The 41073-nt window shown below is 58.9% G+C and carries 40 protein-coding genes and 2 pseudogenes (1 of these 42 running past the window's edge); 20 read left to right on the top strand and 22 right to left on the bottom strand.

Features of this window, described 5'->3' with window-relative positions:
* Positions 1-241 precede the first annotated feature (241 nt).
* Both FHX16_RS24910 and FHX16_RS24905 read right to left on the bottom strand, forming a co-directional pair.
* On the bottom strand, positions 242-583 hold the full coding sequence (locus FHX16_RS24910) for a hypothetical protein (protein ID WP_259130904.1): 342 nt from the start codon (positions 581-583) through the stop codon (positions 242-244).
* Positions 584-839: 256 nt separating this feature from the next.
* The gene (locus FHX16_RS24905; protein WP_259130902.1) at positions 840-1046 is read right to left on the bottom strand and encodes a hypothetical protein; all 207 of its coding nucleotides are present in this window, start codon (positions 1044-1046) and stop codon (positions 840-842) included.
* A 432-nt stretch (positions 1047-1478) separates the two neighbouring features.
* Here FHX16_RS24905 and FHX16_RS31495 point away from each other — a divergent pair.
* Positions 1479-2138 (top strand): annotated as a pseudogene (locus FHX16_RS31495) (ABC transporter ATP-binding protein); the annotation flags it as partial.
* 47 nt (positions 2139-2185) lie between these two features.
* Here FHX16_RS31495 and FHX16_RS24895 read toward each other — a convergent pair.
* From FHX16_RS24895 to FHX16_RS24880, 4 genes are all read right to left on the bottom strand, one after another.
* Positions 2186-4033, bottom strand: coding sequence for an ABC transporter ATP-binding protein (locus tag FHX16_RS24895; RefSeq protein WP_259130900.1), 1848 nt, complete (start codon positions 4031-4033; stop codon positions 2186-2188).
* Positions 4030-4872 carry an ABC transporter permease gene (locus tag FHX16_RS24890; protein WP_183757517.1) on the bottom strand — a complete coding sequence of 281 codons (843 nt, stop codon included), beginning with the start codon at positions 4870-4872 and terminating at the stop codon, positions 4030-4032. The genes FHX16_RS24895 and FHX16_RS24890 overlap by 4 nt, the downstream gene beginning before the upstream one ends.
* Positions 4869-5834 (bottom strand): ABC transporter permease, encoded by a 966-nt coding sequence (locus FHX16_RS24885; RefSeq protein ID WP_259130898.1) that lies wholly within the window; start codon positions 5832-5834, stop codon positions 4869-4871. The genes FHX16_RS24890 and FHX16_RS24885 overlap by 4 nt, the downstream gene beginning before the upstream one ends.
* A gap of 257 nt (positions 5835-6091) precedes the next feature.
* Positions 6092-7690 carry an ABC transporter substrate-binding protein gene (locus FHX16_RS24880; protein WP_259130896.1) on the bottom strand — a complete coding sequence of 533 codons (1599 nt, stop codon included), beginning with the start codon at positions 7688-7690 and terminating at the stop codon, positions 6092-6094.
* A gap of 224 nt (positions 7691-7914) precedes the next feature.
* Between FHX16_RS24880 and FHX16_RS24875 the strand changes: the two genes are divergently transcribed.
* Complete coding sequence (locus FHX16_RS24875; protein ID WP_259130894.1) at positions 7915-11592, top strand: adenylate/guanylate cyclase domain-containing protein; 3678 nt, start codon at positions 7915-7917, stop codon at positions 11590-11592.
* Between the two features lie 28 nt (positions 11593-11620).
* Here FHX16_RS24875 and FHX16_RS24870 read toward each other — a convergent pair whose 3' ends face one another.
* From FHX16_RS24870 to FHX16_RS24850, 5 genes are all read right to left on the bottom strand, one after another.
* Complete coding sequence (locus FHX16_RS24870) at positions 11621-12004, bottom strand: hypothetical protein (RefSeq protein WP_259130892.1); 384 nt, start codon at positions 12002-12004, stop codon at positions 11621-11623.
* 563 nt (positions 12005-12567) lie between these two features.
* Positions 12568-12876 carry a DUF6665 family protein gene (locus tag FHX16_RS24865; protein WP_259130907.1) on the bottom strand — a complete coding sequence of 103 codons (309 nt, stop codon included), beginning with the start codon at positions 12874-12876 and terminating at the stop codon, positions 12568-12570.
* A gap of 338 nt (positions 12877-13214) precedes the next feature.
* Positions 13215-13499, bottom strand: a complete 285-nt coding sequence (locus tag FHX16_RS24860) for a DUF1236 domain-containing protein (RefSeq protein WP_259130890.1) — start codon at positions 13497-13499, stop codon at positions 13215-13217.
* Between the two features lie 83 nt (positions 13500-13582).
* Positions 13583-14893 carry a hemolysin family protein gene (locus tag FHX16_RS24855; protein ID WP_183757631.1) on the bottom strand — a complete coding sequence of 437 codons (1311 nt, stop codon included), beginning with the start codon at positions 14891-14893 and terminating at the stop codon, positions 13583-13585.
* A 252-nt stretch (positions 14894-15145) separates the two neighbouring features.
* Positions 15146-15724, bottom strand: coding sequence for a DedA family protein (locus FHX16_RS24850; RefSeq protein ID WP_183757523.1), 579 nt, complete (start codon positions 15722-15724; stop codon positions 15146-15148).
* A 169-nt stretch (positions 15725-15893) separates the two neighbouring features.
* Between FHX16_RS24850 and FHX16_RS24845 the strand changes: the two genes are divergently transcribed.
* The 4 genes from FHX16_RS24845 (at position 15894) to FHX16_RS24830 (ending at position 19900) form a co-directional block, all read left to right on the top strand.
* Positions 15894-16679 (top strand): pyrroline-5-carboxylate reductase, encoded by a 786-nt coding sequence (locus FHX16_RS24845; protein WP_183757524.1) that lies wholly within the window; start codon positions 15894-15896, stop codon positions 16677-16679.
* A 279-nt stretch (positions 16680-16958) separates the two neighbouring features.
* Positions 16959-17474: a dimethylsulfonioproprionate lyase family protein gene (locus FHX16_RS24840; RefSeq protein WP_246712669.1), complete on the top strand. Its 516-nt coding sequence runs from the start codon at positions 16959-16961 to the stop codon at positions 17472-17474.
* 114 nt (positions 17475-17588) lie between these two features.
* The gene (locus FHX16_RS24835; protein ID WP_183757526.1) at positions 17589-19373 is read left to right on the top strand and encodes a PAS domain S-box protein; all 1785 of its coding nucleotides are present in this window, start codon (positions 17589-17591) and stop codon (positions 19371-19373) included.
* 239 nt (positions 19374-19612) lie between these two features.
* Positions 19613-19900: a hypothetical protein gene (locus tag FHX16_RS24830; RefSeq protein ID WP_183757527.1), complete on the top strand. Its 288-nt coding sequence runs from the start codon at positions 19613-19615 to the stop codon at positions 19898-19900.
* A gap of 455 nt (positions 19901-20355) precedes the next feature.
* On the opposite strand, the gene FHX16_RS24825 is transcribed toward FHX16_RS24830, so the two are convergent.
* The gene (locus tag FHX16_RS24825) at positions 20356-21096 is read right to left on the bottom strand and encodes a L,D-transpeptidase (protein WP_183757528.1); all 741 of its coding nucleotides are present in this window, start codon (positions 21094-21096) and stop codon (positions 20356-20358) included.
* A 361-nt stretch (positions 21097-21457) separates the two neighbouring features.
* Between FHX16_RS24825 and FHX16_RS24820 the strand changes: the two genes are divergently transcribed.
* On the top strand, positions 21458-21706 hold the full coding sequence (locus FHX16_RS24820; protein WP_183757529.1) for a PilZ domain-containing protein: 249 nt from the start codon (positions 21458-21460) through the stop codon (positions 21704-21706).
* 198 nt (positions 21707-21904) lie between these two features.
* Here the strand turns inward: FHX16_RS24820 and FHX16_RS24815 are convergent, their stop codons facing one another.
* Positions 21905-22237: a GYD domain-containing protein gene (locus tag FHX16_RS24815; RefSeq protein WP_183757530.1), complete on the bottom strand. Its 333-nt coding sequence runs from the start codon at positions 22235-22237 to the stop codon at positions 21905-21907.
* Between the two features lie 218 nt (positions 22238-22455).
* The gene (locus tag FHX16_RS24810) at positions 22456-22740 is read right to left on the bottom strand and encodes an acylphosphatase (protein ID WP_183757531.1); all 285 of its coding nucleotides are present in this window, start codon (positions 22738-22740) and stop codon (positions 22456-22458) included.
* Positions 22741-23328: 588 nt separating this feature from the next.
* Here FHX16_RS24810 and FHX16_RS24805 point away from each other — a divergent pair.
* Positions 23329-24000 (top strand): spermidine synthase, encoded by a 672-nt coding sequence (locus FHX16_RS24805; protein ID WP_183757532.1) that lies wholly within the window; start codon positions 23329-23331, stop codon positions 23998-24000.
* Here FHX16_RS24805 and FHX16_RS24800 read toward each other — a convergent pair whose 3' ends face one another.
* Genes FHX16_RS24800 through FHX16_RS24790 form a run of 3 tightly spaced genes read right to left on the bottom strand, consistent with a single transcriptional unit; the run spans position 24001 to position 27075 of the window.
* Positions 24001-24795 (bottom strand): HpcH/HpaI aldolase/citrate lyase family protein, encoded by a 795-nt coding sequence (locus FHX16_RS24800; RefSeq protein ID WP_183757533.1) that lies wholly within the window; start codon positions 24793-24795, stop codon positions 24001-24003.
* Positions 24796-24814: 19 nt separating this feature from the next.
* Positions 24815-25678, bottom strand: coding sequence for a sugar phosphate isomerase/epimerase (locus FHX16_RS24795; RefSeq protein ID WP_183863850.1), 864 nt, complete (start codon positions 25676-25678; stop codon positions 24815-24817).
* A gap of 26 nt (positions 25679-25704) precedes the next feature.
* Positions 25705-27075 carry an amidase gene (locus FHX16_RS24790; protein WP_183757535.1) on the bottom strand — a complete coding sequence of 457 codons (1371 nt, stop codon included), beginning with the start codon at positions 27073-27075 and terminating at the stop codon, positions 25705-25707.
* Positions 27076-27296: 221 nt separating this feature from the next.
* Here FHX16_RS24790 and FHX16_RS24785 point away from each other — a divergent pair, with 221 nt between their 5' ends.
* Positions 27297-27602: a hypothetical protein gene (locus FHX16_RS24785; RefSeq protein WP_183757536.1), complete on the top strand. Its 306-nt coding sequence runs from the start codon at positions 27297-27299 to the stop codon at positions 27600-27602.
* 70 nt (positions 27603-27672) lie between these two features.
* A complete protein-coding gene (locus tag FHX16_RS24780) occupies positions 27673-28110 on the top strand; it encodes a DUF1810 domain-containing protein (RefSeq protein ID WP_183757537.1) in 438 nt (145 codons plus the stop codon).
* Here the strand turns inward: FHX16_RS24780 and FHX16_RS24775 are convergent.
* On the bottom strand, positions 28107-28295 hold the full coding sequence (locus FHX16_RS24775) for a hypothetical protein (RefSeq protein ID WP_183757538.1): 189 nt from the start codon (positions 28293-28295) through the stop codon (positions 28107-28109). The genes FHX16_RS24780 and FHX16_RS24775 overlap by 4 nt on opposite strands.
* A gap of 64 nt (positions 28296-28359) precedes the next feature.
* The gene (locus FHX16_RS24770) at positions 28360-28983 is read right to left on the bottom strand and encodes a TetR/AcrR family transcriptional regulator (RefSeq protein ID WP_183757539.1); all 624 of its coding nucleotides are present in this window, start codon (positions 28981-28983) and stop codon (positions 28360-28362) included.
* Positions 28984-29123: 140 nt separating this feature from the next.
* Between FHX16_RS24770 and FHX16_RS24765 the strand changes: the two genes are divergently transcribed.
* A complete protein-coding gene (locus tag FHX16_RS24765) occupies positions 29124-29330 on the top strand; it encodes a hypothetical protein (protein ID WP_183757540.1) in 207 nt (68 codons plus the stop codon).
* A gap of 77 nt (positions 29331-29407) precedes the next feature.
* Here the strand turns inward: FHX16_RS24765 and FHX16_RS24760 are convergent.
* Positions 29408-30278 (bottom strand): annotated as a pseudogene (locus FHX16_RS24760) (sigma-70 family RNA polymerase sigma factor).
* A 108-nt stretch (positions 30279-30386) separates the two neighbouring features.
* On the opposite strand from FHX16_RS24760, the gene FHX16_RS24755 reads away from it, so the two are divergent.
* On the top strand, positions 30387-30845 hold the full coding sequence (locus FHX16_RS24755; protein ID WP_183757542.1) for a carboxymuconolactone decarboxylase family protein: 459 nt from the start codon (positions 30387-30389) through the stop codon (positions 30843-30845).
* A gap of 61 nt (positions 30846-30906) precedes the next feature.
* Here FHX16_RS24755 and rhaI read toward each other — a convergent pair whose 3' ends face one another.
* On the bottom strand, positions 30907-32199 hold the full coding sequence (rhaI, locus tag FHX16_RS24750) for an L-rhamnose catabolism isomerase (RefSeq protein WP_183757543.1): 1293 nt from the start codon (positions 32197-32199) through the stop codon (positions 30907-30909).
* Positions 32200-32280: 81 nt separating this feature from the next.
* On the opposite strand from rhaI, the gene FHX16_RS24745 reads away from it, so the two are divergent.
* Entirely contained in the window at positions 32281-32439 is a 159-nt protein-coding gene (locus FHX16_RS24745) for a YqaE/Pmp3 family membrane protein (RefSeq protein WP_183757633.1), read from the top strand.
* 3 nt (positions 32440-32442) lie between these two features.
* Here FHX16_RS24745 and FHX16_RS24740 read toward each other — a convergent pair whose 3' ends face one another.
* Positions 32443-34539 (bottom strand): bifunctional rhamnulose-1-phosphate aldolase/short-chain dehydrogenase, encoded by a 2097-nt coding sequence (locus tag FHX16_RS24740; RefSeq protein ID WP_183757544.1) that lies wholly within the window; start codon positions 34537-34539, stop codon positions 32443-32445.
* Between the two features lie 199 nt (positions 34540-34738).
* On the opposite strand from FHX16_RS24740, the gene FHX16_RS24735 reads away from it, so the two are divergent.
* The 7 genes from FHX16_RS24735 to FHX16_RS24705 all read left to right on the top strand — a co-directional run.
* Entirely contained in the window at positions 34739-35548 is an 810-nt protein-coding gene (locus FHX16_RS24735; RefSeq protein WP_183757545.1) for a DeoR/GlpR family DNA-binding transcription regulator, read from the top strand.
* A gap of 50 nt (positions 35549-35598) precedes the next feature.
* On the top strand, positions 35599-36594 hold the full coding sequence (gene rhaS, locus FHX16_RS24730) for a rhamnose ABC transporter substrate-binding protein (protein WP_183757546.1): 996 nt from the start codon (positions 35599-35601) through the stop codon (positions 36592-36594).
* Positions 36595-36666: 72 nt separating this feature from the next.
* Positions 36667-38202, top strand: coding sequence for a sugar ABC transporter ATP-binding protein (locus FHX16_RS24725; protein WP_183757547.1), 1536 nt, complete (start codon positions 36667-36669; stop codon positions 38200-38202).
* A gap of 10 nt (positions 38203-38212) precedes the next feature.
* Complete coding sequence (locus tag FHX16_RS24720) at positions 38213-39214, top strand: ABC transporter permease (protein WP_183757548.1); 1002 nt, start codon at positions 38213-38215, stop codon at positions 39212-39214.
* Positions 39211-40224 (top strand): ABC transporter permease, encoded by a 1014-nt coding sequence (locus FHX16_RS24715; RefSeq protein WP_183757549.1) that lies wholly within the window; start codon positions 39211-39213, stop codon positions 40222-40224. Before FHX16_RS24720 ends, FHX16_RS24715 begins: the two co-directional genes overlap by 4 nt.
* 8 nt (positions 40225-40232) lie before the next feature.
* Positions 40233-40553, top strand: coding sequence for an L-rhamnose mutarotase (gene rhaM / locus FHX16_RS24710; RefSeq protein WP_183757550.1), 321 nt, complete (start codon positions 40233-40235; stop codon positions 40551-40553).
* Positions 40550-41073, top strand: partial view of an FGGY-family carbohydrate kinase gene (locus FHX16_RS24705; protein WP_183757551.1) — the 5' end (the start) only. It continues 856 nt past the right edge of the window; 524 of the gene's 1380 nt are visible here — the first part of the coding sequence; the start codon lies at positions 40550-40552; its stop codon lies beyond the right edge, outside the window. Before rhaM ends, FHX16_RS24705 begins: the two co-directional genes overlap by 4 nt.

Below are 41073 nucleotides of genomic sequence, written 5' to 3'. Positions count from 1 at the left end.
TCGTAGCGGCGGCGTGTCATCATAGCTCCTAATTCGGAAGCCTTGAATCACGCCGAACGCAATACGCCAAGAGAATTTATGAGTTTACGGCCTAGTTGCCGGCTCCATTCAGCCGCGATAGCAGCCAAGATCATTGACCGCTCGCAAATGCAACGGCTGCCGTTCTGCGTTTGGAAGCGCTCTTGCACGAATTGCCGCTTCACCTTGGACTTCAGGAAAGGATCTGCAGGATAGTCGTCAGTCAGTACTTAAGCTCAACTTCCTCAGTCCACCAATAGACATGCTGGACGGTGGCGCCCATCACCGTCTTCTTAGTAATTAAAACGGCTGTTCCCAATGCCGGCCCAGGCTTGAATAGTCCACCGCCCCAGGGCGATGGGAAATAATCATCGTCTGCCTTCCATTTCGACCCGGAGGGATTATCTTGGTAAGCCATTTGTATGGCGCCGGTACTTTGCTGCATAAGCCAGACCTCAACCCGTACCGGTTGATACCCGTCAACGTAACCCAACGGTCCCGTTGGCCACTCGACGAATCCAGTGGCAATATTAATTTTTAAGGGTGAATCGAAATTTGCTGGCATGAGATCGCCCTCCGATCTTCTTGCAACAACTTATTCTACTATGTCGTATCTTCCAAAATTCCACAATGGAGTATCAATCGACTTATGTGAGGTTATTTTTTCTTTACTCCGGTCGAATATTACCCTTTGACCAGCTGGGCAGCTTTCTCCATTTCTTGCGGTCAGCTGAAGTGGATAGGCAAGCGATTTTTCTCCTCTCGCCGCTCGCCGTGCAGAGAGGACCGGGTGTTTAGACCTAAGAAAGTGCCTTAGTTATTCAGGCGCCGGGAGGCGGTATTTCAGCCCAATGTTCAATATCTTCGTCTCTCACCTTGATGCCAGCGCCACCGTACCAAAGCTCCATCGGCGCATGGTAGAACACAACGTTATAGTGGTACCCGCCCTCATCCTGTGAGCCGATTATAATCTGGCGACCATCTTTAACGTTAGAACGGTCTGAAATCGTATTCCAGTTCAGTTCCATGAGCTTGCCTCCCATCAGGACGTGCGCGCCAGCGCAAAAAGATTCGGCGCTTGGGATGACCTGCTGTCAAATCAATTCTGGCACCGCTAAACCGTGGTTTCTGCCGGTCCCGAGAGCCATCACTCCCGACTCGATTGGGCCGGTGACCGTTCATTTCCTGGGATTATCAGGTGAAATCACGGTTGACATGGGCCGGACAGGTGGCACCGAACACGCGAGCGGCGCCGAATCCTGTGTCGCCAAAAACCAGAAAGATATGCCCACCAATGCAGTTCGACCGACCAGACCTATGTATAGGTCAGAAGACGCCGGGAACAGGATATGCTCGTGGCAAATTATAATGGGGTAACGATGTCCAGAGTGTCGAATTTGCGTCGCGCACGCGATCCGGATGGAGGCCACAACGGGGCATTTGCCTTGGCTGCGGGAGGGCTCGCAGCCGAGCCGGCCCAGCTCTCCGGTGGCCAGCGGTAACGCGTCGCCATGGGACGGGCAATCGCCCGGGACCCGAAAGTCTTCCTGTTCGACGAACTATTGTCCAATCTTGATGCAAACTTGCGCGTCAAGATGCGGGCCGAGATCAAGGCGCTTCACCAACGCTTGAAAACGACGATCGTCTACGCCGCGCATGACCAGATCGAAGCGATGACCATGGCTGACAAGATCGTCGTGGTCCAGGGCGGCAAGGTGGAGCAGATCGGCAGCTCTCTGGAACTCTACGACAGGCCACGCAACGTATTTGTTGCAGGGTTTCTTGGTTGAGGGAACCATCTAGATCGGCACCAGCCCTTGGCTCGTGCTTGCAGGCGGGGCCCGCATCCGGCTTTCACGTTGCGTGCCAATTCGGACAAGAGGCCGTTCACACTCGGCATACGTCCCGAGGACATCACGCTTGGCGACCGAAACGGGCATCGAAGCCACAATCAAGGTCGTGGAGCCGACCGGTTCGGAAACCCATGTCGCCGTTGAGCTCGACGGCAGGGAACTAACATGGGTCGTGGGCGATCGCGTTGAGTTACGCGCGAGCAAAAGGTCAGGCTCCCCTTGGAAACGGCAAAGGCTCACTTCTTCGACCGACAGACCCAACAGAGGGCTGGAAACCTGAAGGAGCGCGCACCGTTCGCCGCGCTCTCGCCCCCTCAGCGCGTCAATTTGATTGTTCCGCGGGGGATCGACTTGACAAGCCGGCGTGTATATGGGTGCTGCGGGTCGCCGATGACCTTCTCTGTCGGTCCCTCCTCGACGATCTCGCCGAGATAGAGCACATAAATTCGCTCGGCGATCTGTCGCAGCACAGCGAGATCGTGCGTGATGAAGAGGTATGATAGCGCGTGTTCGACTTGCAGGCGTCGGAAGAGATTAAGCACCTGGCCCTGGACAGACACATCGAGAGCAGAGACGGGTTCGTCGCAGACGAGAATTGCCGGCTCGACCGCAAGCGCACGGGCAATCGCAACGCGCTGGCGTTCGCCGCCGGACAGCGACCTCGGACGGCGGGAAGTGTATGAAGCGGACAAGCCGACCTCGGCAAGCAGCGACACGATCCGTTCGGGTGTCACCGGGTCTGTGGCCCCCACCGCCGCCCCGAGTGCCTCTGCCAATGCCTGGCCGACGCTATGTCGGGGATTGAGCGTCGAATAGGCGTCCTGAAAAACCATCTGGATGGTCCGGCGTATTCTCGCAAGGTCCCCCTTGGTCAGGGCGCGATAATCGCCAGCCGAAATGCCGTCGATTACGATGTTGCCGGAGGTCGGGTTCTCGAGGCCAACGAGACAGCGCCCGATGGTCGTCTTGCCCGAACCGGATTCGCCAACCAGCCCCACACATTCCCCAGACCTGATGTGCAATGAAACCTCCCTCACTGCGCGGACCGGCCGTCCACGGGCTCCGGAGAAAGTCTTGCTGAGCGAGTCGACACGGACAAGGCAATCCGTGGTTTCTCCGCGACTCAACGCTTTCGGCTCCTCCGACAGTGCAGTCGCGCGCCGGGCATCGATCTCACTCTGGATCTCGTCCTGACGGAGACATGCGGTGGAGCGCAGAGCGCTGAGAGCACCGAGCGGCGGCTTGCTGGCGCGGCAAACCTCGCTTGCCCAATCACAGCGGTCTGCGAAACCGCAGCGGTCAATAACGTCGGCCGCGCGGGGCACGGAACCCCGCATGGCGACAAGGTTTTGCACACGAATATCAACCGGCGGTTCCGACAGGAGCAGCCCAAGGGTGTAGGGATGGAAAGGTCGACGCTCGACGGAAATGGCGTCGCCGACTTCCAGTACCGAGCCTGCATAGAGGACGTAGACGCGCTGGCAGGTCGCGAAGGCGAGCCGCAGATTGTGGGTGACAAGGATCAGGCCCATATGACGCTCTCGCTGGATATGGCCGAGGAGCTTCATGATATCGGCTTGACTGGTGACGTCGAGCGCCGTCGTGGCCTCATCGGCAATGAGCAGATCCGGGTCGCGCGCAAGCGCGGCAGCCATCGCGACACGCTGACACATGCCGCCCGACAACTCGAATGGCAGGCGGCGCGCCACATCGGGATCCGAAATCCCGACTTCCTCAAGGCGCCTTTGCACCTCGCCCCCCCTTGCCTGACGCGACGCGAACTCCGGCCGATCACGCAGCATCTCGTCAATGTGGTCACCGCAACGCATGAGCGGGTTCAGCATCGTGAAGGGATCCTGCATCAGCATCGAAACGCGATATCCGCGTAATTTGCGACGTTCGCGCTCGGGAAGCGGCATCACGGACATGCCGTCGAAGGTGATCGCACCGGTTGCGTTGAGGCCTGGCGGCAGAAGCCCGGCAATCGCGCGGGCCGTCACAGACTTTCCCGATCCAGACTCGCCAACGATTGCTATGCTCTCGCCGCGCTCCAACGCGATGCTCACTGATGTTGTGATTGCCGCCCTGCCGAACGAGATCGCAAGGCCCTCGACCTTGAGTAGCGGCCCACCTCCGCTAGCCTCGATCGACCCTGTCTTCATCTGGCGAACCGCTCGAGCAACCAGTCGCCGATGAGGTTTATGCTGATGGCGGTGACGATGATCATGCCAGCAGGCAAAAGCAGTGCAGCGGGATTTGAGAAGAGGATATTACGGTTCTCGAAGAGCATCCGGCCCCAGTCGGGGGCACCGGGTTCGATGCCGAGGCCGAGGAACGACAAGCCGGCGAGGTTCACCAGGGCAAAGGCGAAGTCAAGGATCACATACGCAAGGATGATCGGCGCCACATTCGGAAGAACGTGCACGAACAGGATGCGCGTCTTCGAAAGACCGAGCGTGCGCGCAGCTTCTATGTAAGGAAGGGGTCGCTGCTCGAGGACAGCACTGCGAACAATGCGGGTATCGGTAGCGGAAAATAGAACCACAAGAACGGCCACCGCGGTCCAGTAGCCGCCTCCCACGATACCGACGACAACGATCGCCAGAAGCGGTCCCGGCAACGCGAGCGTGACGTCAACCCAGCGCATGATCGCTGTGTCGACCAGGCCGCCGAAATAGCCTGACACCAACCCAAGCACGGTCGCGATCGCAAAGGAGCCGGCGGCGACGATGACCGGACCGACCAGAGCTGTCCGCGCGCCGTAGATGACGCGCGAAAGCACATCGCGCCCGAACAGATCCGTCCCTGCGAGGTGCGCGAGCGATGGCGGTGTATCGCCAGTCCCGAGTCGCTGGAGAAACGGTGAATCGGGGACAATCTTATCTCCAAGGATGGCGCTGACCGCTACTGTCGCGAGAACGAGCATGGCAACGAGCACGCTAGCGGCAACGCGCGGCCGCAGCTCCTCTACACCTCCTTCGTCGGCGGCCGGGCTGCTCATGGCCGAACCCTCCCAAAGCGGATGCGTGGGTCTATCATTGCGTAAATCACGTCGACTCCAAGATTCACCAGCACGACAAAAGTGGAAAATAGCAGAACAGTCCCCTGGATCGTCGGAATGTCGCGCTTCTGGATGGCGTCAACTGTCAAGGCGCCGAGGCCCGGCAACGAAAAGGTGACTTCGACGTAAATCGCCCCTGCCACAATACCGACAATGATGATCCCCGCGGCCGTGACCAGCGAAATGAGGGAATTCCTGAGGACGTAGGCAAAAAGAATACGGTGCGGGGAAAGGCCACGTGACCGTGCAAAGGTGACGTAGTCCTGCCCCAGCTCCTCGATCATCGCTGCACGCGTGATCTTGATGACGATTGCCATGACAGATATCGCCAGCGCCAGCGAAGGAAGTGCCAGGTGCCAGGCCCGGTCGAAAAAACCATCACCTGATCCGAAGATGGGAAACCAGCGCAGCAAAACACCGAAGAGGTAGAGGAGGAAGATACCGGTGACGAAGGCTGGCGAGCTTATCCCGAAAACACCCAGCAACACGACCACCCGGTCCAGGCGCGTACCTTGGCGATAAGCCGCAACGGCGCCAAGCAAGATGCCCGGGCCGAGAACAAGGGCACTGCTCATCAAGGTCAGGAAGACGGTGACGCCTAGCCGATCCTTGATGGTCCGCGTCACCGCCCGATTGCCCTGAATGGAGACGCCAAGGTCCCCCCGGATGACTTGCGACAGCCACTTTCCGTACTGCACCGGCAGCGGGTCATCCAGGTGGTATCGGGCGCGGATCACAGCAATCGTCGCCGGGTCTGCCGCACGCGTGCCAAGCAGAGAGCGCACCGGATCGCCTGGGGCGATATGGACGAGTGCGAAGACACCGAATGAGATGATCAGAAGAAGCGGGATCGCTATTGCGAACCGGCGCGCGAGAAACATGACGAGGGTCGAAGCCGTCATTGTCGTGCCCCACGGGTCCGCCCCAAACAGGTGCAAATGCATGCATCCACTTGATGTCGGTCGTGTGGGTCAAGGCTGTGGCATTGCGGAACGACCTGCATTTCCACGAAGCAGGCGTCTGGCCTCCCCTGCAGGTCCCTCATCTGCCGCCGATCGATGATGCGCGCTAAAAAAAGGTCCATCCGCCGGTACCTTCCGTCTTCGGCCGGTGTCGATCGATGGGGAAACACCCCTCTGTCTTCTTCCGGACAGCAGCGTCACCATGCCGGGCCAAACCCTCTCATGGCCCAGGGAACATTATACCAGAAGGCGGTATAGCCGTTGAGCCTGTACTTATTGCTGAGAGCCATCGCAGAGTTGGGCCAAAATATCGGCACAAGGGGGACTTTGTCGTTGACGATCGTGAACAGTTTCTTCAGCGCCACCGTGCGCTCCGTGGAATCGGACTTCTCGGTCGCAGTCTTCAGGAGCGCATCAACCTCAGCATCCTTGAAGTTCGAACCGTTCAGTCCATCCTTCCTCGCGGTCGCACTCGAGAAGAAGAGGTAGGGATAACTGACGGCGTCGGGATAGTCAGGATAATAGGCCATGATCTGCATTCCGAGCTTCTGATGGCGAAAATACTGGGCGAGCCAGGTGTTGTTGTCGGTTTCCTCGATCCTTGCACGGATACCGATCTGCTTCAGGTTCTCGACCACGGACTGCAGGATATTGACCATGTATGGATCGGCACTCGATGCCGGGATGGAAACGTCAAAACCGTCCGGATGGCCGGATTTTGCCAGTTCAGCCTTCGCTAGCCCTAGGTCGAATGGGTACTGCGCCAAGGTAGCGTAAAAGGCGCGGACCTCCTCGGGCAACATCAGCCCTGACCACATCTGCGGCGGATTGAGAGCCGTTGCTGCCTCTCCCTTGCCTTTGAGCAGAGCCTTAACCAAGCCTTCCCGGTCGACAGCATGGGCCACGGCGCGGCGAACATGGATGTCGTCGAACGGTGGCGCCGATTGGTCCAGGATGAGTGCATAGACGCCAAGAGAAGGCGTCGTCTCGACGTTGCCGAGTGCATCCCACTGGTCCAGGTCAGAAATGGCGATATCGAAGGTACCTGCTATGTCACCGTTCTGCATGGCTAGCAGCCGGGCCTGCCGGTCTGGTATTGCCTGGAAGACGATGCGTTTAGCAAAGGGTGTCCCACCCCAGTAATCATCGCGGGCCTCAAGAACGACGCGATCGGACGGAACAAATTCGGCTAACCTGTAGGGGCCGGTCCCAAGTGGCAGCACCTCCGGCGTTCCGATGCCGTTGTCCGCAAGTTGCTCCTTCTTGAAGACGAAGCCCGCCATGTGTGCAGCGGTATAGACGAACTGTACGTCGGGACCCTTCAACTTGACAGTGACCTGGTCTTTTGCTGTCGCCTTGACGGCTGCCACCGAATTGTAGAAGGAGGCCAGCTGTGAACCGGAGTCCGGGTTCATGTGATATTCCATGGTGGCAACGACATCGTCGGCCGTTAAGGGAGATCCGTCGCCAAAGGTGACGCCACCACGCAGGTGATAATGCAGCGTCGTCGCATTCTCCTGGTTCCAGGTGTCAGCGGCAGCGAGCTCAAGGCTGAGATCGTCTCCGAACGTCAGCAGTCCCTCCTGGACGAGCGACATGATCGCCCCGACATACGTTGTCCAGGCATGTGGGATCAACAGCGTTTCCGCAACGCTGGGCAAGGCCCATGTAACCTCGCCGATCTGATCACCGGCACGTGCCGACGGTATGATCGAACGTGTTCCCGAAAGGGCGACCGCTGTGGTCAGAAGCACGCCGTTCACCATCGCACAACGTCGCGTCAAGCTGATGTCCATTTCGCTCCCCAGTCGCGCAAGGGTACATTAGGCACCATTAATGTACCTGTCTCGTTGCCGGGCCTCAAGAGGCACGTCAGGCACCGTGCAAACCAATTCGAAGCAGTGGACGAACAACGGATGGCGCCGGCCGATTCTGGTCGTCGCATTCGCAGCAATAGGCTATTGTTTTGTTCTGGAACGACGTGTGATGAAGGCAAGTCTGCCAGCAGAAGGGCGATATTATGCCATTGCCTCGGGTCGGACGAAAGCTCGCAGCAATTCTGGTTGCAGATGTCGTCGGCTATTCAGGCCTCGTCGAGGCGGACGAAAGCGGAACGCTCACCGCGTTGAAACATTTACGGCAATCCCTCATGGAGCCGTTGTTTTCCGAGCACCACGGCCGGATCGTCAAGGTCATGGGTGACGGACTGATCGCGGAATTCAACTCCGTCGTCGATGCCGTAGCTTGTGCTGTGACCATGCAGGAAAAGGTGGCCGACTGGCAAAGGCCGGTCAATTCCGAACGCCGGATCGTCTTACGCATCGGCATAAACCTCGGAGATGTCGTGGTCGAGGATGACGACCTGCTCGGCGATGGCATCAACGTCGCCGCTCGTCTCGAACAAATTTGCCCTCCCGGAAGCGTATTGATCACGGGCTCGGCCTACGAGCAACTCCCCGGCAAGATCGATGTCGATTTCGAATATGCCGGCGAGCAGCAACTGAAGAACATCAGCCGGCCTGTCAAGATCTACCGGATGGCAGCCCGAACGGCCGAGGTCAGGCCGCTGGCGCCCGGGCTGCACGAGCCGAGCACCGACATCCGAAAGACGGTCACGATCCTTTTTGCCGACATCGTGGATTCCTCCCGACTCGGGCTTGCGCTTGACCCGGAAGCGCTTCGCAACGTCCTCAAACGCTACTTTGGCGAGATCAGCGCTGTCGTGCAGCGCCATGGCGGAATCGTTGAAAAGTATATCGGGGACGCCATCATGGCCGTTTATGGCACGCCCACAGCCAACGAAGACGACGCTACGCGGGCCGTGCGGGCAGCGGCGGAAATGAGAGAAAGACTTGCCGATCTTAATCAGGAACTGGAGGCTGGGTGGGGAGTACGCCTTGTAAACCGGATAGGCATCAACACGGGTGAGGTTATCGCCAGCGCGGATTCGCGGGGGTTTCTCTCGGTCGCCGGCGAAGCCGTCAATACAGCAAAGCGGCTGGAGGAAGCAGCCCTGCCGAACGAGATCCTGATCGGCAAATCGACACACAGGCTGGTACGCGATGCGGTCGTCGTTTCACCAAGCGGCCCGCGCCTACTCAAGCACGGCGAGACCATCACAGCGCTTGTCGTTAGCGAAGTCCTCCATCACGCGCCGGGGCTTGCGCGCCGCTTCGATTCCCCTTTTGTCGGACGCGAACGCCAGCGCGTCCTGCTGGAAACCGTCTTCCAGAACGCGGTCGGCGACAGGACATGCCATATGGTCAGCGTCCTTGGTGATGCCGGGGTCGGAAAGTCACGGCTCGTACGGGAGTTCTCGCGTGGTCTTGCGGAAGACGTTACGGTCTTGCACGGCAACTGTCTGCCCTACGGCGAAGGCATCACCTATTGGCCATTGGCCGAGATCGTCCGGGAATTCACGCGGGCCGAGGGGCTGGATGGAGGTGAGCAACTCGCAGCTATGATCGAAGCGCAGCTTGCAGGGGACGAAAAGGCCAGCCTCATTGCCGAGCGCGTCGCTGGGGCGCTTGGCCTCGGCGGCGCGGTACAAGGGACCACCGAGGAGACCGCCTGGGCCGTGCGCAAGCTTCTGGAGGCACTCGCCCGATCCGGTCCGCTCGTCGTCGTGGTGGACGATGTTCATTGGGCGGAGCCAACATTCCTGGACCTGCTCGAGCACGTTGCCGACTTCTCCCGCGACGTCCCAATTCTCCTTGTCTGCATCGCGCGGCCGGAACTCTTCGACGCTCGACCCGGCTGGGGAGCGGGCAAGCGCAATGCAACCTCGATCTTTCTCGAGCGGCTGAGCGACGAGGAATGCCATACGCTCATATCCAATCTGCTCGGCGGCGCACCACTCCCGCCGGCTGTCGAATCGAGGATCTTCGGTGCCGCCGGTGGTAATGCACTCTTCGCTGAGGAGCTTGTCGCAATGCTGATTGACGAGAACCTACTGCGTCGCGCGCCCGATGGCTGGGTCACCGTGTCCGATCTCGCCGATCTGCCGGTTCCCTCGTCGATCAACGCTCTTCTCGCCGCCCGGCTCGAGCGGCTCCCATCCGTGGAGCGTTCGATCTTGAGGACCGCAGCGGTGGAGGGCGCAGTTTTCCACCAAGGAGCAGTCAGCGAACTGGCGAAACCCCTGTTAGATGCGCTCGAGGCCGGGCTGCTTGCGCTTGTGCGCCGGGATCTGATCCGGCCGGAGGCTCCGACCTTCCCTGGAGACAAGGCCTATCGCTTCAGGCATGCCCTCATCCGGGATGCCGCATATCGATCCTTGTCGAAAGGTTCGCGGGCCGAGTTGCACGAACACTTCGCCGCCTGGCTTGAACGAGCGACTGCAGACCGTCTTCGCGAATTCGAGGAATTTGTCGGCTATCACCTTGAACAGGCCTTTCAATACCGGACATCACTCGGACCACGCGATACCCGTACTGCCTCTCTTGCCGCCCGTGCAGGCGAACGGCTCGAGGCGGCCGGAAGACGGGCGCTTGTTCGCAGCGACCTTCCGGCGGCAATCAGCCTTCTCGAGCGTGTATCGCGGCTCATTCCAAGGGATGACCCACGCCGGATCGCGCTGCTTGCCGAATTGAGCGGTGCGCAGATCGAGAGCGGCCGACTGGACGATGCGGGCCGTATCCTCGACGAAGCCGAACAGCTTGCCGCCGCCTCCAGAGACCGGCGTTTGGTTGCGCATGTCAGCATCCAGCGACAGTTCCTGCAACTCCTCCTCGCCCAGGAGGGCGGGGTAAAGCAAGCAGAAGAGGCCGCAATTGAGGCTGTCCCGATCTTCGAAAGTCTGGGAGACGACCTCGGTCTATGCCGTGCACACCGACTAAAGGCCTGGCTTCGTTTCAACGGCGCCCGGGGCGAGGCGGCAGCCGAAGCTTGGGAGCGCGCTGCAATTCACGCCAGGCATGCGGGCGATTGGCACGAATATCACGAAATCCTGACCTGGATTGCTTCATCGCTCTGGTTTGGCCCCACCCCTGCCGCCGAAGGAATTAGCCGCTGCGAGGCCATGCGTGTGGAAGTGACCGAAAGCCCAGTGTCCGAGGCCGCAATCCTGCGTCAACTCGCTTCCCTCAACGCAATCGCCGGCCGCTTTTCTGTTGCCCGCGACCAAATCGCAAAGAGCAATGCGGCGTACGCCGACTTCGGCCTCAGCCACACCCTTTATGTAGCATCCTCAGAACATGAAGCCGTCGTCGAACTGCTCGCCGGCAATCCTGCCGCTGCAGAAAGAAGCGCGCGCGCTTCCTACCACGCGCTTGAGGCGATGGGCGAGCGCGCCTTTCGTTCGACGATGGCGGCCTCGCTTGCAGCCGTTCTCCTGGAGCAAGGTCGTGACGATGAGGCAGAGGAGTTTACGGCCGTGAGTTCGGAGCTTGCTGCAATCGATGATCTGGTGACGCAGGTTCGCTGGCGGCGTGTGCGCGCACGTATTCTTGCCCGCAGGGCGAAAATCCAGGAGGCCGAAGCCCTTGCGCGCGCCGCAGTGGAGTTCGCCGAAAAGACGGACTTCGTCAACGACAGGGCCGTAGCACTTGTCGATTTGTCCTATGTCCTCGAGGCGTCCGGCCAACATAGCGACGCGTTCGCCGCGGCGTCAGTTGCGTTGCGTCTATACGAGCGCAAGGGAAACGTGGTTGCCGCAGCCAACACAAAGCGTCGACTGGCAGAGTTCGACAAGACGTGACAAATGGCGCACTACCGGCGAGATTGGCCTAGCCACGCTCCTTGCCGCTCGGGCTCCGCTGGACAGGACCGAAGACCGCGTCCATAGCCTCTCCGCGGGCTACCCGCTCAAGCTTTTCTTCGGCTCTGCCGATTGCCTCGGCGACCCTCTTCTGCAAAGTCCGCAGGACGTCGACCTGGGTCTTGTAGCGCTCAATGAATTCGCGCTCCTCCATGGTCATTGTATCCTCCATCTGCGTCTCGCTCGACCATTCCAGATCGGCGCTAATCCCGAAGTGTGACAACATCGAACCACCAATCATACTGGTAATGTCCATCATCATCGCGCAATGCGAGGAGCGAAATTCCGACCGCAGGACCGGGCGCAAAGCGTCCGTTTCTCCACCCAGCTTCGGGCGCGGTCCAGCGCCCACTCTGGAAGCCTGTCCAGGAACTCTGAGCGGAGCTCTGACTTGGTCCGGCCCAAACCTGCCCTGGGCCAATTCCGCCACCCTGTACGACCCAGGCTTCGACCCACCTGGGTTCGTAGTCCGGATCGATGTCGGTCATCGGACCCGTCGGCCATTCAATTCGACCTGTCTCGGAGTCAATATGCTGATTTGGATCCCAATTGGCTGGCATGACGTCTCCCCAATCGCTACCGGGCAATCCGCCCTTTAAACATGAACAAGAGAACAACTGCGCAGTAAGTATGTCCCAACTCGGTGACCAGGGCTAGGTTAAATCTCTCGCCAGAAACAGCATTATATTTCCTCCTGGATCATATCGCGCACAAGTGAACTCCGGCGAATTACTAAACGCTAACAATAAGGTTACGCCGAACATTACTCCGACATACTGACGCTTTTGGACGCGCAACCCGACGTTCCGAATAAGAATCAGTCAACGGCTGAGAGCGTGTCTTGGCGTTGTTTCGTCACTCTCGACTTGATCCCCGTTCGACCGAACGGCACACGCTTAGCACCTACTTGTGGTGTCACCTGCGGGTGGCGCCAAGCCTCGCGAGGACCTCGCCGGGAATCTGGTAGCGATCGATGACATCTCCGTTGTTGCGAAGGCCGCAGATCTCCCGCTGGATGAACAGGGCCCATACTGCATCAGAAGCGTCATCCAGAAGCGTCATCCGATCAATTCGTTGATGGCTTTCCGAAGACCATGCAGCCAAATTCGCCAACGCGGCCTCCGCCTTGCGGCCCTGTCGACCGAGAGCATCCGCGCGCTCGGAGGCGAGCTCGTAATCAAGTGGGTTCACGAGCGAGTGGCTGGAGATCGATTGTGGCAGCATGAGTGGCACATTGCCTCACTTCCCGAGCGGTTTGCTCGAAGCGCAACGGGTACCTGATCGACCAAGTCTAATGCTGGTGCGCCCACCAGGAAAGACAAATTGAGCAGACCTATCAGTCGAGGACCTGAACCAAAGCAGCAATCAAGAGGAGCATTTTGGCTCCGTCGACATCCGAGGACGCAGCGGCGCAGCTGCCGAGGAGCTCCTCAAGGGCTGGCGGTATCTCGGAGAATGTAACCGGATACAAACAGGGGCGTTGGCCCGCAATACTTACGTTGCGAAAGGCCAACGCAAACAACGTTCAACTTGAATGTCACCTATCGTCGCGAACATGCTGATTAGTTGATGACTTCGATGATGCGGTGGGTATGGGGATCGACGATCACGCGTTGTTTGTTGATTACTGTGTAAGCGTATGCATCATTGCTGGGGATCGTGTGAACTTCGATGGAGGACGGCAGCTCTGTTCCGACAACGATATCGCCGTCATACGTCACCGACGGAACCTCCTGCTCGGTAATGTAAGTCCTTACCTCGCCGGGCACTGTCACGACGGTGGTTTGTGCCATTGCCGGGACACTCAACATCATTGCCGCGATTGCTGCTGTAACATGCACTTTCATAATTACCTCCAATGTTTCTGGAGGGATGAACTCCATCCTCGCTTGAAGGTTCCGACGACACCAGCAACAGATGTGTTCGGATATTAGTGCAACATCTGGTGCGACCCCTCGTCCGGCGCGACGATTGCAGTCAACAGCAGTTTGTCGATCCGTCGCCCGTCAAGGTCGACGACCTCGATACGCCAGCCATTCATAATGAAGCTCTCGCCGACCTCGGGTAGATGCTTCATTTCCTCCAGCACAAGACCCGCGACTGTCTGATAGTCCCTGTCGCCATCAATCTGGAAATTCATGAAATCCGCGAACTCGTCGATTGGCGTCCAGCCGGATACGAGGTAACTGCCGTCGTGACGACGCACAATGGCTTGCTCGCCGATCGAGTCTTCCTGGACGGCACCCAGAATTGCCTCCAGGATGTCGCCGGAGGTAATCACCCCCTCGAAGTGGCCATATTCGTCATAGACCAGTACCATGTGACAGCTTGATCGACGAATTGCCTGAATGACGTCCAGTGCGCCTGACAGATCCGATACGATCGGCACCTGCTTAACGAGCGTCCCGATTTCGACATGACCCGAGGATGCCAAGGCGTCATAGAAGTCCTTGGTCAAGAGCACGCCGATAATCTCGTCCGAGCTATTCTTGCGTACCGGCAGTCGCGCCTGCGCGCTCAGGCGGAGTTGCTCCCGGATCTCCGGGAAACTGTCTTCGACATCAATCACCTCCACCTCCCGGCGCGGTGTCATCAAGGCACGTGCGTTTCGGTCGGCCAACCTCATCACCCCGGAGATCATCGCCGACTCTTCCGTCTCGATGACACCGGCGCTGTGCGCTTCTGCCAGAACAGTCTTGATTTCCTCGTCTGTGACGACATCGCCCGACTTGCCTGCCTGGCCGAGAAGGCGAAGGATTGTCCGTCCTGATGCGTCGAGCAGCCAGACGAGCGGCGCGGCAAGCCGGGACAGGAAAATCATCGCCGGTGCGACCTTGCTCGCCACGGTCTCCGGCGCACGAAGCGCAATCTGCTTTGGCACCAGTTCGCCAACAATCAATGAGAGATAGGTGATCGCGACAACGACCGAGCCGACGCCAAGCGCATCAGCAGCTGCTGGCGACAGACCCTGCGTACCAAGCCAGCCGGCCAGTCGAGCGCCAAGCGTCGCGCCCGAGAATGCACCTGATAGCACGCCGACCAGCGTGATGCCGATCTGCACTGTCGACAGAAACCGCCCGGGCTCCTCGCCAAGCCTCATAGCCATGGCGGCCCCGCGACTGCCCTGGTCGGCAAGAACCTTCAAACGAGCCGGCCGCGAGGAAACGACGGCAAGCTCCGACATGGCGAGAACGCCATTCAAGATGGTAAGAATGGCAACGATTGAAATTTCGAGAAGCAAAAATGGAAACCCTGTAACGTCGAAGCTACGCGAAACATAGGCATTCTCAGACAGAACACCAGCGGCAATCCCGTCGCGGTAGCTGTTTCTTTTGCTCAACGCCCACAAGGGAAGGCAGGCCACCGGCGGCAACTTGCTTTCCCGCGTGTCAGGCTTTCCTTGGTACTCCCTCTTCCTGATTTGCAAAATCGGTCTGTTTTCTTGGGAGGCCATATCCAGTCGGCCGGACACCGAGGAGCCAACGCGGGCGTCTCAGCCGCCAAGGCGTGCCGAGCGCCGCGTCATTTCCTTGCGCGCGACATAAGCGCCGAGCGACACAAGCAGGGCGCCGGCGACGAGCGCGATCAACAGGTGCACATGCAGTTGCAAGCGTCCGAGCATGGCTTCGATGGCCTGCCCGGCCAGGAACCCGGCGCCTGTTATCATGATACCCCAGGCCGATGCGGCAATCGCGTTGAGGCTGACAAATTTCCAGCCCGGAACGCTGGATACACCGATCGCAACAGGACTGATCGTGCGAATCCCGTATATGAACCGAAAGGCCAGGATAAAGCTTGTCGGACGCGCTTCGAGGAGGCGAGTCGCCCCGGCGATCGGTGCCGAGTCAAGAAGCCTCTTCACATAGGACCATTTCGCTGCGTGGCGGCCCAACAGGAAGAAGATCTGGTCTGCGGTAAACGAACCAAGACTTGCCGCTAAGGCAACCTGCCAGTAGGCGATGAGGTGGCGGTGGGCAGCGATTCCGCCGAGAAAAGCCGCTGTTTCGCCTTCGATACCAGCGCCAAGAAACACGGCGAACACGCCGTAGTCACCGATCAGCTTTTCCAGCAATGTCTGACCTCCAGTGTTCCACGGACGCAATCTGCATTGGATTCATTCTGGCGGCAATCTGTCCGCTCTACATGCAAGAGCTATAGCTTGCAGGCCATCCCGCGAGACTGTATCCCGCCAGTCAGGTGCGATCCCATTGGACGCATCGTGGCACCTGGGGAGGACGGCAATGAAGATTGAGAAGATCGGTTTCATCGGAACCGGGACGATTTCCGAGGCCATGATCAGGGGACTGCTGGCAGAATCCCCCGCTCTCTTGCATGTCATTGTTTCGCCCCGAAGCGCCGAGATTTCGCAACGTCTCGCCGCCGAATTCGCAGAGGTCTCGATTGCGGCAGACAACCAGTCGGTCATCGATCAGAGCGATATGGTTGTCCTGGCATTCCGACCTCAAATTGCACAGGACGTCATGAGTGAGCTGAAGTTCCGAACCGGGCAATCCGTTCTCAGCGTCATTGCGGCGACCGATCGCCAGACCCTTCTCGGATGGATTGGTGTGGAAGTTCAACTCGTACAGGCCATTCCATTGCCTTTCGTCGCACGTCGCGAAGGTGTGACCGCCATCTTCCCGGCAGATAACGACGTTGCAGACCTTTTTTCCGTTCTTGGGACCACAGTCGAGTGCGACACGAAGCAGGAATATGATCTTCTGGCTGCGGCCAGCTCGCTGATGTCGACCGTTCTCGGGATCATGGACATGTCGGCTGCCTGGCTTGAAGATAATGGCCTCGCCGCCGACAAGGGACGCGCCTATATCGCGGCGTTATTTACCAGTCTGTCGCAAACCGCCATGCGTTCCGACGTCCCGCTTGTCGACCTCAGTCGCGAGTTCGCGACCAAGGGTGGCCTGAACGAACAGGTATTGTCCGATTTCAAGGCAAAAGGCGGACATGACGCGTTGATATCGGCACTTGATCGCGTCCTGAGGCGGATCAAGGGCGACACCGACACTTGACAGCGGGCCCTATGTCTTAGCGATCATTTCGGATACACCAAAATAACGGTGGTGCGGTTTGCTTTTTGATCGCATCGGGATAAGGATCCGGAGGCAAGCAGGGAGTTTCGAGATCCAATGTCAAAGCCCCGGTTGAGAAGGGAAGCTGACCTCCTTCTGCATCGTGGAACAAGAACGGCAAGTGGCGACTATGCCCTGAGCCGTTCACGCAGGCCTGCCAATGTCCAGCGCGTTATCGGCGCGTTGGGTAACATCCTGATGTCGGATGCAGCTCCTTTCATGGAAAAATTCGTCGCCGGCAAGGTATTTCACCTCCTGCAGGAGCCCGGCGCCGTCGCGATGAAGCCGGCTAGCCCTCTGCCCTTGGCGCCGCAGTTGCAATTCGCGCTACGCAACCTGGCCTCCAGGGGGGAGCCTTACGCCGAAGCTGCCGCCGCCATCACCGATGTCGCCAGGAGCCTGGAATGGGTCGCCAGCAAGACCGGCCCGTTTGCCAGCATCAACATCGAGCATACCCACGCTCATGCGGTAATCGCGGGCATGTCTGGCATGGAGGAGCGCAGCGACGTCGCTCTCGGTCTGACCATCATGGCACCCTACAGCCGCTTCCCCGATCACATCCAGTTTCGGTCCCGCGTCTTTCTCTCGCTGTCCGACTGCGAATTCTCATGCGACGATAAGGGATGGCAACGCGGCACGGTCGGTTCGATCTTCTTCAATGAAGCCGGCCATAACGTCGCAATGCGATGCACGTCACGGCCACTCCTGGCGGCCTGGTGCCACGTCGAGAAGTGAAGAGGCACCTTAATTTTCCCCTTGACGTTTGGCCATCAAACCTCTGAATTAAAAGGCCATCGGGTGGAGGAGAAGCCCCTGCACAGCAACGACGCATCACCCGGATCCGACGAGATGTCGGGCCGAATCTACGGTCAGGGCCTGGCCGATAGCAGTCTGGGTCCACCAAGCACATGGCCGCAGTGTCTGAAGTCGACTGTCGATCTGATGTTGCCGTCAAAGGCTCAGATCGTTCTCTTCTGGGGCGAGGATTTCATCGCACTCTACAATGACGCTTACGCCCCGACCATCGGCACCAAGCATCCGCGCGCACTTGGTCGCCCGGCGCGCGAATACTGGGGAGAGTTGTGGAGTGACCTGGAGCCTCTTTTGCGTCGCGTCCTCGATTTCGGAGAAACGGTCTTCGCCAAGGACCGCCCCTTCTACATCGAACGTCACGGCTATCCCGAAACCGTCCATTTCGACATTTCCTACTCGCCGGTACGCGATGAGACAGGCAAGGTGCGCGGCGTATTCTGTATAGTCAACGAGACCACTGAACGAGTCAGGTCTGACACGGCACTGCGCGAGAGCGAGGAGCGGTTCCGCGCCATATTCACACAGACTGCAGCCGGGATCGGGCAATCCGATCTCGCCGGCAGGCTGCATCTGGTAAACAGGCGGTTCTGCGAAATTGTCGGATATTCGGAAACTGAACTGTTAAAGATGCGGGTGCAGGACATAACGTTCCCGACCGATCTCGAAGACTACCTCCGTTCGTTCAGGCAAATGATCGAGACCGGCGAGAGCTTCGACATCGAGAAGCGCTACGTGCGCAAGGATGGAAGTCTTGTCTGGGTCGCGAATTCGGTTTCGCCCCTACGCGACGAGCACGGAGAGATCAAGCAGGCCGCCGCGGTTGTTGTCGACATCACCGAGCGCAAGCGCGCCCAAGAGGTGGAGCGTCGTCTTGCGGCCATCATCGCCTCCTCCAACGATGCCATTCTCAGCATCGATCTGAACATGCGGATCACGAGCTGGAACAGTGGCGCGGAAAAACTCTACGGCTACTCGGCACAAGAAGCCATTGGACGTTCTGTCATGATCCTTGTTCCGGACGACAGGATTGAAGAAGAACCTGCGATCATCAGGCAGGTCAGCGCCGGATTGAGGGTCGATCCCTACGAAACAAAGCGCCGGCGCAGTGATGACGGGCTGGTCGATGTCCTGCTCAGCGTGTCCCCGATTTTCGACGCCTATGGCAGGACGATCGGCGCAGCGAAAATTGCGCACGACATCTCTGCCCGCAAGGAAGCAGAGCGACTTCAGACGGTTCTTGTCGGAGAGCTCAATCATCGGGTCAAGAATGTGCTTGCAACCGTCATGGCCATCGCCCGACAGACGCTTGGGCGTGAGACGGCGAACCGCGCAGGGGTGGATGCATTCGAGGCCAGGATCTCCCTGATGTCGAGGGCTCATGACTTGCTGATGCACGGGAATTGGGAACAGGCAGAGCTGGAAGCGGTGGTAAAGCAAGCCCTGTCGCCCTATTCGCGCGAGAAGATTTCAATATCAGGCCCAAGCGTTCGCCTGGTGCCCCGTGCGGTCGTTTCGATCTCGCTTGCATTGCACGAACTGGCTACGAATGCGGCAAAGTATGGAGCGCTGTCCATGCCGGAAGGACAGATATCCATTCACTGGTCTGTCACCAATGACGAACCGCATAGACTCACCCTGCGATGGCAAGAAATGGGCGGACCAAGGGTCAGCGAGCCTACCCGAAGGGGATTTGGCTCCCGCCTGATCGAAAGCCTGCTTGCGGCTGAACTGAAGGGCGAGGTGAATATCACCTATGATCCGGCAGGCTTGATATGTGAAGTCAATGCCGTTGTAGACGACGATGGGATCCCAAGCGCCTGAACCAACCGTCGCGATAGCGGACCGCATCTCGATAAGCTCCCGTGCCGCTCTTCGGTTGTTTGCTGTTTCAGGCGGTGTTTTCCTCCACTGCTTAACGCTGACGTTTGATGGTATTGTTGTCCCGCTCGCCTCGCGGGACGACCTGGGTGGCGGGATGGTAAATCCTCTTTCGCGCTGAAGGTGTCCTGAAATAAACCTTCGAAATCATCCGCCTGTCATCGAGACGGAGGCAGAAATGCATGCAGTTGTTTCTGGTTCAGGTGGTACCTTTCCAACCTTGCCGCATCGCTTTGGCGGGTTTCATGCTTTCCATTTGTGCAGTGGAAGCATGGGCGGCCCCGATTCTCATCGTTTGTATAGGAGCCGATAACACAGCCGGGAGAGGAACAGGCCGGCGGCATCCTGGCGGCGTCGCCAGAGATCAGGCCTTCCCGTTGAACTGGAACGTCTTCTTCATGGGCGTGAGGTTGATTCCCATGTCGTCAACGCTGGTGTTCCGCACAGCACAAACGCCGGTGGCAGGTTAGACGCGGATGTGCCCACCGGGGCCGGCTTGTCATTATCGACAGGGCCAAGGGAAATGACAAACAATAAAGTGGCCTAAATACCAAGGAATACGTCGCCGAGATCGGATTAAGTGCGCGTCACATTCCACTGATCCGATTACCTGGAGGTGGGCGAACCTTCAGCGCGTATCGTGATCCTGTGGCCGTCATCGCACCGCGGAAGGTCATGAAGAGGTTGCCGAGTATTTGTTGCCGCAGGCATTAAGGGCCCTGGGCAGTAGTTAGCGTCACGGTCACCCGAAGGTCCGCCCCATTGTTCGGCGGCCACGAACGATTTTCATACCCGTTGCCGCCGTCTCAACAGTTGCGTCGTCCTGGTCTAACCCTAGGGGTTCCTGTTCACCAGTCATGTCGAAATGCCCACTGGGGGATGCTCGGTCCGGACGCGCGGCTCGCTTTCACTCATCGCTCACGACCTATTTCACGAGGAGCGGTGCCTTTCCGCGGACACGGTCATAGAGATCGATGACATCCTGGTTGAACATCCGAACGCACCCAGATGACGCGTTCTTTCCGATCGTTTGCCACTCCGGAGAGCCATGGATGCGATAGAGCGTATCCTTGCCGTCCTGAAAGATGTAGAGAGCACGCGCGCCGAGTGGATTTGTCAGGCCGGGCTTCATGCCCCCCTTCCAATGTGCGAGCTTTGGATTTCGCGCAATCATCGAAGGGGTGGGCGTCCACGTCGGAAACTTCCTCTTCCACTGGATGATCGCCCGCCCCTTCCAGGCACGACCCTGCGCGCCCAGACTTACCCCGTATCGCATTGCGCGTCCGTCCTCGAGAACGAGGTAGAGAAATTTCCTCTCGGTGTCGACGATGATTGTGCCCGGTGGCTCGTCCGTTGCGTAGTCGACCTCCTGGCGCAGATAGTCGGGATGAACCGCCCTAGGGTCGATCGCCGGCCAGCGAAACTCCTGATCGTCCAGCTCAGCGTAGGCGATCGAATAGTCTGGCTTCTCAGGAGGCCGATCCGTCGGGACGACGGTTGACTGGGCTGCCGCCGCCCGGCTTGGCTCAAGCGCTGAAAGACTTGCTCCGGTCGGGGGAGTGTCGACGGATGCGACAAGGCGCTCCGAGGGGATTTGCGTACAAGCCGCAAGAAGGGAAGCGCCGGCCGCCACCAGGAGCGGTCGGATCAAGAACGTGGCATGCAACTTCAGGGGTTCCGATTCGAGTTTCGAGAGTGCGAGCCAGTCCTACTCGCCGACACCATGGCCGAAATGTGGTTCCAGCGGGCACAATTGCGCGAGCGGCGCGTCTGGACCACATACTGTTTCAGGAGAGCAACAATCAGTCCGGAACGGCCTCCCGGGATTGACCCGGACAATCAAGTCCTCGCTGTCACTCGCAAAATGGGAACGGTTTCCAGCCGGTCCGCCTCGAGACCGAAGGCATCGACCGATGCCGCAATGCCTCGAGATCTCAGAAGCTTTGTCTGCGACCGTACCTTGACCGTCTCATTAACTTCTCGGTCATCCGCGGGCTAATATACGCTAGACGCAATGAGGTGTGCCAATGGACAGCAGATCGACCCATAGAAAAAGAACGTTTATCGGAGGAAAGGTACTCTTTAACGGCGGCGGGAGTGTACTGGACTGCGTTGTAAAAGACTTGTCCGATGGCGGCGCGCGACTGGCTGTCGAAGCAGCACTCGCGGTTCCTCAGGAGTTCGATCTGAGATTGTCTGACGGCCGTGTGTTTGAGTGCACCGTCAGATGGAGGCAATTCGGCTCCCTCGGCGTACGTTTTGCACCAACCATGTAGCCGTGGCCCTGCAGCCGGATCGCCGATCCTTGCGGGCATGATGGGCCGTCATCAAGGGTCGAAAGGCTGCTCGTCGCGAAGCGAAAGATGGAGCCAGGACAGCGGAAATTTCGACAGCCGGGATCGATGGATGCCACAAAACGAACCGGCAGCGGATTCAACGTCCGCTGCCGACGGTGGTTCGGTGAGTTGGCTGCCTCATCTTGCCGGGGATTTGTAGGCAGATACGATTTTGCCCGCCTTTTCCTGGGCGGCCTTGAATTCCGAACCCGTGTATGCTCGCACGGTTTTGATATTTGTTACTGCTCCCGACGCTCCGATGACCAGGAGTGCGGGGACCAGGTCAGCACCGTCAGGAAATTCAGCGGTTACCATCCAGTCATTTTCTCCGGTCGTAATGTAGAAAGAGTGTAGTTTTCCGCCTGCTGCTTCCATTATGGCTCGCGCCGCCACCTCCCGGTCAGATGGATCGGCGATCATTCCTTTCGCTGCCGTCGTTGAATAGCACCCTGTGATGATGAAGAGTGGCATAAGGAATCCTCCCTCAACAACCGGGCAGATCGGCCGATCTGCCGCGCACCCAATATCTCACATCCGGGCGTTTGCCGCGACAGTTAAACCGGAGTCAATCTCACAGCGCGGGACGTCATGTGGTGCAGGAGGTCGCGCGTCGCCGTCTCCTCCCTCGAACCATCGCGCGACAAATGGATCGGTGTAGCCACGCAGGTGACGGAACCGACGACTTCAAGTCACACCGTGATCTCGAAACTATCTGGAACAGTCTCGGGCCGGGCCTTTTCGACATCGACGGCATCGACAGACGCCCCCGGCGGCCCTTTCCAGAAATCCTTCAGCATGCTCGAAACGGCGGTTTCCTCTCCGGCAATAAGGGCCATGACCGAGCCGTCGTCTTCGTTGCGCACCCACCCCTTCAAGCCCAGTCGACGCGCACGATCCCGCGTCCATACGCGAAAACTGACCCCTTGGACGCGACCGGTTACCCGGACCCTCATCACCATGGAATCTGCATCCATATCGGTCTCCCATCTTCCTGCCTGAGGGCAATATGGCGCTGCCACGCAGGATGTCAGCACGAGGCGCACAGACCGCTGCGCCTCACGTTAATCATTTACCGAATTCCTACGAATTTAGACGGCCTTATGGTTCCGAGCTGCTGGTACAAATAAGAATCGGCTCTATATTCGTAAGTGCTTCAACATGAAGGGATCTCGATCATGCGCAGGCTTATCGCAGTGACTTCAGTGCTCCTTTTCGGTTTTGCTGGTTCGGCCTTCGCGCAAGCGAGCATGGGAATGGACAGCAGCGGCCGCTTCGATGGTTCTCCGCCATTGGGAACATCTCCCGACACCGAGGGCACAGGCGGAGGAGGTCTTTCTATCCCGATCGATTTTGGCACGACCACTATATATTCAGACCAGATCAACTGGACCGTTTGCCCTGGCGGCCAGCGCGTGGAAGCCCAGCCTGGAACCCGTGCAGCCAATCAGGCCTGCCGGAATCTCCAGTAGTCATTGCCCGTACACTGTCCCGCGAGCCGAGATGCGGTTCGCGGGACCGCCATGCTGTGCTAGGGAGTGGCACGCAACGCGAGATACGAGAACATGCTTCCTTGGATTCAACTTGATTCGGCGCCGATCCCTGGCGAAAGCGGCGAATTGCGTCTGAAGCGACGCGGCAGCGAGTTTTCGATCATGCTTGGGTCAAACGAGCTGATGAACAGCCGCCTCAGTGGCTCCGAAGAAGCGCTGGCAACCCTTTCCCATAAGAAGATCAGCAATCATCCGCGCCCGACCGTCCTTATCGGCGGCCTCGGCATGGGCTTCACACTGCGTGCCGCCCTTTCAGTTTTGCCTGAAAATGCGTCGGTCGTGGTTGCCGAACTTGTGCCGGCGGTCGTCGATTGGGCCCGCGGCGCGATGTCAGAGGTCTTCCAGGGTTGCCTTGATGACCCCAGGGTTACCGTCCATCAGGGTGATGTAGGTGAACTGCTGCGGGAGCGCAACGCGAAATTCAATGCCATTCTGCTGGACGTCGACAATGGGCCTGACGGGCTAACGCGCCGTTCCAATGATCGCCTTTACGACAGCGCCGGACTGCGCGCGGCGAGAAATGCCCTTCTGCCTGGCGGGGTTCTCGCCGTCTGGTCATCAGGACCCGACGCCAGGTTCACCCGTCGTCTGTCTGATTGCGGGTTCGTCGTCGAGACGATAAACACACGCGCCAATGGCAAGCGCGGAGGCGCGCGTCACGTCATCTGGCTAGCGGTGAAGTAGTCAACCCGAAGCCTGAACCCGCCTGGCCGCAGCAATCGCGCTTGCCGCTCCTGCACGCAGTTGCTGCGTGTCGGCGCCTGCGATGACGAAATCGAAGCCCATCTTCAAGAGCTCGCCTGCCCGCTCGCCGTTGCTGCCGAAAACGCAGGCGAACTTGTCATGAGCGCGGCATCGGGCGATCAGGTGCTTCAGAACGCCGTCGACTTCGGGCGTATCCGGTGCCACCGAGGTGCCCTGCGAGAGTGCAATCGACAGGTCGGATGGCCCGATGAAAATGCCGTCGATTCCCTCAACGCGCGTGATTTCGTCTGCGGCATCGAGCGCGGCCCGCGTTTCGATCATGGCGATGGCGACAGTTGTATCGTTCGCTGTCGTCAGATATTCGGCTGCGGGAAGTCCCGTATGGTTCAGGGCCAGCGTCGGTCCCCAGCTACGCTCACCAACCGGCGGATACTTGGTAGCCTTCGCGAAGGCGGCCGCATCCGCCGCCGAGTTGATCATCGGCGCAATGATCCCAGAGGCCCCCGCATCAAGGAGGCGGGAGGCAGCGGCGAAATCGCCGACAGGAATTCGCGCGAGGACCGGCTTGCCCGCAAGTCTTCCCTGACCGATTCCAACGGCAGCCGACCCCAGATCCCAGACGCCGTGCTGCATGTCCAGCACGATTGCATCGAATTCTTCCTGCGCCAGATGATTGACAAAAAGTGGGTCGGGAATACCGATCCACGCAGAAATCAATCCGCCTTCGCCGCTTCTGATGCGCTGTGCGAAGCTGTCGATCGTCCTGCCACTCATTCCATGCTCCTTTCGCGGTTCAGCCGACCGCGCGCCGCCTGTCCAGTTGAAACTCCTCGATAAACGCCTTTTCGAGCCGGATGCCATCCCACTCGTCTGCGTAGAACGTTGAATCGTAGATCAACGTATATGGTCCGTCGTAGCCTGCCACCCGACACGCTTCCAGAACTTTGCGATAATCATCGCCATCGAGGCCGGACGAGTTGAAATTGGCCTTGGCGTGGCAGAGTTCTGCCCGCCGCATAATGTCGCGAAGACCTTCGTACTTGGCCGGCGCTGCCCAGTTGCCGAGGTCGCCATTGAGACCGACCTTGCCTTCCAGCGTGTCAAGCAGCCAGTTTGTTTCCGTAGGGGATGGCAGGAGATCAAACCAGTTCTCGGTGACAACCCGAACCGCGCTATTGCCGGCCTGTCTTGCAAGCCACCCGAGGTGCCCCGCCGAGCGCTCCAGATTTTCGCGTAATGGCGGCTGCTTGCCCGCAATCACCCGAATGTTCCTGGCGCCAAGCACCTCTGCGATCTCGAGCCAGCGGGCAATCCATTCGATGTCACGTTTCGCTGTTTCCGGATGGCTCGGATCCCCATCCTCGACAAGAAGCGTCTGCAGCATGATATCAGCTTCCTGAAGGGCCGCCTGCATTTCCTGGAGATAGCCTCGATCCAGGCTTGGCAGATGAAACGAGCATATCTCGATCCTGCCGATACCGTTGCTTGCGAGCTGCTGTGGGATTTCGATCAGCGATGAACGTCCCGGTCCATAAGGCTCCTTGCTGTCCTGGCTCTTGTCTGGATCGGGGCTGTAGGGATAGACGGTTCCCAACAACCGATGCAGCGACCACGTCGAAACTGCAAAGCGTCCATTCTCCAGCGTTCCTTCAGTCATGTTCGCCTCCTCGCAATGCCAATCGGTCAACTCAGGTCTTTGCGGATGATCTCCTCCGCAGCAAGGGCGGCACCGAGGACTGCTTCGTCCTGCCCTGCCACGGCAGAGAGCAGGAGACCGACGGGCATATTGGCGTCACCAGTCCCGCAGGGGATCGAGACGCCACACCAATCGAGGAAATTGCCGAGCATTGTGTTGCGCAAGGTCTGGCCGTTGGTTGCAAAGAACAGCTCGTCGTCGGCTTCGAGTGGTGCAATTGGCGGTGCCACATGGGCAACGGATGGGAAGGCGACGAGGCTGGACCCCACGCGACGCGCGACATCGGCAATCAGCCGCTCGCGCGCTTCCAGGATCGTAAGATAGTCCGCAAGCGTGATCTTCTCGCCGAGCCTCGTGCGCACGACGACACGTCGATCCATGTCGTCGGCGGCCGGCCCGGCCAGCCGTTCGCGATGAAGTGCAAAGGCTTCGGCAGTAACAAGAGCGCCATATCGGGTCATGAGCCCCAATATGGCATCGAAGGCCGGTATTGTGATCCGGGTGATCGACGCACCCGCGGCAGCAAGCCGATCAAGCCCTGCTTCAAAGGCTGCAACAACCCCGGATTGCGCGCCATCGAAGACGACGTTGTCCGGCACGACAATTTCAAGCCCGGCGACCGGTCGAGCCACCATCAGCGGGAAAGGCGTTCCACGCAAGGCTGCGTCAATCCAGACGGCGTCCTTCACCGTTCTGCATAGCGGGCCAAGGGAATCCAGGCTCTTTGCCAGTGGGTAGACGCCATTCATCGGGTAGCGACCGCGTGTCGCCTTGTATCCGACGATACCGTTGAACGCCGCAGGAATGCGAACGGATCCCCCGGTGTCGGTGCCCATGGCGACCGGCACGAGCCCGGCAGCCACCGCGACTCCGGCGCCGGATGACGAACCGCCCGGGATTCGCGGCACGTCACGACTTATTGGGTTTTCGGGCGTGCCAAAATGCGGATTGAGGCCAAGGCCGGAAAAGGCGAACTCGCTCATGTTGGTGCAGGCGATTGAAATCATCCCCGCCTGCTTCAGCGCTGCCACCACCGCTGCGTCGGTCTGTGCGGCCGGGCCGGTCGAAAGGACGGTAGAGCCGGCCGTTGTCGTGCGACCCTTGATGTCGAAGAGGTCTTTCCACGCTATCGGTATGCCGTCCAGCATCCCCCGCGACCGCCCTTCCCTCAGGCGTTTGGACGAGACCATGGCCTCCTCCAGCGCTCGGTCCCTCAGGACTGCCGTGAAAACTGCCCTATCCGCATAGGCGTCGATACCATCGAGCACGGCTTGTGTCACCTCGAGGGGATCGACGGCTGCAGTTTGAATGAGAGTGGAAAGCTGCGCAACTGACATCGCGCCAAATGAGTGTGCCATGGGCTATCCGCAATCTGAATGTCCTGCTGACCTAAGCCGAATTTTGTCGACGCGCCAAGCCCCATAGGTCAAATCAAACCGATTGGTTCGATTTTATGAACACTGCGTTTGCGTATTCACTCTTCAATCCGCGGCCTGAAAATCACAAATGCGTCGTGCGTGCTGTCTGCGGCAGAAGACGATCGTATGCCGATGCGCGCTTCAGTGTAGGAGTTAACAAAATGAAAGATGGTGAGACTTTGAACACGGCGCGCGGCGACGTGGTGCATCACCACGCAACGGAAGACGAGTTGAACGGCATGGGTGAACGCGAATATGTCGAGCATGTCAATGCAAACGCACCTTCCTTATCAAACCGAGTGATAGTCCTTGCAGCCTTCGTGCTCCTGGGCGTTGCCGGGTTGACGGTCCATTATACAGCTCCGATGGCATCCCTCGATCCGGCAACGGTCGGATCAATCTCAGAAACACTTCCATCGGCGGATTACTGCCGCGAGCACAGTCCATACCCCGACAGGTCCTGCTAGCGGCCTGTCGCAGTCCGGGCATGGACAAGGATCCCTGGCGATATAGTTATGCGTAAAGGGAGGGTCGTCGATGCCCGGCAAAATCGATTACAACCTTGAGCGCTTCGTAGACGCACAGAACGGCTTCTACGAGCGAGCGTTGTCCGAGTTGAGAGCCGGACGTAAGCGTTCCCATTGGATGTGGTTCATCTTTCCCCAAATGGCCGGACTGGGTACTTCCACAATGGCCGAGAAATATGCGATCAGGTCTGCCGAAGAGGCTACCGCCTATCTTGCCGATCCCGTCCTTGGAAGCCGGCTGCAGCGCTGCGTCGATGCAATCCTCGAAATCGAGGGCTTGTCTGCGCACGACATGTTCGGATCCCCCGATGATCTGAAGCTCCGCTCGTCCATGACGCTGTTTGCAGCCATCAGTGACCACGGCTCACCGTTCCACAAGGTCATCGAGCACCTCTATGACGGGGAGTACGATCAGCGGACCATACAACTGCTTAACGCCGGCAATTAGCGGGCATTCAAGTGTTCCAGGGTGTCGATTCCAGTGCCGATCTCGGTGAGCCGCTTCCGCAACTCCCGATCCGTACCGTCGTCGATCTCCTCGTCGCCGAAGCAATCGCGTGCCTCATAGAGCTCAAGCTTGGCTTCGAGCTCGGGGCGCTTTTGGTACAGACGATGAAGGTAGGTATAATTCATGCCATCCTCCCCACCTCGTCAGGAGAGCGAGAAGAAAGATGGTTCCCACCGACACGCCGCCTGATCACGCAAAGGCGGTGATGGCGGCGTTGCAGGCTTTGGAGAAGTGATTGCAGCATGTGTCGTTGCCCATTGCCTGGCGTGTCACGCGAGCCCCCTCAAGAAGCAGGGTCAGCGTATCCGCCAGGAGTGCCGGTTCGCGCGCACCGGCTGCAAGACAGAGCTCCTCGAGCCGGTCGCGCTGTTCAGCCTTATGGCGCTCTATCACACCATAGGCCGGATGCCCCTCGCCTTTGAGCTCGATTGCCGCATTCGCAAGATCGCAGCCGACGTGCTGACCGCAAAGGCTCTGGGTACGGGCTTCAACCCACGCCCTGAGCTGGCTCTTCGGGTCGCCGGGATGAACCGCCTCAAGGTCGCGCCAGATCGCCTCTGCCTTTTCTGAAGCACGTCGCAGCGTTTCGCAGACGAGTTCATCCTTGGAGCCAAAGTGGCGATAGAGCGTCATTTTGTTCGTTGAGGCCGCGTCTGCGATTGCATCTACGCCGATGCCGCGGATGCCGTGCTCACGAAACAGCAGGGTGGCGGTCGACACGATACGTTCTCGCGGTGGGAGTTTCTCGTCGACGTTGGCGGGAAATTGCAGGGCCAATGATTCAACTTTTTTTGCGGACAAGGTCCTTGACATCCATGTGACCGATCGGTAACAAATGAATTGTTACTTACCGGTAACACCACTCCTCAGCGAAGTCAACGAGACTTCATGCCGCAGTCACATGGCGCCGACGGAGTGGAACACGGGCTACTGCCCACGAAAGGAGGCAAACCATGAGCAAGACCAGAGAAGAATTGACGATTACCGAAGCCCTTCGCGACCCCCTGATCGCCATGGTGCTCCGTGCCGACGGCGTGAAACTTGACGATTTCAGACGTCTCCTCGAGACGGCAGCTGGGAAGCGCGAACAGCGGACTCCTGTGGGCAAATTTCTGAAGTCGATTTCGAACGATCCGGCTGCCATGTGCAGCTATTGCTGAATGTTTCCGGGCGGTTCCCTGCCCCTGTGAGAGTCGCCGCTGCCGCAGCGGCGGCTCTTTGTGTTTGGGCTCACCTGTCAGAACAACTCGTATTCCAGGTTTGAGAGGTAGGCTGGGTCTGCTACGGCATCAATGCCAGCAATCCTTTCCCCCTCGAACGTCATAAGCAGGACGACGCGCAGTTGTCCGCCGACCACAACGACAAATCCGAATTCTCCATCAATTTTTGCCGGCTGCGCTGCCTGGGCCCGACCCTTGAACGTCTCGGCAACTGCATCCGCGCCGCGCAGTTCGCGAACGGAAGGATTGTACCGGATTGCTGCAGCATCTGGGGTGAAGACCACCTGCGGGTCGAGGATCGACAAAAGTGCCTTGATGTCACCGAGCCGCGAGGCTGCAAGGAATGCATTGATGATCTGCTTCTTGCGTGTCGCGTCCGCCTCCGGCATGTCCGTCCTGCCCTGAACGCGGCGGCGGGCGCGACTTGCAAGCTGTCGTGTTGCCGCCGATGAGCGGTTGAGGATCGGCGCAATGTCGTCGAACGGGAGATCGAACATATCGTGTAGCACGAAGGCGACGCGTTCGGCTGGCGCGAGTGTTTCCAGGATCACCAGGAGCGCCAGGCCGACGGAATCTGCAAAGGCGACCTCGCGCTCCGGATCGACCGATTTCGACGTGTCTGCGACGCGTTCGTGCACGGGCCCGTCGAACGGCTCCTCGCGCCTCGCCTTTCTGGAGCGGCGTGTCCAGGCAAATGCGTGCGACAACGGTCGTCAGCCAGCCGCCGATGTGGCCGATAGCACCGGCATCAGAGCGGCCGAGCCGCAGCCAGGCCTCCTGAACCGCGTCGTCCGCATCCGTGCGCGAGCCGAGTATGCGGGAGGCCACGGCGCTGAGGTGCGCCCTGTTCGCCTCGAATTCCGCCGCCAGCCAATTTTCTTGCATCACTGTCACATTCCTCCAGCCTGTTCCGTCAACTCCATGACGAACCAAACCCGGCCTGTGTGACAACACGGCCGGCGGCGTCATTTCGAAAACACATCAAGGAGAAACGTGATGCAAGCAAGAATGGGAAATCCAGCGGTTGTCGTTCCTGACGCGATGCAGGCCCTGCAGGCTCTGGCTGCCGTCCCCGCCAAAACAGGTTTGTCGCCAATCCTTCTGGAACTGGTCAATCTGCGCGCCAGCCAGATCAATGGATGCAGCGTCTGCATTGACGGACATCCGCGCATCGCCAAGAAGGCGGGCGAAACCGATGAGCGGCTTTTTGCCGTCAGCGCCTGGCGTGATACTCCTTATTTCACGCCGGCTGAACGAGCAGCCCTGGCGCTGACCGAGGCGGTTACCCGCATCAGCGATCGCGCCGACCCGGTACCCGATGATATCTGGAATGAAGCCACGCAGCATTTCGACGGCAAGAGCCTCGCAGCGCTCGTCATCGCCATCGCCAACATCAACGTCTGGAATCGGCTGAACATCGCGACCCGGCAGATAGCCGGCGAATGGAGGCCCTAATGTGAACCGGGTCGCTGTCGCGCCGACAGCGGCCCTTTGAAACGGCCGTGGAACGTGGCGATCAGATGATGCCGCCCCCCCCGGCGGCAGAAGCGGGCCGTTCGGCAGTCACCTTCTTGCGATAGCCGCTCGCCCGGTAGGTCCCGACCGGATCGATCGCACCACCGGCCCGCCGGCGTGCCTCCGAAAGGATCGGCTCGACGTCAGTGCGATAGGCGCGCTTCAGCGTTTCCGTCGCCATCAGCGCGTCGTTTTCGTCCTGGTGTCCAGTCAGCGCCTTGCGGTCGACCAACAGCGCCTGGGCGTAGGCCCGACGGATTTCGTTGGCACTGTTGATGAGGCTTTCGAGCGGATCAGTGACATTGTGCGACTGGTCTATCATATGCGCCGGATTGAAGTCGTTGACCCCACGCTGCTCCGCCTCAACCAGTTCATTGAAAACCAGGAACAGGCGGTAGGGCTCGATCGCACCGGCATCGAGGTCGTCGTCCCCATATTTGGAGTCGTTGAAATGGAAGCCGCCGAGCTTGCCGAACTGGATGAGCCGGGCGACGATCATCTCGATGTTGGTGTTCGGTGCATGGTGGCCAAGGTCGACAAGGCATTGAGCCTTCGGACCGAGCGTCTGGGCGATCAGGTAGTTGGTTCCCCAGTCCTGCACCACCGTCGAATAGAAAGCCGGCTCATACATCTTGTGCTCGGAAAACAGCTTCCAATCGTCCGGCAGCGCCTTGTAAATGTCAGCCATCGCCGCAAGGTAGCGCTCGAATGCTTTCGTGAAGTTGCTCTGGCCCGGGAAATTCGAGCCGTCGCCGATCCAGACGGTCAGTGCCTTGGACCCGATCGCCTTTCCGATCTCGATGCATTCGATGTTGTGTTCGACGGCCTGAGCACGGGTCGCCGCATCCGTGTGGCTCAGTGAGCCGTACTTGTAGGAATGCGCCTGGCCGGGTGAATCGGAGAAGGTGTTGGAATTCATCGCGTCGAAGCCGAGGCCAAGCGCATCGCCCTTCGCCTTCAGTTCCCTCGGATCGGCCTTGTCCCACGGGATATGCAAGGACACGTTTGGTGTCGCGCGTGTCAGCTCATTGATGACGGAGCAGTCGTCCAGCTTGTCGAAGATACCGCGCGGCTCGCCGGTGCCCGGAAAGCGGGCAAACCTGGTGCCACCGGTACCGACACCCCAGGATGGAACGGCGACGAAGAACTCGGACACCTTGCGTGTTATGGTTTCGATGTCGACGCCGCGCCGCGCCAAATTGGCCCCAAGGGCCTCGTAGTCCGACTGGAGCGCTGCTGCACGCTTGTCATTTTCCTGCGCGATAAGATCCTGCGCGATCCTGGTATCGGCCATTCTTTCCTCCCTTGCCGCAACGAACCAACGGCTCCTGTCCGCGTTCACCTGCGTGGAATGCTACTCATGAACGAGGCGGCCGTGGACATCATTCGAATTCTTCTCGCGATCATCCTGCCGCCTCTAGGCGTCTTTCTGCAGGTCGGTCTCGGCCTGCACTTCTGGCTGAATATTTTGCTGACGCTCTGCGGCTACGTTCCGGGGATCATCCACGCAATATGGGTGATCCTGCGGAAATAGCGATCAGCGCGGGAAGCTCTGCGCATTGCCAGCATCGACGTTGATGATGTTGCCGGTGGACTTTGCCGAGAGATCGGATGCCAGGAAGTAGATTGCCTCGGCGATGTCCTCCGGGAAGACATTCAGCTTCAACATTGAACGCTTGCGGTAGTGCTCCTCAAGTTCCCCGATCTCGATCTTGGAGGACGCTGCACGCTGTTCGCGCCACTCTCCACTCCAGATCTTCGAGCCACGAAGCACCGCATCCGGATTGACGGTATTGACGCGAATGCCGGCTTCTGCGCCCTCGAGCGCCAGGCAACGGGCAAGATGGATCTCGGCGGCCTTTGCCGTGCAGTAGGCGGCCGCATTCGGCGAGGAAGCCAGGCCGTTCTTTGACCCGACAAAGACGACATTGCCCCCGAGGTTCTGCCTGCGGAACAGACGGAAGGCCTCACGCGATACAAGGAAGTAGCCAGTTGACAGGATATCCATGTTCTTGTTCCACATCGAAAGCTCCGTGCTTTCGATCGGCGCCGACGAAGCAATGCCGGCATTCGACACCAGGATATCAATTCCACCGAACTCGACGCAGGCTTCGGCGAATGAGGATATAACAGCATCTTCGCTGGTCACGTCGAGCCTCAGGCTGCGGACGGCGTCACCTCCGAACTGCTTCGAAAACTCGACTCGCGTGCTTTCGAGCGCGTCTTGATCGATATCGGCCAATACGACGCAGGCACCCTCTCCGATCAGTCGGGTGGCTGTCGCGCGACCAATGCCGCCGGCGCCGCCGGTGACGAAGGCAACTTTCCCTGCAAGGCTCTTCGGCTTCGGCATCCGCTGAAGCTTGGCCTCTTCGAGGAGCCAGTACTCGATGTCGAACGCTTCCTGCTCGGGCAGCCCCTGATATTCCGAAACCGTTGATGCCCCCCGCATGACATTGATGGCATTGACGTAGAATTCACTGGCAATGCGAGCCGTCGCCTTGTCCCGTGCGAATGACAGCATTCCAACGCCTGGAACAAGGAATATGACGGGATTTGCGTCGCGCATGGCTGGCGAATTGTCGTGCTTGCAGTCGTTGTAGTACCGCGCATAGTCGGCTCGATAATCCTCGAGCGCCTTGTCAAGGCCAGAAACGACGGCATCGATATCCGGCTTTGCCGGATCAAACGCGACGATCAACGGACGGATCTTGGTCCGCAGGAAGTGATCGGGGCAGCTCGTACCGAGGGCCCCAAGCGGCTGCAGGTTCCTGGAATTTACGAATTCGAGGACAGCATCCTGGTCATCGAAGTGACCAAGCTTGCGCTCAGCCTGGCCAATCCGGCCGCGAATTTCAGGCATCAGCCGGGCGGCGATGGCGCGACGCTGGTCAGCCGGCAGACTCTCTGTCGATTGGCCGCCGAAGATCGCTTTGCCCTCGGTCTTTTCGGCAAACCATCCGATCGCTTTGTTGATGATATCGAGCGTCAGCTCGTAGCAAGCCTTTGCATCATTTGCCCATGTGAAGAGACCATGGCTCTCCAGCACGACACCGCGCGCGTTCGGATTTGCCCTGACGAACTCTTCCAGGTCGAGCCCGAGCTGGAAACCGGGGCGGCGCCACGGAAGCCAGCCGATGTCGTCACCGAAGATCTGTTTCGTCAATTCCCGGGAGTTTTTGGAGGCAGCAATCGCGATGATGGCGTCCGGATGCATGTGGTCGACATGCGTGAACGGTACGAAACCATGCAGCGGTGTATCTATGGACGCTGCGCGGCCGTTGAGATTGTAGGTGCAGTGCGGAAGGAACCCAACCATGCGATCTTCATCCTCGACCCCCTTGTAGATCCCTTTGAGCGAATCGAGCTTGTCCTGGTAGAGAGTCGCAAAGCCGTCGAGCTTGATGGTGCCGACATCGCCGCCAGAACCCTTGACCCAGAGGATCTTGACGTTTTCGCCGGTCAGCGGGTCGGTCTCCATGACCTTGGCGGAGGTGTTGCCGCCGCCATAATTGGTGATGCGCTTGTCGGCGCCGAGCAGATTGGAGCGATACAGCAGCTTTCCAGGCTCATCGAGGCCTGCCGCGTATGAGTCGTCCCAACGGTTATCAAGAAGCCGGACGGTTGCCGCCATGTCATCCTCCCATGTGAAATTTATTGGTGCGCGAACGAACTGTGCGCTCCCTTGTGCTGACGATATCGCTCATGAAAGCAGACATTGTCAATCGAAAACGATCAAATCCGATTATGTTGCAGCGCAATATGAAATTATATGATCGTTTTTGATTGACAGATTTTCATAACTGCGAAATAAGCAGGTTAGGAGGAACCCCATGCACGAACGCGAACGCCATCGCATCATCTTGAGCGCCGTTCAGGAAAAGTCGGTCGTCACAGTTCAGGATATCTCTGAACTGACCGAAGCTTCCGAGGCGACGATCCGGCGTGACATTGCAGCGCTGCATGTGCAGGGAAAAATCCGCCGCGTCCGCGGTGGCGCAGAGGCCGTGCATCCGCCGCAACTCGGAAATCTTGCGGGCCGCCCTTTCAGAGTTTCGGAATCGGTCAACATCGATAAGAAACGCTCAATTGCCCGAGCAGCTGTCGATCTTTGCGATCCCGGTGACGCCATCATCATCAACGGCGGGACGACCACGTTTCAGATGGTGCATTTCATGGCCGCGCATCGCATGCAGGTCATGACCAACTCGTTTGCAATCGCCGAGCACCTGGTCAAGCATTCAAAGAACACGGTTACCGTTCCCGGCGGTGTGATCTACCGCGAGCAGAGCCTCATCCTGTCACCATTCGACAATGATGCGATCCGCAATTTCTACGCCCGACGTTTCTTCATCGGTGCGCAGGGCGTTGGCCCCCTTGGGGTTATGGAATCGGATGCGCAGATCATACAAAGCGAGCAAAAGCTGATGCACCAGGCCGACGAGCTCGTCGTCATGGTCGATTCCAGCAAGTTTCATCGCCGGTCGAGCCTCATTCTGTGTCCGCTTGAGCGTGTTTCAACGATCATTACCGACGACGGCGTTCCAGAGGAGTCCGTTCGGATGATCGAGGATGCAGGCATCAAGCTCGTAATCGCGAGCACGGTTTCGCAAGCGAAGGGGAATTCCTCGTCGGTCGCTTGAGTGGCGCCGCAAGGATGTAGCAAGTCTTATTAACGTGGGAGGATGAAAGCATGAAACTCGCAAAAACACTGGCAGTGGGCGTCGCCTTTGCCGTCGCCCTGATGGCAGGCGCAGCAAGCGCCAAGGACGTCAAGATCGGTCTGGTCGTGAAGTCGCTCGGCAACGGCTTCTTTGAAGCCGCCAACAAGGGCGCGCAGGAAGCTGCCAAGGAGCTGGGCGGCGTGGAGGTGATCTACACGGGCCCGACCTCGACGACCGCAGAAGGCCAGATCGAAGTCATCAACTCGCTGATCGCCCAGGGCGTTGACGCGATTGCCATCTCCGCCAACGACCCGGACGCCGTTGTACCGGCACTCAAGAAAGCCAAGCAGCGCGGCATCATGGTCATCTCCTGGGATTCCGGTGTCAACAAGGACGGCCGCATCCTGCAGCTCAACCCCTCGTCCAACGAGCTGATCGGCAAGATGTGCCTGACGCTCGCCAAGGACCATCTTGATGGCGGCAAGGGCGACTTCGCAATCCTGTCTGCAACCACCACCTCGACGAACCAGAACATCTGGATCGACCAGATGAAGAAGCAGCTCAAGGACTTCCCGGGTCTCAACCTTGTTACGACAGTTTACGGCGACGATCTGTCTGACAAGTCCTATCGCGAAGCCGAAGGCCTGCTGAAATCCAACCCGAACGTCAAGGTCATCGTCGCACCGACGACGGTCGGCGTTCTGGCTGCCTCCAAGGTTGTCGAAGACAAGGGCCTCATCGGCAAGGTTTACGTGACCGGCCTTGGCCTGCCGTCTGAAATGGCAGGAGCGATCAAGTCGGGTGCGACGAAGGAATTTGCCATCTGGAACCCGATCGACCTCGGTTACTCCGCAACGCAGATCGCCTATCACCTCGTAAAGGGTGATGCGACCGGAAAGCCGGGCACGGAAATCGAAGCTGGCCGCATGGGCAAGATCAAGATCGACGACAAGGGCGAAGCCGCAATGTCCGATCCATTCGTCTACAACGCTTCGAACATCGACCAGTTCTCGAAGGTTTTCTAGTCGCACTCCAACAAGCAAAAACCCGGCGGTTCGCGCCGCCGGGACTTTTCACCTGAACACTGGTAAACGCTGATGAACACTGCCCTCCAACAATCCGTCGCGGGTATCAAGGCGGACGAGGTGCCCGCGATCCTGGAAATGCGCGGGATTTCGCAGATCTTCCCCGGCGTGAAGGCGCTCGATAACGTCAGCATCGCGCTCTATCCCGGCAAGGTCACTGCCCTGATCGGCGAAAACGGTGCCGGCAAGTCGACACTCGTCAAGATCCTGACAGGCATTTACCGGCCGAACGAAGGCGAGATCATCGTCGATGGAAAGGTCATGACCTTCGCCAGCGCACAGACCGCCATCGACGTCGGCGTGACCGCCATTCATCAGGAGACCGTTCTTTTCGACGAACTGACGGTTGCCGAGAACATATTTCTCGGCCATGCGCCGCGAACAAGGCTCCGCACGATCGACTGGAAACTGATGAACAGTCGCTCGAAGGAATTACTGCATTCCCTTGAAAGCAATATCGATCCGACGATCCGGCTGAAGGATCTCTCGATTGCGCAGCGTCATCTTGTTGCCATTGCCCGGGCACTCTCGATCGAGGCGCGCATCGTCATCATGGACGAACCGACGGCGGCCCTCTCGCGAAAGGAAATCGACGACCTGTTCCGCATCGTCAAGGGGCTGAAAGCGCAAGGCAAGGCGATCCTCTTCATCAGTCACAAGTTCGACGAGCTCTACGAAATTGCCGACAACTTCGTGGTCTTCCGCGACGGACGTGCAGTTGGCCACGGCCAACTCAAGCAGACGCCCCAGGATGATATCGTTCGACTTATGGTTGGTCGCGATGTCGAGAATGCCTTTCCGAAGATCGATGTGACGATCGGCGGCCCGGTGCTTCAGGTCGAGAAGTACTGTCATCAGACAGAGTTCCGCGATATCTCCTTTACCCTGCGCAAGGGCGAAATCCTGGGTGTCTACGGGTTGATCGGTGCTGGCCGGTCCGAGCTCTGCCAATCTCTCTTCGGTATTACCACGCCCGCCTCGGGACGACTTTCGCTCGAAGGTCAGGAAATTGCGATCCGCTCGCCACTCGACGCGATCAGCGCAGGTATCGTCTATGTTCCCGAGGAGCGCGGTCGTCACGGACTGGCGCTGCCCATGCCGATCTACCAAAACATGACTCTTCCCTCACTCGCTCGCACCTCGCGCAAGGGCTTCCTGAAAGCCGCGAACGAATTTGCACTGGCGCGCAAATATGCCGAGCGCCTGGATTTGCGCGCTGCTGCCCTTTCGGTTCCTGTCGGGACCCTGTCGGGAGGAAACCAGCAGAAGGTTGTGATCGGCAAATGGCTCGCCACCATGCCGAAGGTGATCATTCTCGACGAACCCACCAAGGGCATCGACATCGGCTCGAAGGCTGCCGTGCACGGCTTTATCAGCGAACTCGCCGCCGAAGGGCTGTCGATCATCATGATCTCGTCCGAGCTGCCTGAAATCATTGGAATGTCCGACCGGGTCCTGGTCATGAAAGAAGGCCTGATGGCCGGTCTTTTCGAGCGCAGGGACCTCACGCCGGAAACGCTGGTTCGCGCCGCGACCGGAAACGCTTGAGGTAATCGGAATGTCCAGACTTCTGAAAAAACGAGAAACCCTTCTTTTCGTCATCATTGCGGTCATGGTCGCGATCTTCTCGACGAGAGCCCAGGATTTCGCTACGCCCGGTAACCTCGCTGCTATCTTCAACGACACGTCGATTCTCATCATCCTGGCGCTCGCGCAGATGACGGTCATCCTGACGAAGTCGATCGACCTTTCAGTCGCCGCAAACCTGGCCTTTACGGGCATGGCCGTTGCGATGATGAATGCCGCCTACCCTGACTTGCCCCTGGTCGCCCTGATCCTAGCTGCGATCCTGATTGGAGCATTTCTCGGTGCCATCAACGGCTTTCTCGTCTGGGCGCTTGAGATCCCGCCAATTGTCGTGACCCTTGGCACGCTAACGATCTACCGCGGCATGGCCTTTGTCCTGTCGGGCGGAGAATGGGTCAATGCCCACCAGATGACGCCGACGTTCCTGAATGTGCCGCGCACTGTTGTCCTCGGCTTGCCGGTTCTCAGCTGGGCTGCGATCATCATCGTCTGCCTGATCTACGTCCTCCTTAAACATACCCCGTTTGGCCGCTCCACCTATGCCGCCGGAGGCAATCCGACGGCGGCGGTCTATGCCGGCGTCGACGTGGGCTGGACGAAATTCCTCGCGTTCGTCCTGTCGGGCGCGCTTGCCGGCCTCGCCAGCTATCTCTGGGTGTCCCGTTATGCGGTTGCCTATGTGGATATCGCCAATGGCTTCGAGCTTGACAGCGTTGCTGCCTGCGTCATTGGCGGGATTTCGATCGCCGGGGGTGTCGGATCAGTCATTGGCACGGTGCTCGGTGCGCTTTTCCTTGGCGTCATCAAGAATGCGCTACCGGTGATCGGTATCTCGCCGTTCACGCAAATGGCGATTTCAGGCACCGTCATCATCCTGGCCGTTGCCTTCAACGCAAGGCGCGAACGCAATCGTGGTCGCATCATCCTTCGAGACAAGGCTGCGGGAGAGACCCCAGCAGAGGTTGCAGCATGAGCACCGTCCTTTTTACGCCGGGTGAAAAGCGGGTCATTCCCGATCGCCTCGGCACACCGTTCAAGCGCGTCATTTCGAGCTGGGAGGTCTTGCTCTTTGGCGTCGCCGTACTGATTTTCATCTTCAATTGCGTGGCATCGCCCTACTTTCTTGATGCCTGGAACCTCTCGGATGCGACCTTTAACTTTACCGAAAAGGCAATGATTGCCTTTGCGATGGCGTTGCTGGTCATCGCCGGCGAGATCGATCTGTCGGTCGCCGCCATCATCGCACTTGCCTCGACCGCCATGGGTGCGGCCGCCCAGCTTGGCGTCGGCGCGCCCGGGCTCGTAGTCATCGGCATCGTCGTCGGGCTGGTCTGTGGCATGTTCAACGGCTTCCTCGTCTCGGTCATGAAACTGCCGTCGATCGTCGTGACGATCGGGACGATGAGCCTCTTCCGCGGGATCTCCTACATCGTCCTCGGAGACCAGGCCTACGGCGGTTACCCGGAAGAGTTCGCCTTCTTCGGCCAGGGCTATGTGTTCTGGGTGTTCTCCTTTGAATTCGTCCTCTTCATCGTGCTGGCGATCGCATTCTCGATCCTGCTGCATGCGACGAATTTTGGCCGCCAGGTCTATACGATCGGCAACAATGATTTCGCCGCCCGCTTTTCCGGCATCCCCGTCGAGCGGGTGAAATTCATTCTCTTCGTCCTGACTGGCGTGATGAGCGGGATTGCCGCGGTCTGCCTGACGTCGCGGCTCGGCTCGACCCGTCCCTCTATCGCACAGGGTTGGGAGCTCGAAGTCGTTACCATGGTGGTTCTCGGGGGTGTTTCCATTCTCGGCGGCTCCGGCAAGATCGGCGGTGTCGTAATCGCTGCCTTTGTCATGGGCCTGGTGACCTTCGGCCTCGGACTTCTCAATGTTCCGGGTATCGTAATGTCTATCTTCATTGGCCTGCTCCTCATCATCACGATCGCGATTCCAATCGTTGCACGACGCATCAAGACCATGAGCTCGAAGTGAGTGGACAAATGACGATCGAAAAGCACGCCTTCAAGATGACGCTCAATCCGGGAATGGAAGCCGAATACAGGAAACGGCATGACGAAATTTGGCCGGAGCTGGTCGAATTGCTGCATCAATCCGGGGCGAGCGACTACTCGATCCACCTCGATCGGGAGACAAATACGCTGTTCGGCGTGCTGAGCCGTCGTGCCGACCATACGATGACGAGCCTGCCCGACCATCCCGTGATGAAAAGATGGTGGGCGCATATGGCTGACATCATGGCTACCAATCCTGACAATTCGCCGGTCCAGAGTGATCTCGTTACCGTCTTTCACATGCCATGACCACGCAGGATTTCAGATACGTCGCTGTTTTCGATATCGGCAAGACCAACGCCAAGGTTGTAGTGCTCGACAGTGCATCGGGTGCGGAAATCGCGGTGGCGAAGACACCGAATACGGTCCTGAGGCACGGTCTCTATCCACATTATGATGTTGACGGTCTCTGGGCCTTCGCGATCAGGGCGCTCCGATCCTTTGCAAAAACACCGGGTTTCGATGCAATTTCTGTCACGACGCACGGGGCATCTGCAGCTCTCCTCGACGCAACCGGCACTCTTGCCATGCCCGTGCTCGACTACGAGCACGACTATCCCGAAGAGATCAGCAAAGCCTATGCGCGCCTGCGCCCTGCCTTCGAGGAGACCTATTCACCGCATCAGATGATGGGGCTGAATGTTGGAGCGCAACTGCATTACCAGAAGACCAACTTTCCTGACGAATTCGCAAACGTTGCGACAATCGTCACGTACCCCCAATACTGGACGGGGCGACTGGCTGGCGTCTTTTCGAACGAGGTGACATC

Origin of the sequence: Rhizobium sp. BK661, assembly GCF_024808825.1 — a bacterium.
GTDB lineage: Bacteria > Pseudomonadota > Alphaproteobacteria > Rhizobiales > Rhizobiaceae > Rhizobium.
This window is presented reverse-complemented; position numbering and strand designations above follow the sequence as displayed.

Excerpts from the sequence above, each read along its gene's own strand:
- FHX16_RS24740 (WP_183757544.1), bottom strand. The coding sequence starts at position 34,539 with ATGGCGGCAACCGTCCGGCTTCTTGATAACCGTTGGGACGACTCATAC.
- FHX16_RS24840 (WP_246712669.1), top strand. The coding sequence starts at position 16,959 with ATGGAAAAATTCGTCGCCGGCAAGGTATTTCACCTCCTGCAGGAGCCC.
- FHX16_RS24725 (WP_183757547.1), top strand. The coding sequence starts at position 36,667 with ATGAACACTGCCCTCCAACAATCCGTCGCGGGTATCAAGGCGGACGAG.
- FHX16_RS24785 (WP_183757536.1), top strand. The coding sequence starts at position 27,297 with ATGAAAGATGGTGAGACTTTGAACACGGCGCGCGGCGACGTGGTGCAT.
- FHX16_RS24835 (WP_183757526.1), top strand. The coding sequence starts at position 17,589 with ATGTCGGGCCGAATCTACGGTCAGGGCCTGGCCGATAGCAGTCTGGGT.
- FHX16_RS24885 (WP_259130898.1), bottom strand. The coding sequence starts at position 5,834 with ATGACGGCTTCGACCCTCGTCATGTTTCTCGCGCGCCGGTTCGCAATA.
- rhaM (WP_183757550.1), top strand. The coding sequence starts at position 40,233 with ATGACGATCGAAAAGCACGCCTTCAAGATGACGCTCAATCCGGGAATG.
- FHX16_RS24775 (WP_183757538.1), bottom strand. The coding sequence starts at position 28,295 with ATGAATTATACCTACCTTCATCGTCTGTACCAAAAGCGCCCCGAGCTC.
- FHX16_RS24790 (WP_183757535.1), bottom strand. The coding sequence starts at position 27,075 with ATGGCACACTCATTTGGCGCGATGTCAGTTGCGCAGCTTTCCACTCTC.
- FHX16_RS24805 (WP_183757532.1), top strand. The coding sequence starts at position 23,329 with ATGCTTCCTTGGATTCAACTTGATTCGGCGCCGATCCCTGGCGAAAGC.
- FHX16_RS24875 (WP_259130894.1), top strand. The coding sequence starts at position 7,915 with ATGCCATTGCCTCGGGTCGGACGAAAGCTCGCAGCAATTCTGGTTGCA.
- FHX16_RS24735 (WP_183757545.1), top strand. The coding sequence starts at position 34,739 with ATGCACGAACGCGAACGCCATCGCATCATCTTGAGCGCCGTTCAGGAA.
- FHX16_RS24865 (WP_259130907.1), bottom strand. The coding sequence starts at position 12,876 with ATGCTGCCACAATCGATCTCCAGCCACTCGCTCGTGAACCCACTTGAT.
- FHX16_RS24755 (WP_183757542.1), top strand. The coding sequence starts at position 30,387 with ATGCAAGCAAGAATGGGAAATCCAGCGGTTGTCGTTCCTGACGCGATG.
- FHX16_RS24770 (WP_183757539.1), bottom strand. The coding sequence starts at position 28,983 with ATGTCAAGGACCTTGTCCGCAAAAAAAGTTGAATCATTGGCCCTGCAA.
- FHX16_RS24800 (WP_183757533.1), bottom strand. The coding sequence starts at position 24,795 with ATGAGTGGCAGGACGATCGACAGCTTCGCACAGCGCATCAGAAGCGGC.
- FHX16_RS24910 (WP_259130904.1), bottom strand. The coding sequence starts at position 583 with ATGCCAGCAAATTTCGATTCACCCTTAAAAATTAATATTGCCACTGGA.
- FHX16_RS24895 (WP_259130900.1), bottom strand. The coding sequence starts at position 4,033 with ATGAAGACAGGGTCGATCGAGGCTAGCGGAGGTGGGCCGCTACTCAAG.
- FHX16_RS24815 (WP_183757530.1), bottom strand. The coding sequence starts at position 22,237 with ATGCCACTCTTCATCATCACAGGGTGCTATTCAACGACGGCAGCGAAA.
- FHX16_RS24890 (WP_183757517.1), bottom strand. The coding sequence starts at position 4,872 with ATGAGCAGCCCGGCCGCCGACGAAGGAGGTGTAGAGGAGCTGCGGCCG.
- FHX16_RS24780 (WP_183757537.1), top strand. The coding sequence starts at position 27,673 with ATGCCCGGCAAAATCGATTACAACCTTGAGCGCTTCGTAGACGCACAG.
- FHX16_RS24765 (WP_183757540.1), top strand. The coding sequence starts at position 29,124 with ATGAGCAAGACCAGAGAAGAATTGACGATTACCGAAGCCCTTCGCGAC.
- rhaS (WP_183757546.1), top strand. The coding sequence starts at position 35,599 with ATGAAACTCGCAAAAACACTGGCAGTGGGCGTCGCCTTTGCCGTCGCC.
- FHX16_RS24860 (WP_259130890.1), bottom strand. The coding sequence starts at position 13,499 with ATGAAAGTGCATGTTACAGCAGCAATCGCGGCAATGATGTTGAGTGTC.
- FHX16_RS24830 (WP_183757527.1), top strand. The coding sequence starts at position 19,613 with ATGCAGTTGTTTCTGGTTCAGGTGGTACCTTTCCAACCTTGCCGCATC.
- FHX16_RS24880 (WP_259130896.1), bottom strand. The coding sequence starts at position 7,690 with ATGGACATCAGCTTGACGCGACGTTGTGCGATGGTGAACGGCGTGCTT.
- FHX16_RS24810 (WP_183757531.1), bottom strand. The coding sequence starts at position 22,740 with ATGGATGCAGATTCCATGGTGATGAGGGTCCGGGTAACCGGTCGCGTC.
- rhaI (WP_183757543.1), bottom strand. The coding sequence starts at position 32,199 with ATGGCCGATACCAGGATCGCGCAGGATCTTATCGCGCAGGAAAATGAC.
- FHX16_RS24820 (WP_183757529.1), top strand. The coding sequence starts at position 21,458 with ATGGACAGCAGATCGACCCATAGAAAAAGAACGTTTATCGGAGGAAAG.
- FHX16_RS24795 (WP_183863850.1), bottom strand. The coding sequence starts at position 25,678 with ATGACTGAAGGAACGCTGGAGAATGGACGCTTTGCAGTTTCGACGTGG.
- FHX16_RS24720 (WP_183757548.1), top strand. The coding sequence starts at position 38,213 with ATGTCCAGACTTCTGAAAAAACGAGAAACCCTTCTTTTCGTCATCATT.
- FHX16_RS24845 (WP_183757524.1), top strand. The coding sequence starts at position 15,894 with ATGAAGATTGAGAAGATCGGTTTCATCGGAACCGGGACGATTTCCGAG.
- FHX16_RS24905 (WP_259130902.1), bottom strand. The coding sequence starts at position 1,046 with ATGGAACTGAACTGGAATACGATTTCAGACCGTTCTAACGTTAAAGAT.
- FHX16_RS24715 (WP_183757549.1), top strand. The coding sequence starts at position 39,211 with ATGAGCACCGTCCTTTTTACGCCGGGTGAAAAGCGGGTCATTCCCGAT.